Consider the following 55,502-nt stretch of genomic DNA (forward strand, 5'->3'; position numbering starts at 1 on the left):
GCCCGGGCGGCGGCCCCCGGGGGGGGGGGCCGGCCCCACGGCCCAGGCCCTTCAGCCGACCAGCTCCACCGGATGGCGCCGGGCCGGCGCCCAGCAGCGGATGATGTCGCGTACGGAGACGATGCCGACCGGTCCGTCGTCGTCCAGCACGATCAGATGCCGGAAGCCGCCGTGCGTCATGGCCTCGGCAGCCTCCTCCAGGGTCCAGGTGGGTGCGGCGAAGACCACGTCGGTGGTGGTGTGGGTGGAGGCGGTCTCCACGTCGGGGTTCTGCCCCGAGCCGACCGCGTTGAGGATGTCGCGCTCGGTGATGATGCCGAGCCCGCAGGTGTCCGGGTCGTGGACGACAGCTGCTCCGATGCGGCGCGCCGACATCAGCCGGGCGGCCTGGCGGAGGGTGTGGGTCGGGCCGATGGTGAGGACCACCGTGCTCATGGCGTCGCGGACGAGCATGAAGGGAGCCACCTCCTTCGTGAAGCGACTGCGTGAGTCGATTCACAAGTTCACAAGTGGGGGGACTCTCAGAGTGGCACTGTTGGAGGACGGCAACAAGGGGTGGTGAAGATCGCCCGGGGGGCGTGCGGTGGTGCGGCACACCCCGTAGGCCCGGTATGCCTGCTCAGGGCCGTACGGTCCCGGCCCGGTGCGGTCAGTAGCGCTGGTTCAGATAGCCCAGCAGTTCGTGGTGGAGAGTCCCGTTCGAAGCCGCCGCGTTCCCGCCGCCCGGTCCGCCGACCCCGTCCAGGCTGGTGAACCGGCCACCCGCCTCCTGGACGATGACCGCGTTCGCCGCCATGTCCCACAGCGAGAGCTCCGGCTCCGCGCAGATGTCGACGGATCCCTCGGCGACCATCATGTACGGCCAGAAGTCCCCGTACCCCCGGGTGCGCCAGCAGGCCTTGGTCAGGTCCATGAAGCCGTCGAGGCGGCCCTGCTCCTCCCAGCCGGTCAGCGAGGAGTACGCGAACGAGGCGTCCGCGATCCGGTCCACCTTCGAGACGTGCAGCCGGGTCGCGGAGGTCAGGGAACGGCCGGAGAACGCGCCCGCTCCCTTCGCCGCCCACCAGCGCCGGCTCAGCGCGGGCGCGGACACCACACCGACCACCGGCTGGAATCCGTCCTCACCGGCCTCCATCAGCGAGATCAGCGTCGCCCAGACCGGCACACCGCGTACGTAGTTCTTGGTGCCGTCGATCGGGTCGATCACCCAGCGCCGGGGACCGGTCCCCTCGATCCCGTACTCCTCGCCCAGGATCGCGTCGCGTGGGCGGGCCCGATGGAGGTGGCCGCGGATCAGCTCCTCGACGGCCTTGTCGGCCTCGGAGACCGGTGTCATGTCCGGCTTCGTCTCGACCTTCAGGTCCAGGGCCTTGAACCGGTCCATCGTCGTCGCGTCGGCGGCGTCGGCCAGCACGTGGGCGAGGCGCAGATCATCGTGGTAGTCGGGCATGACCGTCACAGTATCGACCGTGGGTGAACGGAGCCACAGGGGCCCCGGAGGCTGCTTGAAGCCTTGACAGCCCGGGGGAGCGCGTCAACTCTGAAACGCAGGCCCCGGCGTGGGAGGCAACGATGCCGACAGCGCGAGAAGCACTGCTGGACGCCGCACACGCGGCCCTGACCACCCGGCCCTGGCCGGCCGTGCGCATGGTCGATGTGGCGGCCGCGGCCGGAGTCTCCCGGCAGACCCTCTACAACGAGTTCGGCAGCAAGGACGGGCTGGCCCGCGCCCTGCTGCGGCGGGCCGCCGACATCTATCTGGCCGGCGCCGAACAAGCACTGGGGTCGGCCGGCGGCACGGGTGACAGGCTGGCCGCCACCGCCGCCTGGACCGTCCGGGCCACCCGGACGAACGCACTGGTCAGAGGCCTGCTCACCGGGTGCTGGGGAGAGCGATTACCCCGCCCTGCCCACCCGGCCGGGCCGCCTGGCTCGCTCGTACCGGCACAGCGCCGGGCCGATGCCGGACCGCCGACGCCCGCCGAACTGCTCGGCCAGGTCAAGGACCGTGCGGTGGCGGCCCTGGACGGCGCGGGAAGCCCGCCGCGCGACCCCGCGGCCCTGGCGGTGACCTGCGAGCTCGTTCTGCGGCTTGCCCTGTCGTACGCGCTGGTGCCCCCGCCCCCCGGGACGGCGGGGGACGGGGTGCCGCTGGTGCGGGACGTGGTGGAGCGGGCCGCGGGTGCGGCTACTTGACCCAGCCGACCTTGGTGTAGTCCGTGCCGGCCAGGCCGAACGCGCCGTAGTTGGCCAGGCCCTTGCGGACCGCGGAGATCTCCGGGCGCTGGTAGAGCTCGATGGAGTGGCCGAGCTTCCAGATCTCGGCATCGGCCTCGTTGTACAGCTTGACGGCCTCGGCGTGGTCGGTGGTCCCGGCGGCCTTCTTCAGCAGCCCGTCGATCTTCGGGGAACCGACCGAACCGAAGTTCTGGAAGAGGTTCTTCCCCTTGGGGCTGATGAAGACGGGGGTCAGCATCGTCTGGTAGACGGCATCGACGTTGCGGAAGCTGACGATGTCGAAGTTGCCGGTGTTGACGAACTTGTTGAAGTAGTCGTTCGCCGGGACGGTCTTGATGCTCACCTTGATGCCGACAGCGCCGAGCATCTGCTGCACCAGTTCGGCCTGGTCCGTCGCGGACGACGTGGACCCCGCGCTGAGTGTGTAGTCGAGCGCGAGCTGCTTGCCGTCCTTGGTGCGCGGCTTGCCCTCGCCCTGGTCCTTCCAGCCCGCCGCGTCCAGCAGCTTCTTCGCCTTCTCGGGGTCGTACTTGTCGAACTCGCTGGTGTTGTCCTGGTACCCCTGCTGGTTCGGCATGAAGAAGTGGTTGTTCAGCGGCTTCAGTTCGAAGGTGAGGTCCTTGCTGAAGCTCTCGTTGACGCCGGCGCGGTTGATCGCCGTCTGCACGGCATGGCGCACCCCGACATCCTTCAGCGGGCCGCGACCGCCGTTGAGGGTGATGTGCACCTCGTCCCAGCGCGCTCCTCGCCTGATGTCGGTGTCCGGGGCCTTGGCCAGGCGCTTGTAGTCCTCGGGAAGCAGCGCGGGTGCCTGGTCGATCTCCTTGTTGAGGTACGCCTCGGTCTTCGCCGCGGAGTCGATGACGCGGTAGACGACCGAATCCAGTTTCGGCTTGTTCCCCCACCACTTGGGGTCCGGGACGAGGGTGACGGTCTGGGCGGTCTTGTCGTACGTGCCGACCTTGAAGGAGTTTCCGGTGGCCAGGGCCTTCTGCGACCAGCCCTTGTTGAACTTCTCCGGGGTGTCGATGTACGAGGCCGGGTACAGCGGGTCGAAGAGACGCTGCCAGTCGGCGTACGGCGAGGAGAAGGTGATCTTGACGCCGTGTGCGTCGGAGCCCTGCTCGACCTTGGAGATCTGTTCGTAGCCCGAGGTGTCGACGGCTTCGAAGGCCTCGTCCGAGCCGTTCAACGCCTTCCACTGGGCCTGGAAGTCCTTCCAGCTCAGCGGCTTCCCGTCGGACCACTTGGCCTTCGGGTTGAGCTCGTACTCCACCACTTGGGGGCTGGTCGAGGTGACCTTCGCCGAGACGAGGAAGTTCGGGTTGGCGTGGATCGCACCCTTGGCGTCGGAGCCGAACAGGTCGGGAAGCACGGCCTTGATGATGTCCTGGGCGTCGCCCTGCTGGCCGTCGACCTGGTTGATGTTGTACTGCGTGATCCACTGATCGATGCCGAACCGCAGTGAGCCGCCCTGCTTCAGATCGCTCACCGGGTGGGCGTTGATGCTCTGCCCGTCGACCTTGGGCGCCGCCTGCTTCTTCGCCGCCTTCGCGTCCCCGTCGGAGGAATCGCAGCCACTCACCGCCAGGGTGGCCGACAGGGCTGCGGCGACGGCGATCAGGGTGGTTCTGCGCATCGGGTTTCATTCCTCCGGTTCGGTGCGGCCCGATCGGGGCCACAGGCTCCGCAGACCGTAGGTCGATCTGCGGGCCTGGCGGGAGGGCCGAGGGGGTGCTTTCATAGTTTCTTTGCATGTTCGCAACAATCAGCCGTCAAGCTGATCCCGCACGCCGACAACCTGCATCGATGGAGCCTGCCGCGATGGCGATCCCATCGCTCAGCTACTGAACGACCCAGCAAAGGACCAACACAAGTGGCCGCGTTCCTGGCCAAGCGACTCGCCTACTACGTAGTCCTGTTGCTGGCCGCCGTCTGTCTCTCGTACCTGCTGGCCTCGCTGGCGCTCGACCCGCGCGCGTACTACGAGGGGCGTCAACCGCCCCTGTCGCCCGTCTCCGTCGACCACCACCTCACCGCACTCGGGCTCAACGACCACGAGCCACTGCTCTCCCGCTTCACGACCTGGGTGGGGCAGTTGGCGCACGGGGACCTCGGGCAGACCATCGACGGCACCCCGGTGGGGGAGGAGTTCGGGCGACGGATCGGGGTCAGTCTCCGGCTGCTGCTCCTCGGCACCGTCCTCGGGACCGTGCTCGGCGTGCTGGCGGGCGCGTGGACGGCCATCCGTCAGTACCGGCTCTCCGACCGGCTGACCACCGTCGTCTCGTTCGTCCTCCTGTCGACTCCCGTGTTCCTGCTGGCCGTATTGCTGAAGATCGGGGCGATCTGGTTCAACCAGCGCACCGGCACCGAGGTCATCAAGTTCACCGGTGAGAAGAGCCCCGGAGTGGACTCCGGATTCTGGACCGTGCTCAAGGACCGGTCGGTGCACCTGCTGCTGCCGACCGTCTCCATCGCGCTCGGCACCATCGCGAGCTACAGCCGCTATCAGCGCTCCACCATGCTCGACGTCCTCGGATCCGACTACCTGCGCACCGCCCAGGCCAAGGGGCTCACCCGCAACGCCGCCCTGTTCAAGCACGGGCTGCGCACCGCGCTCATCCCCATGTCGACGTATTTCAGCTACGGGTTCCTGGCCCTGTTCACCGGCGCCACCTTCACCGAGACGATCTTCGGCTGGCACGGGATGGGCGAGTGGTTCGTCTCCTCCATCGGCAAGAACGACGTCAACTCCGTCGTCGCCGTCAATGTCTTCGCCGCCGTGATGGTCCTGCTGTCCGGCTTCCTCGCGGATGTTCTGCATGCCGCGCTCGACCCGCGCATCCGGAACGCCTGAACACCCGAGCACCGTCCCGAGGAGTACGACTGTCATGACCGCTGTCATAGAGACCGCCGCGGACGCCGCGGCCGGGGGAGCCGAGCCGCTGCGCCCGGCCGGACGGGCCGGCGTGGTGCTGCGCCGTTTCGTACACAACCGCGGGGCGCTCGCCGGAGGGGCCGTCCTGCTGCTGCTCTTCCTGCTCGCCTTCGCCGGACCGCTGATCAGCCACTGGGACTACAGCCACATCGACTACACCGCGCTGCGCGAAGGGCCGGGCGGCCGGCACTGGTGGGGGACCAACCGGATCGGCCAGGACGTCTTCGCCCAGACGGTCCGTGGACTGCAGAAGTCACTGCTGATCGGCCTGCTGGTGGCGTTGTTCTCGACCGTGCTGGCCTCCCTGGTCGGTGCCTGCGCGGGCTACTTCGGCGGCTGGACGGACCGGGTGCTGATGTTCGGCGTCGACCTGCTGCTGGTCTTCCCGGCCTTCCTGATCATCGCGATCATCTCGCCCCGGCTGCGCGGCGGCGGCTGGCTCGCCTTCGTCGGGCTGCTCGCGGTCTTCGGCTGGATGATCACCGCACGGGTGGTGCGCTCGATGACGCTCTCCCTCAAGGAGCGCGAATTCGTGCAGGCCGCCCGGTACATGGGCGTCGGCCCCTTCCGCATCATCTGGCGACACGTCCTGCCGAACGTCGCCTCCTTCCTCATCATCGACGCGACCATCGCGGTGGGCGGCGCAGTGATGAGCGAGACGGCACTCTCCTACTTCGGCTTCGGCGTGCAGTCGCCCGATGTGTCGCTCGGCACGCTGATCGCCTCCACGACCGGCGGCGCGGTGACGTATCCGTGGATGTTCTTCTTCCCCGCCGGGCTGCTCATCGTCTTCGTCCTCGCCGTGAATCTGGCCGGCGACGGACTGCGCGACGCGCTCGACCCGACGAGCGGACACGGCCGCGGTGCCACCCCCCACGCGAAGAAGAGCAAAGAGGAGAAGAGCCGATGAGCACGACCGACGTACTGGAAGTGGCGGACCTCGCCGTCGACTTCGGCGGTGTGGCGGCCGTGCGCGGGGTCGGCTTCACTCTGCGCCGGGGCGAAGTACTCGGTCTGGTGGGCGAGTCGGGGTCGGGGAAGTCGGCCACCGCGCTCGCGGTGATGGGGCTGCTGCCGTCCGGCGCGCGGGTAGGGGGATCCGTGCGCCTCGCGGGCAGTGGCACGGAGGGCGGAACGACCGAGCTCGTCGGCGCCGACGACCGCGTGCTGTCGTCCGTACGTGGCAGCCGCATCGGCATGGTCTTCCAGGACCCGCTCTCCGCCTTCACCCCGGTGTACCGGATCGGCGACCAGATCGCCGAGGCCATCCGCACCCACCGCAAGGTCTCACGCGAGCGCGCCCGTGCCGACGCCGTGGAACTGCTGGACCTCGTCGGCATACCCGAACCCCGGATCCGGGCGCAGGCCTTCCCCCACGAGTTCTCCGGCGGCATGCGGCAGCGCGCCATGATCGCCATGGCCATCGCGAACGACCCGGACGTGATCGTCGCGGACGAGCCGACGACCGCCCTCGACGTCACCGTCCAGGCCCAGGTCCTGGACGTCCTGCGCACCGCCCAGCACGAGACCGGCGCCGCGCTGCTGCTGGTGAGCCATGACCTCGGGGTGATCGCCGGGGTCGCCGACCGGGTCGCGGTGATGTACGCCGGCCGCATCGTGGAGACCGCACCGGCGGCGGAGCTCTTCCGGCGCCCCAGGATGCCGTACACCCTCGGGCTGATCGGCGCGGTGCCGCGGATCGACGGCCCGTCCCAGGTACTCGTCCCGATCCCGGGCTCCCCGCCGGCAGCGGGCCGGCTGCCGCAGGGCTGTGCCTTCACTCCTCGCTGCCCACTGGCCGAGGACCGCTGTGCGGCTTCGGAACCGCCGCTGGCCGGGCCCGACGCGAGTGATGCCGACGGGCACCTCGCCGCCTGCATACGCGCCGACGAGATCGCGGGCCGCGCTCTCTCCCCGGCCGAGGTCTTCCCCGTGCCCGCGATCCCGGCCCGTGCCCAGCCACCCGGCGACCCGGTCCTGCGCGTCACCGGGCTCACCAAGACCTTCCCTCTGCTCAAGGGCACCGCGTTCAAGAGGCGCGTCGGCAGCATCCACGCGGTCGACGGCGTCGACCTCGACATCCGGTCCGGTGAGACGCTCGCCCTGGTCGGCGAATCCGGGTCGGGGAAGTCCACCACCCTGTTCGAACTGCTGAACCTCGCCCGGCCCGAAGGAGGCGAGATCGAGCTGTTCGGGCGCTCGCTCGACGGACTCTCCAAGCGCGACCGCAAAGCAATGCGCGGTCGCGTCCAGATCGTCTTCCAGGACCCGATGGCCAGCCTCGACCCGCGGATGCCGGTCGGCGACATCGTCGCCGAACCGCTGCGCGCCCAGGGCGCCGACCGGGGCACCGTGGCGCGGCGGATCCCCGGACTGCTGACGCAGGTGGGCCTCGAACCGGAGCACGCGGAACGGTTCCCGCACGAGTTCTCGGGCGGACAGCGCCAGCGCATCGGTATCGCCCGCGCGCTCTCCGTCGAACCCGAGCTGCTGGTGCTGGACGAGCCGGTGTCCGCGCTCGACGTGTCCGTGCAGGCCGGTGTGCTCAACCTGCTCCAGCGGCTCAAGGCCGAGCTGGGGCTCGCCTATCTCTTCGTCTCGCACGATCTGTCGGTGGTGCGGCACATCGCGGACCGGGTGAGCGTCGTCTACCTCGGCCGCACGGTCGAATCGGGCACCGCCGAGGAGGTCTTCGAGCACCCGGAACACCCGTACACCCGGGCGCTGCTGTCGGCCGTGCCGTTGCCCGACCCGGAGCGTGAGCGGCGGCGGGCCAGGATCCTGCTGGTGGGCGACCCGCCGAGTCCGACCCTGCGGCACGAGGGCTGCCGCTTCCGCTCGCGCTGCCCCGTCTACGCGGAGCTGGACGGACAGGAGCGCGGCCGATGCGAGAGCGAGGTGCCGGTCACGGACCGTACCGGCCACACGGCCGCGTGCCACTTCCCCCGGAGGGCCGTGCCGGCCTGAGCCCCGGCGTCAGTGCGAGGAACCCGAGAGCTGGAGCCCGATCACTCCGATGATCACCAGCGAGATCGAGACCAGCTTCAGCGTGGAGACCATGTCGTCGAGGAAGACCATGCCGTAGATGGTGGTACCCGCGGCGCCGATGCCCGTCCACACCGCGTAGGCGGGCCCCACGTCCAGCTTCTTCAGCGACATGGTCAGCAGACCGAAGCTGCCGAGCGCGAAGATGCAGAACGCGATGGTCGGCCAGAGCCGGGTGAAGCCGTGCGAGAGCTTGAGGCAGACCGCGAAGCCGGTCTCCAGAAGTCCCGCGACCACCACCAGCAGCCACGCCATCGTCAGTGTCCCTCCCGCATCGGTGACCGCCTCGTACCGCTGGGCGTGATTCGTGATTATGCACTTACCGGTGGCGAGTGATCGCAAACGTGCCCGGATCAGTCGCCTTCGCGTCGCTCCCGGGTGGACAGCAGCCGGCGCAGCGAGTCCAGCCGGGCCGGATCGGCGTGTCCCTCGGCCACCCAGGCGTCCAGCGCGCATTCCGGTTGCAGGCTGTCGTGGGTGCAGCCGCGTGGGCAGTTCTCGGTGCCGGGCTGGAGATCGGGGAAGGCGTTGATGACCCGGGACGGGTCGATGTGGTGCAGCCCGAACGAGCGGACGCCCGGGGTGTCGATCACCCAGCCCCGGTAGTCCGGCAGCGGGAGCGCCAGCGCCGACGTGGTGGTGTGGCGGCCCCGGCCGGTGACCGCGTTGACGACTCCGGTCGTACGCCGCCTGTCCTTCGGTACCAGGGCGTTGACCAGCGTGGTCTTTCCGACGCCGGAGTGCCCGACGAAGGCGGTCACCCGGTCGTTCAGCTGCTCGCGGACCCGCTCCGCCGCGTCGCCGTTCTCCAGTTCCTCGCGGTTGGTGACGATGAACGGCACGCCCAGCGGGGTGTAGGCCTCCAGCAGTTTGTCCGGGGAGGCCAGATCGGACTTGGTCAGCACCAGGAGCGGCGAGAGCCCGCCGTCGTAAGCGGCGACCAGACAGCGGTCGATCATGCGCGGACGGGGTTCCGGATCGGCCAGCGCGGTGACGATCGCCAGCTGGTCGGCGTTGGCCACCACCACCCGCTCGAACGGGTCGTCGTCGTCAGCCGTCCGGCGCAGCACCGAGCGGCGTTCGCCGATGCGGACGATCCGGGCCAGGGTGTCCTTGTCGCCGGAGAGATCGCCGACGATGGAGACGGTGTCGCCCACCACGGCGGCCTTGCGGCCCAGCTCGCGGGCCTTCATCGCGATGACCGTGCGGCCCTCGACGAGACAGGTGAGGCGGCCGCGGTCCACGGTGAGGACCATGCCGTCCTCGGCGTCCTCGTGCTTGGGGCGGGTGTGCGTACGGGGCCGGTTGCCCTTGCGGTTGGGGCGGACCCGGATGTCGTCCTCGTCGGGGTTCTTGCCGTAGCGGCGCATGTCTCAGGCCCCGAGCATTCGGGTCCACATCTGCGGGAAGTCCGGCAGGGTCTTGGCGGTCGTCGCCACGTTCTCGATCTCCACTCCGGGTACTGCGAGGCCGATGATCGACCCCGCGGTCGCCATCCGGTGGTCGTCGTACGTATGGAAGGTACCGCCGTGCAGCGGCCGCGGCCGGATATGGAGGCCGTCCGCGGTCTCGGTGACCTCGCCGCCCAGCTCGTTGATCTCCTTGGTGAGCGCGGCCAGCCGGTCCGTCTCGTGCAGCCGCAGATGGGCCACGCCGCTCAGGGTGGAGGGGGAGTCGGCCAGGGCCGCGACCGCCGCGATGCCGGGGGTCAGCTCACCGACCTCGCCGAGGTCGACGTCGATGCCGTGGATCCGGCCCGAGCCGGTGAAGGTGAGACCGTGCTCGGTCAGCTCGCAGCTGCCGCCCATCGCGGTGAAGATGTCGCGCAGCGCGTCACCGGGCTGGGTGGTGCGCAGCGGCCAGTCCGGCACGGTGACCCGGCCGCCGGTGACCAGCGCCGCGGCCAGGAACGGCTGGGCGTTGGAGAGGTCGGGCTCGATGGTCAGATCGCGGCCGAGCAGCGCCGAGTGCGAGACCCGCCAGACGTTCGGTTCGCCACCGGTCTCCGGCTCGTCGACCTGGGCGCCGACGGCCCGCAGCATGTCGACCGTCATCCGGATGTGCGGCATGGACGGGAGCCGGGAGCCGGTGTGACGCACCTCCACGCCCTGGTTGAAGCGCGGCGCGGACAGCAGCAGTGCCGAGACGAACTGGGAGGAGGAGGACGCGTCGATCGCGACGGGCCCGCCGTCCAGTGCGCCGCCGCCGTGCACGGTCAGCGGCAGCGAGCCGCGGCCGTCGTCGTCGATCCTGGCGCCGAGCACCCGCAGGGCGTCGATCACCCCGTTCAGCGGGCGCTCGTAGGACCGGGGGTCGCCGTCGAAGCGGACGGGGCCGTCCGCGAGGGCCGCCACCGGGGGCAGGAAGCGCATGACCGTGCCGGCGTTGCCGACGTCGATGGTGACCGGGCCGTGCAGACCGGCGGGGATGACCCGCCAGGCCTCGCCGGAGCCGTCCGGGCCGCCCGCGACGGAGGAGCTGGAGGAGACCGTCTCCTCGATGCCGACACCCATCGCCCGCAGCGCGTCGGCCATCAGCAGGGTGTCGCGGGAGCGCAGCGGGCGGCGCAGCCAGCCGGGCTCCGAGGAGAGCGCGGCCAGCACCAGCGCACGGTTGGTGACCGATTTCGATCCGGGCACGGTGACGGTCGCGTCGACGGCTCCGCTCGCGTGAGGGGCGGGCCAGAGGGCGGGGTGCACGGAGCTTTCGGTCATGGGGCTCACTTTAGTGGCTCTCGGCCACCCAGGATTTTGGCCAAATGCCATGAAACCGGGGCGTAACGCAGGAGTGGTAAAGGAAGCCGGATCACAGATCCAGCAGCCAGCGCCCGCCGCCGATCAGCGAACAGAGCGACACGGCGTGGAACAGGAACAGCCACAGGGCCGCCGGTACGTCCGTCAGCCGCGACAGCTGGTCCGCGTCCGAGTCGGGCGCACCGCCGTGCCGCCGCTTGGACTGCAGCTCGAACGCCGGACGCACGCCGCCCAGCAGCAGGAACCAGACCGCGCTGTACGCGAACAGCGACTGCCAGTCGGGTGAGGCCAGCCACGACATCAGCAGGAAGAGCGAACCGGTGAGGATCACCGTCAGCGCCCCGTACACATTGCGGATCATCACCAGCATCACCGCGAGCAGCGCCGTGGCCAGCCACAGCAGCAGCGTGATCCGGCCGTTGACCAGCAGCCACGCACCGCCCAGCCCGAGCAGCGGCGGCGCGGTGTAGCCCGCGGCCGCCGTGAGGACCATGCCGATCCCGGTCGGCTTGCCCCGGCTCACCGTCAGTCCGCTGGTGTCCGAGTGCAGCCGGATGCCCGAGAGCTGCCGCCCGGTCAGCAGAGCGACCAGTCCGTGACCGCCCTCGTGGGCGATGGTGATCGCGTTGCGGGTCAGCCGCCATATGAAGTTGGGCACGACGGCGATGAGCGCGGCCGTGGCGGTCACCACCACCAGCCACTGCTCCGGGGCGGGCTGGGTGCCGAAGACGCGGTCCCACAGATTGCCGAGATCGGTGCTGTCCATGGCTGGGGGCGGCTCCTTGCGGTATTGACGTCCGGCCGGGATGGCGGTCGTGGCAGTCTGGCACTTATGTGCGGACGGTATGCAGCGAGTCGGCGGCCCGAGGATCTGACCGGACTCTTCCAGGTGGAGAAGTGGGAGCCGGCCGAGACACTGGAGCCGGATTACAACGTGGCGCCGACCAAGGAGGTCTACGCCGTACTGGAGCGTCCGGTGAAAGACGCGGATGAACAGCGTCCGGTTCGCCAGCTGCGGGCACTGAAATGGGGGCTCGTCCCCTCCTGGGCCAAGACTCCGGAGGGCGGCGCCCGGTTGATCAACGCCCGCGCCGAGACGGTGCACGAGAAGCCCTCGTTCCGCCGCCCCTTCGTGTCGAGGCGCTGCATCCTGCCGGCCGACGGCTATTACGAGTGGGTGACCGGCGGCGAGGAACGGCAGCTGGAGGAGAAGGGCCGCAGGAAGCGGCCCCGCAAACAGCCGTACTTCGTCACCCCCGCCGACGGATCTGTCTTCGCCATGGCCGGTCTCTACGAGTTCTGGCGCGACCGGACGCTGCCCGACGACCATCCGCAGGCCTGGTGGGTGACCTGCTCGGTGATCACGACCGAGGCGGAGACGAGCCCGCTCGCCGTCGCCCCCGCCGACGGACCGGCCGCGCTCGCCGACATCCACCCCCGGATGCCGCTGATGCTCACCCCGGACCGCTGGGACGACTGGCTGGACCCCTCGCGCACCGGCATCGAGGAGCTGCGCGGGCTGCTCACGCCGCCGCCCGGCGGGCTGATGCGCGCCTACCCGGTGGCGACCGCCGTCAGCAACGTCCGCAACAACGGCCCGGAGCTGAAGGACGAGCTGGCCGCCCCCGAGGTCGGCACGCTCTTCTGAGGGAGCCGCCGGGCCTTCCGGGAGGCGCGGCGAACCCGGAAGGCCCGCCACGGGTTGGTTGGATGGGGGTGTGAAAGCCAACGGGACAGACCCCCGCACCGAAACGGTCGAGACCGAGGCCGGGACCGCCCGGATCAGCTGGCTGCCCGCCGCCGAACCCCGCCTCCTGCTCGCGCTCAGCCATGGCGCGGGCGGCGGCATCGAGGCCCGGGACCTGCGGGCGCTCGCCGCCGCACTCCCCGCGCAGGGGGTGAGCGTCGCCCTGGTGGAGCAACCCTGGCGGGTCGCCGGGAAGAAGCTCGCGCCCGCCCCGAAGACCCTGGACACCGGCTGGCGGGGCCTGTGGCCGGCGCTGGCCGGGACCGGGCTCCCGGTCGTCTCCGGCGGACGCAGCGCCGGCGCCCGGGTCGCCTGCCGCACGGCGTCCGCACTCGGCGCCCGAGCTGTCCTGGCGCTCAGCTTCCCGCTGCACCCTCCGGGCCGGCCGGAGAAGTCCCGCGAGGACGAGCTCCTGGCCGCCGGCGTACCCGTCCTCGTCGTCCAGGGCGGCAACGACCCGTTCGGCAGGCCCGCCGAATTCCCTCCGGGGGAGTACCGGATGGCCGAGGTGCCGCACGCGGACCACGGCTTCGCCGTACCGAAGAAATCGGGGCCGACCGAGGGAGAGGCGATGGAGATCCTCACCACCGCCGTGACCGAATGGCTGGCCGGAATCGTGTGACGCACGCCCGGGAATGTTGGGCGCGGGGCCACTGTTGTTCGGGACGTCGGTACACCAACGTCGTATGTGGAGAGGAAGTCCGTCGCATGGGTTCGACCATCTGCCCGCGTCGCTCGAACGCCGCTGACCTGGAGTGGACTGTGCTGCATGCGGCCAAGACCACCCCCGAGCGGGCACTGAGCGGATCGGATCGACAGCCCGCGTCGGACCAAGGTCGACTATTCTCCGATTCGAGCGGGTCCGGTTTCGGCTCCGCCACAGCGTTGGAGGAGGTGGGTCCGGTCACTGGGACCGACACAGGGACCGACGACGGCCGCCCGCAGGAGACGACCGCCGAGCGCAACGCGCGTTTCGAGCGCGATGCCCTCGGTTTCCTCGACCAGATGTACTCGGCCGCGCTGCGCATGACGCGCAACCCCGCGGATGCCGAGGACCTGGTCCAGGAGACGTACGCCAAGGCGTACGGCTCCTTCCATCAGTTCCGTGAGGGCACCAACCTCAAGGCGTGGATGTACCGCATCCTCACCAACACATTCATCAACTCGTACCGCAAGAAGCAGCGCGAACCCCAGCGCAGTGCCGCCGAGGAGATCGAGGACTGGCAGCTGGCGCGTGCCGAGTCGCACATGTCGACCGGTCTGCGGTCCGCCGAGTCCCAGGCTCTCGACCATCTGCCCGACTCCGATGTGAAGTCTGCGCTGCAGGCGATCCCCGAAGAGTTCCGCATCGCGGTTTATCTTGCCGATGTAGAGGGCTTTGCCTACAAGGAGATCGCGGACATCATGGGGACTCCCATCGGTACGGTGATGTCCCGGCTGCACCGGGGCCGCCGTCAACTGCGCGGCATGCTGGAGGACTACGCCCGTGACCGCGGGCTCGTCCCGGCGGGCGCCGGTGAGTCGGACGATCGGAAAGGCTCGGGCTCATGAGCTGCGGAGAGCCGCACGAGACGGATTGCTCGGAGGTCCTTGACCACCTCTACGAGTTCCTCGACCGGGAGATGCCCGACAGCGACTGCACCAAGTTCGAGACGCACTTCGGCGAGTGCTCCCCGTGCCTGGAGAAGTACGGTCTCGAGCAGGCCGTGAAGAAGCTGGTCAAGCGCTGCTGCGGGCAGGACGACGTACCGGCCGACCTGCGGTCCAAGGTGATGGGGCGGATCGACCTGATCCGCTCCGGCCAGGCGGTGCCGGAGCAGGACGTGACGGTATCCGACACCGGACAGCCGGCCACCGCCAAGGAATGACGCATCACCCGAACGTGCTAATCGTGGCCGTCGGCACTCAGTCGGTACGCCCAACTCGCTAGCCTGGCGCCTCTATTGGCGATGCTGGGGGGGGGCGGGCGGAACGGTTGAGAGCCACACGCGGGGCGGCGAGGCTCCACATCCTCGCCGTCGCGCTCTGCGCCACCCTCTGTGCGCTGCCCGCGCTGCGCCCCGGTGCGGGCACTCCGTGGACTACCCTCGGGCTGCTCACCGGCCTCTACCTGGCCTGCGAACTTCCCGGCCGCTACCCCCTCTTCGGCAGCTCGGTGCCGGTCAGTGCCGGATCGTTCTTTCCGCTGCTGCTCGCTGCCGCCTTTCTGCTGCCGCCCGCCGCTGCGGCGCTGGTCGCGATACCCGGCTCGCTCGTCGGCCGGGTGGAGAACCACCCCGTCGCCGCCCGCCGTCTCTGGCGGGCGGCGCAGCTCGCGCTCACCGTCTGGGCGGCGTCCCGTGTGCATGCGCTGCTCGGCGGTCCGGCCGCGCTCGGCGGCTCAGGAGCCGGGCGGCTGCCCGACCTCCCGTACGCGCTGCTGCCCGCCTGCGCGGCCGCACTGGCCTTCAGCCTCGTGCTGACCGTGCTGGACGGCTCGATCCTGGCCGCGGCCGAACAACTGCCGCTGCGGCGGGCCTGGAGCGGGCTGCTGCCGCGCGCGCTCGGCCCGCACCTCGTGCACGGTCTCGCCGGACTGATGATGGCGGTCCTGTGGACCAGCTCGTACGGGCCGCTGGCCGCGCTCTTCGTCCTGCTGCCGATGTACATCTCGTGCTGGGTCTTCGCCCAGTACCACCGCGAGCACGCCGCGCACCGCGCCACCATCAGGGCCCTGGTGCAGGCCGTCGACATCAAGGACACCTACACCCGGGGCCACAGCGAGCGGGTGGGGCGGGCCTCCGTACTGATCGCCCATGAGCTGGGCATGACGCAGGACCGGGTCGAGGTGCTCCGCTTCGCCGGCATCCTGCACGACGTCGGCAAGCTCGGCGTACCGACCCGGGTGCTGCGCAAGGACGGGCCGCTGACGCCGGAGGAACGCCGGGTGATCGAGCTGCACCCGGAGTACGGGCACGAGATCGTCCGCGGCATCGGCTTCCTCGGTGAGGCGCGGGCGGCGATCCTGCACCACCACGAACGGCTCGACGGCAGTGGGTACCCGTACGGGCTCCACGGCCGGGAGATCCCCGAGTTCGCCCGCGTGGTCGCCGTCGCGGACGCCTTCGACGCGATGACCTCGACCCGGTCCTACCGGCCGGGGCGGCCGGTGCCGGTCGCCGTGGAGGAGCTCAAACGGTGTGCCGGGACCCAGTTCGATCCGCAGATGGTGCGGGCGCTGGCGCGGGGGGTCGAGCGGCACGGGTGGGCGGGGGCGGGGTCCGCCGTGACGGCGGACGAGGTGCCGCACCAGAATCAAGCCCGTCCGGCGATTGAGGACCAAACGGCAGCCGGTCCGCCCCGGCACCCTCGCGGCGGGCTCGATGTGGGTGCGGCCCGGCCGTCCGGACGGTCCGCTCCGCCGTCCCGGCTGCCGGAGTGACAGCGCAGTGGGTGCGGCTGACACCCGCCACCCTGGCCGTTCGCGGCGCAGCCCTCGCGCTCACCGCCGCCGCGCTCGGGCACACCCTCTGGCACGGGGTCGACGGCCCCGGCCACGCTCTCGCCTTCGGGGTACTCATCACCATCGGTGAGCTGGCCCGCTGGGGCGCTCTGCCGGGGGAACGGGAGCCCGCTCCGCTCGGTGCCGCCGGGGCGCTCGCGTACGCCCTGCTCGGGCGCAGTGGCGGGGAGCCCACCGGGCAGGGCGTCCTCCAGGTGGTCGCCGTGCTCGTCGCGGCCCAGCTCGTGGCCTGCGTGCCCCATGTGGCGCGCGGCAGCGGACCAGGCCCGGACCAGGTGGCCCGCCGCATCCTGACCGTCGCCTTCGCGGCCGTGTGCTTCCAGCCGCTCTACCACTCCGGCCGGTCCGAGAGCTGGTTCGGCGACGGGCCGTACTACGCGGCCTTCCTGCTCGTGCTGCTCGGGCTCACCGCCCTGTGCGACGCCGTGCTCGGCGCCCTGCTGGTGCGGGCCCGCACCCCCGTGCCGTACGGCCCGCTGCTCCGCGACGAGCTGCGGGCCCTGATGGGCATCGGATCGGCGGTCTGCGCGACCGGCGCGGTCATGGCGCTCGGTGTCGCCGCCGCCGGGCTGTGGGCGCTGCCCGTCCTGTGCGTACCGCTGCTGCTCACGCAGGTGTCGTTCCGCCGCTACGTCACCGTGCGCACCACCTACCGGCAGACCATCGCCTCGCTCGCCCGGTCCACCGAGATCGCCGGATACACCCCGCACGGCCATGCCCGCAGGGTGGCGGCGCTCTGCACGGCCGTCGGACGTGAGCTGGGGCTCTCCGGGCCCGAGCTCACGGTCCTGGAGTACGCGGCCCTGATGCACGACATCGGCCAGCTCTCGCTCGTCGACCCGGTCCCGGAAGGGGCCACCGCCACCCTTCCCGCCGCCGAGCAGCGCCGGATCGCCTTGCTCGGCGGGGCCGTGGTCCGCCAGACCGGGGTCGACGCGAAGGTCGCGGTCGTGGTGGAGCAGCAGGCGGACCCCTACCGCGAGCAGCCGCTGTCCGCGAGGATCGTCAGAGCGGTCAACGCATACGACGACCTGTGCGGGGAAAGTATCGGCGGGCCGCTCGGTGCGCTGGAACAGCTCAGGCTCGGGACCGGCCACGACTACCAGCCCCAGGTCGTGGAATCCCTTGTCAGGGTTCTGGCCAGGGGCGGTCTGACCCCTGTCCTGCCTGGGTAACCCATGGGTAATGAGCGGGCGTCCGGCCGGGCATGGTTGGATGCGAAGAGAGCGTAGAACGAGGGTGTCCAGTCGGGACAGGCGGGAATCGTGAGGATCTTCGGGAAGGTACGGCATCGGCCCTCCGCCTCTTGGCGGCAGGCCACGGACCGCGCGTTCACGCTGATCGGCGACGGCCGGTACGAGGACGCGGGCGCGCTGCTGACCCGTGCGGCGGACCTTGAGCCCTGGCTCTCCGAGTCGTGGTTCAACCTGGCGCTGCTGCACAAGTTCCGGCACGACTGGGAGCAGGCGCGGGCCGCGGGTCTGCGGGCGGTCGCGCTGCTCGACAAGGAGTCCGGCGCCCCCGACTGGTGGAACGTCGGGATCGCCGCCACCGCGCTGCAGGACTGGCCGCTGGCGCGCCGGGCCTGGCAGGCGTACGGCCTGAAGGTGCCAGGCGGCCCGCAGCAGACCCCGGCCGCCGGCAGTGAGCCGGTCGGCATGGAGCTGGGCAGCGCGGCCGTGCGGCTGTCGCCCGAGGGCGAGGCCGAGGTCGTGTGGGGCCGCAGGCTGGACCCGGCCCGGATCGAAGTGCTGTCGATCCCGCTGCCCTCCTCCGGGCGGCGCTGGGGCGAGGTCGTGCTGCACGACGGGGTGCCGAACGGCGAGCGGATCACCGCGGCCGGGCCCTCGTACCCCGTGTTCGACGAGATCGAGCTGTGGGCGCCGTCCCCCGTGCCGACCTGGGTGGTGCTCCTCGAAGCCGCAACGGAGGCGGACCGGGACGCCCTGGAGCAGCTGGCATCCGACGCGGGCTTCGCCGCCGAGGACTGGTCCTCGTCCGTCCGGCTGCTCTGCCGGGCCTGCTCGGAGAGCCGGATGGAGAGTGACGAGGGCGACGGCGAGCACCTCGACCCGCACGACCACAGCGAGCCGGGCCACCCGGGCCCACTGGGGCACCGCACCGCCGGTGAGCTGTGGGTGCCGGAGCGTGAGTGCGGTCTGGCGGCGCCGGCCGGTCTGGTGCGCGGGCTGCTCGACGGCTGGGTGGCGGACAGCCCCGACAGCCGTGAGTGGCGGGATCTCGAAGAAGTCTGCTGACCGGTGCCCGTAGGCTGTACGCGCATCGATTCGGGTTTTGAGGAAGGCGTACGGCGGACATGGCGCAGCAGGAGACGGACGAGCAGATCAGCGTCGACGACGAGGGTTTCCTCGTCGACACCGAGGACTGTGAGGCGCGTGAGGCGGCATACCGCGAGCGCGGCACCTCGCACCCGATCACGGTGGTGGGCAACCCGGTCCTGCACAAGGAGTGCAAGGACGTCACCGCGTTCGACGACAAGCTGGCCACGCTGATCGACGACATGTTCGCCAGCCAGCGGGCGGCGGAGGGTGTGGGCCTGGCGGCCAACCAGATCGGGGTGGACCTCAAGGTCTTCGTCTACGACTGCCCGGACGACGACGGGGTGCGGCACACGGGTGCCATCTGCAACCCGGTGCTCGACGAGCTGGCGCCCGAGGAGCGTGCCCTGGACGACTCCAACGAGGGCTGCCTCTCGGTCCCGACGGCGTACGCCTCGCTGGCCCGCCCGGACTACGCGGTGGTGCGCGGCCAGGATGCGAAGGGCAACCCGGTCAAGGTGCGGGGCAACGGCTACTTCGCCCGCTGCCTCCAGCACGAGACGGACCACCTCTACGGCTACCTGTACATCGACCGCCTCTCCAAGCGTGACCGCAAGGACGCGCTCCGGCAGATGGAGGAGAACACCCCGCGCTACGAGATCGTGCCGAACGACTGAAGCGGCCTGGCACGAAGCCGCGGGGGCCCTGTCCCGGTACGCCGGGGGGGGCCCCCGCGGCGTTTCCTGTCCGTCAACTGGCCTTCTCCTGTGCATAGTTGACGCGCGTCAACTCGTCCGACAGTCTCTCTGTCCACACCTTCGTCGCGGTAGGGAGCCCTCATGCTCGGACGTTCCGCAAGACTCCTGCTCGGCCTTGTCATGACCATGGCTTTCGCGCTGGGCGGGGCCGTGGTCACGGCCGGCACCGCGCAGGCCGACGGCTGCTACACCTGGACCCGCACCCTGTCCTCCGGCGCCACCGGCGCCGATGTCGTCCAGCTCCAGATCAGGGTGGCCGGATACCCCGGATACAACTCCGTACTGGCCGTCGACGGCTCCTACGGGCCGGCCACCACGGCTGCTGTCAAGCGCTTCCAGGCCGCCTACGGACTGGCGGCCGACGGCATCGCCGGTCCCGCCACCCAGGCCAAGCTCTACGCCCTCCAGGACAACGACTGCACACCGGCCCACTTCGCGTACGCCGAGCTCAACCGCTGCAACAGCACCTGGGCGGGTGGTGCCGTCGCGGCGGGCACGGCCAAGGCCAACGCGCTGAGCACCATGTGGAAGCTGGAGGCGCTGCGCCACGCGCTCGGTGACCGCCCCATCACCATCAACAGCGGATTCCGCTCCACGTCCTGCAACAGTGCGGTCGGCGGCGCCTCCAACAGCCGTCATCTGTACGGCGACGCGGCCGACCTGGGCGGCATCGCCTTCTGCACCCTGGCCCAGCAGGCCCGCAACCACGGGTTCAACGGGATCCTCGGCCCGGGTTACCCGGACCACAACGACCACGTCCACGTGAACCAGGGCCCGAGCCACTTCTGGTCGGCGCCCAACTGCGGCATCTGACACGGCTGTGGGGCCCGCCTGTGCCGGCGGGCCCCACAGCCGCGATCAGGCGGACTTCGCCGTCAGGCGCGTCCCGCCCGTCGTCTGGACCGCCGCACCGTCGGCGGAACGCTCCGTCAGCCGGAGCTGCGAGACGGCGTTGCGCAGGACCAGAGCACCGGCCCCGGCGTCCAGCTGCCAGCGCTGGGTCCGGGTGTCCGCCGCGCAGGTCCCGAGCGACAGCTCGGCCCCCACCTCCAGCGGAGCGCCCAGGTACTTCTTCCCGCGCACCGCGTCCAGGCACAGGCCGCTCGCGGCGGACTTCACGGTGTAGTAGCCGTCGGCGGTCGCCGTCAGAGTCCAGGCGGCTGTCGCCCCCCGGGTCAGGGAGACCCCGGAGTCCGCGCCGGGCGCGAGCGCCTTCGCGCCCGCCGTCAGCCGGTAGGTGCCGTCGGCGAGCGGGGTGCGGTCGGTGTTCTGCCAGCCGGGCGCGTGACCGGTCCGACGGGCCAGGGCCTCGAAACCGGCGTACGTGTCACTGGGCTTCGGGCCGCCCCAGGTGGCCTGCGCCAGGAAGCGCAGTGGCATGAAGGTCTTCGCCTCGACCTCGTTCTCGGTCTCGGCCGCCGCACTGTCCGGCCACAGGCTGATCTTCGCGCCGGTCAGGTTCGCCGCCGTGGCGGGCAGCGTCTCGCCCTCGAAGCTCAGCGGCGTCCAGTCGCTCTCGTACAGCTTCTTCGTGTCCATCGTGAAGCCGCCGCGCACCAGGTAGAGCGAGTACGCGGAGTTCATCACCGGGCGGCCCTCGGCCAGCAGTTCGGACGGCTGCTGGATGCTGCTGCCGCCCAGCCAGTGCTCGACGGCGATGTCGCGGTCCAGCGGCACGATGCCGTTGCGGCCGGTCAGCCCGTCGTTCCAGATCCGCAGCGACCGGCCGTCGGCCTTCACGTGCGCGTTGACCTGGTTGATGAAGTCGACAAAGAGATCGTCGGGGGTGGCCGAGGCGCCGAACTTCGCGGTCGCGGCGGTCTGCAGCTGCGGATAGTCCGGATACGAGGAGCCGATCATGTACTCGTCGGCGCCCATGTGCCAGGTGCGGGTGTCCCACACCTTCAGTGCCTCGTCGACCATGGACGTGTAGTACGTCAGAGCCTCGGGCCGCGAGATGTCCAGCCGGGGCGGGGAGGCGACCCCGTCCTTGTCCTTGAGCTGGAGCTCCGGGTGGTTCTCCAGGTAGGTGTCCATGTGGCCGGGGGAGTTGATCTCCGGCACCAGGTCGATGTGGTACTTCTTCGCCATCGCGGCCAGCGTGCGGACCTGCGGCTTGGTGTAGTAGCCCCAGAACGCCGACTTCGGGTCGGTGTCGCTCCTGACCTTCGCCTCGATCCAGAGCTGGTTGAGCTTCTGGGAGGCCATGTCCTTCATCAGCCGCTCGAACCACGGCAGCGAGACGTTGATGTAGCAGGCGCAGACTCCGACACCGCGCTCGCGGTACTTCGGCACGTCGGTGGCCGAACCGCGTGCGGCGCGGCCGTCGTCGTTCAGCAGCTGGAGCACGGTGCGCGAACCGTAGAACACACCGGTGGAGGTCGCGGCGGTGACCGTGAGCCGGTCGCCGACGTCGAGCCGGTAGCCCTCCGCGCCCAACGACCCCTTCAGGGACGGATCCTGGCGCAGCACCACATCGCCCGAGCGGGCCCTGCCCCGGGACACCGCCGCGCCGCCCTTCAGCTCACCGGCGAATCGCTTCGCGTCGGCGGCGGTGCGCTGCTCCCGCACCCCGTCCAGCACGATCCTGGCCCGGTCGGTGAGGGTGAACTCCCCCTCCCCGGCCTGCCACTGCCGCAGCGAGGGCAGCACCTCGGGCGGGGGAGCGGCGGCCGGTCCGTCCACGGCCGCGGCGCTCTGCCAGGGCAGCAGCGTGGCGGCGAGCGCGGCCACCACGGCCCCGATGGTCCTTCGTCTTGCCATCCGGATGTCCATCGTCCGACCCTGGCCCGTCGCCGGGGCCCGGTCCATGGACAGGTGAGCGAAACGGTTGGACGAATGATCGGATGACGGTGCGGTGGGGTATCAGGCGACTTCGGTCAGATCGGACGGCCCCCGGAAGGTCCTGCGGTACGCGTTCGGCGTGGTGCCCAACGAGCGCACGAACTGGTGCCGCAGCGCTGCGGCGTTCCCGAAGCCGGACAGTCCTGCGATCGTGTCCATCGTTTCATCCGATGTCTCCAGGAGGTGCTGCGCCAGCAGCACCCGCTGGCGCAGCAGCCAGCGGTACGGCGTGGTGCCCGTCTCCTGCTGGAAGCGCCGGGCGAAGGTGCGCGGCGACATGTGCGCCTGGGCGGCGAGCTGTTCGACGGTCATCTCCTGGTCCAGATGCCGCTCCATCCAGACGAGGGTGTCGCCGACCGTGTCGCAGCGGTCGCGGGGCAGCGGCCGCTGGATGTACTGCGCCTGGCCGCCGTCGCGGTGCGGGGGCACCACCATGCGGCGGGCGATGGTGTTGGCGGCGGCGGGTCCGTAGGCCTGGCGGACCAGGTGCAGACAGGCGTCGATGCCCGCGGCCGTGCCCGCCGACGTGATGACGGAACCCTCGTCCACGTACAGCACGTCGGGCTCGACGACGGCCTTCGGGAAGCGGCGGGCCAGTGCGTCGGAGTGGCGCCAGTGGGTGGTGCAGCGGCGGCCGTCCAGCAACCCTGCCGCGCCCAGTACGTACGCCCCCGAGCAGACGCTCAGCACCCGGGCACCGCGGTCCACGGCCCGGCGCAGGGCGTCCAGGACCTCCTCGGGATAGTCCCGGTCCATGAAGTGGCTGCCGGCCGGTACGGCGATGAGATCGGCCTCCTCCAGGCGGTCGAGGCCGTGCGGGGTGCTGATGCTGAAACCGGCGTGGGTCTGCAGCACAGGGCCCTCGGCGGAGACCACGGCGAAGTCGTGCACCGGCAGCCCCTCGTCGCTGCGGTCGAGACCGAACACCTCGCAGAGCACTCCGAGTTCGAAGGGGTGGACCTCGTCGAGCAGCAGGACGGCGACATTTTTCAGCATGCCCCCAGTGTGGCAGTAATTCGACGCTCTATGACAGTCCTGCCACTGCCGGATTCTGCTCGCACGGACGACAGTAGAGGCATGAACACATTCCAGAACGTCCTGGGCATATCCGCTGTTATCGTCCTCGTCCTGCTCCCGGCGCTGATCGGGATCGCCCGCGAGTTCCGCATCGACCGCGAGCTCCGGGAGGCGGAACGCAGCCGGAGCACCGAACCACCGGAAACGGCGGACGCCGCACAGCCGGTGGGGGCCGCACGGCGTCCGTACGTCAGGAGCTGGGCGAGGGTCTAGAAGTCGTCGTCGAAGCCGACCGTGCCCTCGACCGCCACCTGGTAGGCCGAGGGGCGGCGCTCGAAGAAGTTCGTCAGCTCCTGGACGCCCTGGAGCTCCATGAACGAGAACGGGTTCTGGGAGCCGTACAGCTCCGGGAAGCCCAGCCGGGTGAGCCGCTGGTCGGCGACGCACTCCAGGTACTGGCGCATGGACTCGGTGTTCATGCCCGGCAGTCCCTCACCGCACAGATCCCGGCCGAACTGGAGCTCCGCCTCGACGGCCTCCTTGAGCATGTCGGTGACCTGCTCCTGGAGGGCGTCGTCGAAGAGCTCCGGCTCCTCCTTGCGGACGGTGTCCACGACCTCGAACGCGAAGTTCATGTGCATGGTCTCGTCACGGAACACCCAGTTCGTGCCCGTGGCGAGGCCGTGCAGCAGACCGCGCGAGCGGAACCAGTAGACGTAGGCGAACGCGCCGTAGAAGAACAGCCCCTCGATGCACGCCGCGAAGCAGATCAGGTTCAGCAGGAAGCGGCGGCGGTCGGCCTTCGTCTCCAGCCGGTCGATCTTCTCGACCGAGTCCATCCAGCGGAAGCAGAACTGCGCCTTCTCGCGGATCGACGGGATCTCCTCGACCGCGTCGAAGGCGGCCGCCCGGTCGTCCGGGTCGGGCAGATAGGTGTCGAGCAGCGTCAGATAGAACTGGACGTGCACGGCCTCCTCGAAGAGCTGCCGCGACAGGTACAGCCGCGCCTCGGGGGAGTTGATGTGCTTGTACAGCGTCAGCACGAGGTTGTTGGAGACGATCGAGTCACCCGTCGCGAAGAACGCGACGAGCCGGCCGATCATGTGCTGCTCGCCCGGGGACAGCTTGGCGAGATCGGCGACGTCGGAGTGGAGGTCGACCTCCTCCACCGTCCAGGTGTTCTTGATCGCGTCCCGGTAGCGCTCGTAGAAGTCCGGGTAGCGCATGGGCCGCAAGGTCAGTTCGAAGCCCGGGTCGAGCAGGTTCTTGTTGTCGTTGGTGCTCATTACTGACAGGCCTCGCAGGACTCGGGGTTTTCGAGGGAGCAGGCGATCGCGTCCGCGTCGGGCGCCGCGGCCTGCTGCACGGGAATGGGGGTGGCGGCCGCCGCCTGGCCGGACGCGGCACGGGCGATCCGGGTCGCCGGGCGCGAGCGCAGGTAGTACGTCGTCTTCAGCCCCTGCTTCCAGGCGTACGCGTACATCGAGGAGAGCTTGCCGATCGTCGGCGTCTCCAGGAACAGGTTCAGCGACTGGCTCTGGTCGAGGAACGGCGTACGGGCCGCCGCCATGTCGATCAGTCCGCGCTGCGGGATCTCCCACGCCGTGCGGTACAGCGCCCGCACCTCCTCGGGGATCCACGCGAAGCCCTGCACCGAGCCGCTCGCCTCGCGCAGCGCCTCACGGGTCCGCGCGTCCCACACGCCGAGCTTCTTCAGCTCGTCCACGAGGTAGGCGTTCACCTGGAGGAACTCACCGCTGAGCGTCTCGCGCTTGAAGAGGTTGGAGACCTGCGGCTCGATGCACTCGTACACACCCGCGATGGAGGCGATCGTCGCCGTCGGCGCGATGGCCAGGAGCAGCGAGTTGCGCATCCCGCTCTTCGCGACGCGGGCCCGCAGCGCGTCCCAGCGCTCCGGCCAGCTCAGCTCGGTGTCGTAGTGGTCCGGGTGCAGCACACCGCGGGCGGCACGCGTCTCGGACCAGGCGGGGAGCGGACCCGACCGTTCGGCGAGGTCGCAGGACGCCTCGTAGGCGGCGAGCATGATGCGCTCGGAGATCTTCGTCGACAGCGCGCGCGCCTCGGGGGAGTCGAACGGCAGCCGCAGCTGGAAGAAGACGTCCTGGAGGCCCATCGCGCCCAGACCCACCGGCCGCCAGCGGGCGTTGGAGCGCCCGGCCTGCTCGGTCGGGTAGAAGTTGATGTCGACGACCCGGTCGAGGAAGGTCACGGCGGTACGGACGGTGGCGTCCAAACGCTCCCAGTCGATGGTGCCGTCGGCGACGAACGCGCCGAGGTTGACCGAGCCCAGGTTGCAGACGGCCGTCTCGCCGTCGTCGGTGACTTCCAGGATCTCGGTGCACAGGTTCGAGGAGTGCACGACCCGGCCGGGCTCGGCGGTCTGGTTCGCGGTCCGGTTGGAGGCGTCCTTGAACGTCATCCAGCCCTGGCCGGTCTGGGCCAGCGTCCGCATCATCCGGCCGTAGAGCTCACGCGCCGGCATGGTCTTGCGCGCAAGGCCCTTGGCCTCGGCCGCGCGGTAGACGGCGTCGAACTCGTCGCCCCACAGGTCGACCAGCTCGGGCACATCGGCCGGGGAGAACAGCGACCAGGTGCCATCCGCGTCCACGCGGCGCATGAACTCGTCCGGGATCCAGTGCGCCAGGTTCAGGTTGTGCGTGCGCCGCTGGTCCTCGCCCGTGTTGTCGCGCAGCTCAAGGAACTCCTCGATGTCCGCGTGCCACGTCTCCAGGTAGACGGCGGCGGCGCCCTTGCGCCGGCCGCCCTGGTTGACCGCGGCGACGGAGGCGTCGAGCGTCTTCAGGAACGGCACGATGCCGTTGGAGTGCCCGTTGGTGCCGCGGATCAGCGAACCGCGGGCGCGGATACGGGAGTACGAGAGGCCGATGCCGCCCGCGTGCTTGGACAGGCGCGCCACCTGGTGGTAGCGGTCGTAGATCGAGTCGAGCTCGTCCCGTGGTGAGTCCAGCAGGTAGCAGGAGGACATCTGCGGGTGCCGGGTACCGGAGTTGAAGAGCGTGGGGGACGAGGGCAGATAGTCCAGCCGGCTCATCAGCCGGTACAGCGCGGCGACCTCGTCCAGGGCGCGCTCGGATGTGTCCTCGGCGAGTCCGGCGGCGACGCGCAGCATGAAGTGCTGCGGGGTCTCGATGACCTGGCGGGTGATCGGGTGCCGCAGGAGGTAGCGGCTGTACAGGGTGCGCAGGCCGAAGTAGCCGAAGCGGTCGTCGGCGCCGTCGGCGAGCGCCTGCCCCACCAGGGCGTCGAGCGCGGCGGCGTGGAGCGTCACGAACTCGGCGGTGCGGTCCGCGATCAGGCCCTCGCGGTGTCCGACGGCGACCGAGGCTTCGATCGACGTCGCGCCCTGGCCGGCCGCCTCGTCCGCGATGGAGCGGGTGAGGAGGCGGGCGGCGAGCCGGGAGTAGGCGGGGTCCTCGGAGATCAGGCCCGCGGCGGCCTCGGTGGCCAGCGAGCGCAGCTCGGCCTCGTCCGACCGGGCGTTGCGGCCGCGGAGCGCGGCGGCGGCGACGCGTCCGGGGTCGGTGTCGGGCAGATCCGCTGTGAGGTCGGTGAGGGTCCGCAGCAGTGCGGTTCCCGGTCCGTCGCTCGTGGATCCCGTTGATTCGGCCGCTGAAACCGGATCGGCTGGCGCGATGGTCACGTGGTGCTCTCCCTCGCTCGGCTCGGGGCCGGCGGGGGAACGGGGGCAGCCGGGCGGAGCCGGGCCCCGGTCCTGGCGGCACTCCGTACGGCGTCCACCGGCCCATCCACGAGGCCCGGACGTCTGGGCATCCGGATCGGTCGAGCCGGATGTGCTGTCGGCAGGTCCTCGGACTCAGGGGTGCCCAAAAGCACACCGAACACACCGTTGCGGGACAGTTCCGGATTCGCACCGGATTTCCCTGCGGCGACAGCGAGCACGAGCATACATGTGGGGGCAGCCGGATACGGCAGCCCCCACATGTTGTGTCGCGCGGGATATTTGGTGTGACGCTATGACGTCGCCGGAAGCGCCAGGCGATACGTCAGCAGCTTGAGGTCGTCGAGCGGATTCCAGTCCCTCTCGGGCGTCCGTACGAAGCCGAGGCGCCCGTAGATCCTATGGGCGCCGCGCATCGCCGGCTGCGTCGACAGGACGATCCCGGTGACCCCCGCGGTGCCCCGTGCGCGGTCGATGCAGGCCCGTACGAGCGCCTCACCGGCCCCGGCTCCCCGGGCCTCGCGGGAGACCGCGAGCATCCGGAACTCGGCCTCGTCCGGCGCCGCGATATCGGCCCACCGGTTCCCCGGCGGGGCGTAGGTGACTCCGCCCAGGATGCGGCCCCGCGCGTCGGCGGCGACGAGCACCTCGGCCTCGGCGGCCCGCCGGGCGACGTCGCGCAGGTGCACCAGGTACGGATCGTCGGCACCGAAGTCCAGCAGCCCGTCCCCGAGATAGGCCTCGGCGGTGATCTCGCCGAGGAGGGCGTGTTCGGCGGGCTCGACCGGCCGGATCGTCATGTCCATGGGCGGAAGTCTGCCGCACCCCCGGGCCGTGCCCGCAAGTGTTTTCCGCCGGGCACACGGACGGGCCGCCGTACCCCCTGCGTGTGGGGGTGCGACGGCCCGTACCGGCGTTGTCAGTGACCGCCCGGCGCCCCGGCCGTGGCCGGCGGGAGCTCCGTCTGCACGCCCGGGTCGCCCTCGTCCGCGGTGTAGTCGCCCGGAGAGGTCTCGTCGACCCCGGCGGGGGCCTTCAGAGCGTTCAGGACGAAGGTGAGGACGACGGTGACCACGATGTTCAGCACGAACGCCGTGAGGCCGATGTAGCCGATCTCCCCGAGGCCCGGGATCTCCTTGGAGGACCCGCCGAAGTGCGCCTGGGTCGGGCTGGCGACGCCGTAGGCGGCGGCCGTCCCGTAGACCATGCCGACCGCCCAGCCGGCGAGCAGCGCCCAGCGGTGGAACCACCGGGTGAACAGGCCGCCGACCAGGGCCGGCATCGTCTGGAGGATCCAGATCCCGCCCAGCAGCTGGAAGTTGATCGCGACTGTCTTGTCCATGGTGAGGACGAAGGCGAGTGCGCCGACCTTCACCAGCAGCGACACGAGCTTGGAGACCTTGGTCTCCTGCGCGGGTGTCGCGTCGGGCTTCAGGAAGTCCTTGTAGATGTTCCGGGTGAACAGGTTCGCCGCGGCGATCGACATGATCGCCGCGGGCACCAGGGCGCCGATGCCGATGGCGGCGAACGCCACGCCCGCGAACCAGTCGGGGAACATGTTCTCGAAGAGCTGCGGGATCGCCAGCTGGCCGTTGTCCACCTTGACCCCGGCGGCGATCGCCATGAAGCCGAGCAGTGCGAGCAGCCCCAGCATCAGCGAGTACAGCGGCAGGATCGTGGTGTTGCGGCGGATCACGTTGCGGCTGCGGCTGGACAGCGTCGCCGTGATCGAGTGCGGATACATGAAGAGCGCGAGCGCCGAACCCAGTGCCAGGGTGGCGTAACCCCACTGACCCTCCGCGCCGGGCGCGAGCGCACCGGTCGGCTTGCCGCCCGGCGGGCCGTTGAACTTGTCCTGCGCGGCGGCGAAGATGTCGTCGAAGCCGCCGAGCTTGATCGGGATGTAGATGATCGCCACGGCGATGACCAGGTAGATCAGCCCGTCCTTGACGAACGCGATCAGCGCGGGCGCGCGCAGGCCCGAGGAGTAGGTGTACGCGGCGAGCACCGCGAACGCGATCAGCAGCGGCAGGTCCTTGACGAACCAGCTGGTGTTCTCGCCGCCGCCGACGCCCATCACGTCCAGCACCGCCTGGATGCCTACGAGTTGGAGCGCGATGTACGGCATGGTGGCGAGGATGCCGGTGACGGCGACCGCCAGCGAGAGCCCCTTCGAGCCGAACCGGCCGCGGACGAAGTCCGAGGTGGTGACGTAGCCGTGCTTGTGCGAGACCGACCACAGCCGCGGCAGGAAGGTGAAGATCATCGGGTACACCAGGATGGTGTAGGGCACCGCGAAGAAACCTGCCGCGCCCGCCGCGTAGATCGCCGCGGGTACGGCGACGAAGGTGTACGCGGTGTAGAGGTCGCCGCCGAGCAGGAACCAGGTGACCCAGGTGCCGAACGACCGTCCGCCCAGGCCCCATTCGTCCAGGCTTGCCTCGTTCTCGGCCTTGCGCCAGCGGGCGGCCATGAAGCCGACGACCGTGACGGCCAGGAAGAAGAAGATGAAGACGCCGAGTGCGACGCCGTTCACGCCGTCCTTCATGCCGACGCACCCCCCTTGCGGGAGCGCTGGTCACGCTGCCACAGCTTGTACGCGATCATCGTCAGCGCGGTGGAGATGAGCACCCAGAGCATCTGGTACCAGTAGAAGAACGGGATGCCGATGAAGGTCGGATCGACCTTGGCATACGAACTCACCCAGAGCATCGCCACGAACGGCGCGATGAGGCAGAGGGCGATGACCACCCGCACGGGTGTGACCGTCGGTGGTTTTCCTGGGTCTGCTGGCATTGCGGCGACTCCGTCCCCTCGCTGATCACCATGTGTAATGCGCAGGAAATCTAAGCGAGGGTCCCGCCCACCGTCACCCCCTGTCCGCATTGCGGTCCGGCAACGGTCCTCCGGGCGGGCCCGGATGGTCGAAATGCCGTCAAACGTACGAGGCTTGGTCCAGACCAATGATGGTGCGAGGGGGTGCCGTTGCCCGAACAGCCCCCGGGGAAGCGGTTCCTCGGGGGCTGTTCGGAATGCGCGGCGGAGCCGGCTCGTTCAGTCCAGCGGACGCTTCAGACGGGCCACGAACTTGTAGCGGTCGCCGCGGTAGACCGAGCGGACCCACTCGACCGGTTCGCCCTGTTCGTCCAGTGAGTGCCGGGACAGCATCAGCATCGGCAGGCCGACGTCCGTACCGAGCAGTCCGGCCTCGCTCGGAGTGGCGAGGGAGGTCTCGATGGTCTCCTCGGCCTCGGCCAGCCGTACGTCGTACACCTCGGACAGGGCCGTGTAGAGCGAGGTGTACTTCACCAGTGAACGCCGCAGCGCGGGAAAGCGTTTGGCCGAGAGGTGGGTGGTCTCGATCGCCATCGGCTCGCCACTCGCCAGCCGCAGCCGCTCGATGCGCAGGACGCGGCCGCCCGTGGTGATGTCGAGGAGCCCGGCGAGCGTGTCGTCCGCCGTCACATAGCCGATGTCCAGTAGCTGGGACGTCGGTTCCAGCCCCTGGGCGCGCATGTCCTCGGTGTACGAGGTGAGCTGAAGGGCCTGCGAGACCTTCGGCTTGGCGACGAAGGTGCCCTTGCCCTGGATGCGCTCCAGCCGGCCCTCGACGACCAGTTCCTGGAGTGCCTGGCGCACGGTGGTGCGCGAGGTGTCGAACTCGGCGGCCAGGGTCCGTTCCGGGGGGACGGGGGTGCCCGGCGGCATCGTGTCCGTCATGTCGAGGAGATGTCGCTTCAGGCGGTAGTACTTCGGGACGCGCGCGGTGCGCGTACCCGCGCCCGAGCCCGTCTCGTTCTCCGAACTGCCCCCGTCGGCACCCATGGCCCGCCTTCCCGACTGCTGCGTTGCTGCCGTCACCGGCTCCTCCGTCTGTCGCGGCTCACATGGTGGCACGGTCCCGTCACGGGTCGTCGCCCTCCCTCAGGTGTCGGTCCTATAACGGACGCGAGTGCACTTCTTATACACCCTTGACACCCCTAAAGGTCTAGGCCAAGCTCCCGGTACTGGTCTAAACCATTAAAGACCAGGTTCCAGCCCCAGCAGTACTCGTCGACGTTTCTTCGCGCGGTGGGCAGGGGTTGCAGCATCCCTGAGGAGGGTGGCGTGAAGCGCAAGCTCATCGCGGCGATCGGCGTCGCGGGCATGGTGTTCGGCATGGCGGCCTGTGGTTCTGACGACGACGGCGACGGCAAGAAGACCGGAGCCGAGGGTTATGCGGGCCAGACCCTGACGGTCTGGACGATGTCCGGCTCGAACCCTCCCGGTTGGACCAAGACGGTCACCGAGGAGTTCGAGAAGAAGACCAAGGCCAAACTGAAGATCGAAGTCCAGGACTGGAACGGTATTCAGCAGAAGGTCACCACAGCCCTCTCCGAGTCCAACCCGCCGGATGTTCTGGAGATCGGTAACACTCAGACCCCGGCGTACGCCAAGACCGGTGGCCTCGCCGAGCTGGGTGACGTGAAGAAGGAGATCGGCGGCGACTGGGCCGACGCGGTCAACGCCCCCTCCGTCTACGAGGGCAAGCAGTACGCCCTTCCGTGGTACTTCGGCAACCGTGTCGTGATGTACAACAAGAAGGTCTTCAAGGACGCCGGAATCACCGAGACGCCGAAGACCCGCGCGGACCTCTTCAAGGCCTTCGACGCCATCAAGAAGAAGGGTGACGCCGAGCCGATATACCTGCCCGGCCAGAACTGGTACTTCTTCGACGGTCTGCTCGTCGGCAAGGGCGTCGAGCCGGTCAAGAAGGAAGGCGACAAGTACGTCTCCAACCTGGCCGACCCGAAGGTCGCCGAGGCCATGGACGTGTACAAGCAGTACCAGTCCTACTCCAAGGCCCCCAAGGACAAGGACGAGGCCACCCCGCAGCAGGCCGAGGTCTTCGCCAAGGGCAAGACCGGCGCCATCATCGCGATGGGCTACGAGGCCGGCACGGCCATCAAGGCCAACCCGAAGCTGGAGAAGGACATCGGCTTCTTCACCATTCCCGGTGAGACCGCCGAGAAGCCCGAGGGTGTCTTCCTCGGAGGTTCCAACTTCGCTGTTGCCGCCGGCAGCAAGAAGCAGGACCTGGCGAAGGAGTTCCTGCGGATCTCCCTCAGCGAGGCGAACGACGGTGCTCTCGTCAAGGAGGCCGGCTGGACCCCGAAGTCCGACGCCATGCAGAAGTTCGCCGTGGGCCAGCCCGCTGCCGAGGCAGCCGGCCCCGCCGCTGCCAAGGCCGGTGGCACGACGCCGCTGATCCCGGAGTGGGCGCCGGTCGAGAACCCGCCGAACCCCATCAAGACCTACATGACGCTGGTCCTGCAGGGTAAGTCGCCCGCCGACGCCGCCAAGCAGGTCGAGGGCGAGCTCAACAAGCGCCTGAGCCAGCAGCAGTAGTTGTCGCAGTAGCGCGATGCATGCCGGGGCAGCGGACCTTCACCCGCCGCCCCGGCTGTACGCACCGTTCCGGTAGGGCTCTGTTGGAAGTGATGGCGAGCATGGCAGTGCAAACCAATCCGTCGGACGTGGCGAAGTCGGCCGCAGCCCGGGGGCAGGACGGGCAACCACCCGCCAATCAGGGCGGGGGACGCAAGCGGAAGCCGGGCGTGGGGATCGCCCCCTATCTGCTGCTGGTACCCGCACTCGCTGTAACAGCAATTCTCCTCGGCTATCCCCTGGTGAAGAACGGCATGCTGTCGTTCCAGAACCTCAATATGGGACAGCTGATCCAGCATGTCACCGAATGGAACGGGTTCAAGAACTACGAGGAGATCCTCGGCGGTGAGGACTTCTGGCGCGTCACCGTCCGCACCATCGTCTTCACCGGCGTCAACGTCGTACTGATCATGGTGCTCGGCACGCTGACCGGGCTGCTGCTCGCCCGCCTCGGCAAGAAGATGCGGCTGACGCTGATGATGGGCCTGGTGCTCGCATGGGCGATGCCCTTCGTCGCGGCATCCACGGTCTACCAGTGGCTCTTCGCCTCGCGCTACGGAGTGGTGAACTACGTCCTCGACAAGGCCGGCTTCCACTCCATGGCCGACTACAACTGGACGGGCTCGCAGCTCTCCACCTTCTTCGTGATCACGCTGCTGATCGTCTGGGGCTCGGTCCCGTTCGTGGCGATCAACCTCTACGCGGCAACCACGACGATCCCCAAGGAACTGTACGAAGCCGCTTCGCTCGACGGAGCCGGCAGCTGGAAGAGTTTCACCTCGGTGACGTTCCCGTTCATGCGGCCCTTCCTTTTCGCCACGACCTTCCTTGAGGTCATCTGGGTGTTCAAGGCGTTCCCGCAGATCTTCACCATCAACGAGGGCGGCCCCAACCGCCTCACGGAGACGCTGCCGATCTACGCCTTCGTCGAGGGGGTCGGCAACCAGCACTACGGCATGGGCGCCGCCATCTCGCTGCTCACCATCCTGATCCTGCTGGGGCTGACCTCGTTCTACCTCCGCATCGTTCTCAAGCAAGAGGAGGACGAGCTGTGAAGCGCTCACTGTTCGGCCGCATCTGGCCCAACGCAACGGCGATCATCCTCTTCGCCGTACTGGTCTTCCCCGTCTACTGGATGTTCACCACGGCGTTCAAGCCGACGGGCGACATCATCACCGAGAAACCGGTCTGGTTCCCGACCGAGGCCACGTTCGAACACTTCAAGACGGTGTACAACGCACCGCACTTCCTCACCATGGTCGGCAACTCGCTGACCGTCACGCTGCTCGCAGTCGTGTTCTCGCTGATCATCGCGCTCTTCGCCTCGTTCGCGCTCGCGCGGATGCGGTTCAAGGGCCGCAAGAGCATGATCCTGATCTTCATGATCGCGCAGATGGCCCCGTGGGAGGTCATGGTCATCGCGATCTACATGCTGGTCCGCGATGCGGACATGCTCAACAGCCTTGTCCCGCTCACGTTCTTCTACATGGTCATGGTGCTGCCCTTCACCATCCTGACGCTGCGCGGCTACGTTGCCGCCGTGCCCAAGGAGCTGGAGGAGTCCGCCATGGTCGACGGGTGCAGCCGCCCGCAGGCGTTCATCAAGGTGATCCTCCCGCTGCTCGCCCCCGGCCTGATGGCCACCTCGCTCTTCGGTTTCATCACGGCGTGGAACGAATTCCCGCTCGTCCTCATCCTGAACAAGGACCCTGAGGCCAAGACGCTGCCGCTGTGGCTCTCCCAGTTCCAGAGTCAGTTCGGCGACGACTGGGGTGCCACCATGGCGGCGGCCTCGATCTTCGCGATCCCGATCCTGATCCTCTTCGTCTTCCTGCAACGTAAGGCCGTCAGCGGTCTCACCGACGGTGCCGTGAAGGGATAACGCCACCATGACCACCCTCGTATCCACCACGGACACCCTCACCCGCGACGCACTCGCCGTCCTGCAGCCGGGATTCACCGGCACCACCGCCCCGGACTGGCTGCTGCGCCGGGTCGGCGAAGGCCTCTCATCCGTCGGCCTGTTCGGCCGCAACATCGAGACGCCCGAGCAGGTCGCCGCCCTTACCGCCCAGCTCCGCGCCGAACGCGACGACGTGCTCGTCGCGATCGACGAGGAGGGCGGTGACGTCACCCGGCTCGAGGTGCGCCACGGCTCCTCCTTCCCCGGCAACCTGGCGCTCGGCTCCGTCGACGACACCGGCCTGACCCGCGCCGTCGCCCAGGAGCTGGGCCGCCGGCTCGCCGCCTGCGGCGTCAACCTCAATTGGGCGCCGTCCGCGGACGTCAACTCCAATCCGGGCAACCCGGTCATCGGGGTACGGTCCTTCGGCGCCGAACCCGGGCTGGTCGCCCGGCACACCGCCGCCTACGTCGAGGGCCTCCAGGCCGCCGGCGTCGCCGCCTGCACCAAGCACTTCCCGGGGCACGGCGACACCGCGGTCGACTCGCACCACGCGCTGCCCCGCATCGACGTGGACCTGGAAACCCTGCACGCCCGTGAACTGGTGCCTTTCCGGGCGGCGATCGCAGCGGGTTCCAAATCGGTGATGAGCGCGCATATCCTGCTTCCCGCGCTCGACCCGGACCGCCCGGCGACGCTGAGCCCGCAGATCCTCACCGGTCTGCTGCGCGAGGAGCTGGGCTACGACGGCCTGATCGTCACCGACGCCGTGGAGATGCAGGCCATCGCCTCGACGTACGGGATCGAGCGCGGCTCGGTCCTCGCGATCGCGGCGGGCGCCGACGCGCTCTGTGTCGGCGGCGGCCTCGACGACGACAGCACGGTGCTCCGGCTGCGCGACGCGCTGGTCGCGGCGGTCCGTGCCGGTGAACTGCCCGAGGAGCGGCTGGCCGACGCCGCAGCCCGGGTACGGGCCCTTGCGTCCTGGACGCAGCGGGCCAGGGGGGCTGTCCCGGAGCCGGGCGCGGCAGTGCAGGAGGGGACCGCGCCCGGCACCGGGGGCAGCACGGGCATCAGCTCCGACATCGGCCTGGTCGCGGCCCGCCGCGCGGTCGTGGTGACCGGCACGGCCCGGCCGCTCACCGGGCCGGCGTACGTCGCCGCCCTCACCCCGGTCGCGAACATCGCGGTCGGCGCCGAGACCCCCTGGGGCGTCGCGGCCGAACTGGCCCGGCTGGTGCCGGGCACCGGGACCGACACGTACGGCAAGGGGAACGAGGCACTCGCGGCCGATGTGCTGCGGGCCGCGGGGGAGCGGCGCATCGTCGCCGTCGTCCGAGACGCGCACCGCCACCCGTGGATGACCGAGGCCCTGGACGCGCTGCTCGCGGAGCGTCCGGACACGATCGTGGTCGAGATGGGCGTCCCCCAGGCCGAACCTCTGGGCGACTTCCACATCGCCACCCACGGAGCGGCCCGCGTCTGCGGCCTGGCGGCGGCAGAGGCCATGGCACCAGCGATGTAGGCCCGCCCAACCCAACCAGGCCCGTCAGCCACATCAGGCTCGCGCGGCCACATCAGGCTCGCGCGGCCAAAACAAGCCCGTCCGGCGCTTGAGGACAAGACCCGAGCACGGGGGCGCCCGGACACATCAAGCCCTTCCGGCGCTTGAGGACGAAGCGTCCGCGGGACGCACCCGCACGCGAGAGGGCCGGGACACCCCACGGTGCCCCGGCCCTCTCGCGTACCGCCAAGGACTAAATACCCTGCCACTGCGGCTTCGCCGCATACGTGGCGCGGAAGTACTCCGCCAGCTTCAGCTTCGACGCCGCCGCCTCGTCGACCACGATCGTCGCGTGCGGATGCAGCTGCAGCGCCGACGCGGGCACGACCGAGGCCACCGGGCCCTCGACCGTCTGCGCCACCGCATCCGCCTTGCCCTCGCCCGTCGCGAGCAGGATCGGGTGGCGGGACTCCAGGATCGTCCCGATGCCCTGGGTGATCACGTGGTGCGGCACCTGCGCGATGTCGTTGTCGAAGAAGCGCGCGTTGTCGACCCGGGTCTGCTCGGTGAGCGTCTTGATCCGGGTACGGGAGGCGAGCGAGGAGCACGGTTCGTTGAAGCCGATGTGCCCGTCGGTGCCGATGCCCAGCAGCTGGAGGTCGACCCCGCCGGCCTCGGCGAGCGCCCTGTCGTACGCCTCGCAGGCAGCCTGGACGTCCTCGGCGGAGCCGTCCGGGCCCATGAACGAGGCCTCGGAAAGGCCGAGCGGTTCGACGACCTCGCGCAGCACCACGGAGCGGTACGACTCCGGGTGGCCCGCCGGCAGCCCGACGTACTCGTCGAGCTGGCAGATGCGGGCGCGCGAGGCGTCCACGGCGCCGGAGCGGACCCGGTCCGCCAGCGCCTGGTAGATGGGCAGCGGGGTCGAGCCCGTGGCAACGCCGAGGAGGGCGTCGGGCTTGCGGCTCAGCAGGGCGCCGATGGCCCCCGCGATCAGTTCGCCGCCTGCCTTGGCGTCCGGGACGATGACAACTTCCACGCGGGGCCTGCCGATCTGGAGTGACTACATGTGGTATAGACCAATCAAAGTCCTAATCTAGCAGAACTCCCCGCACATGGACCGACCCAGGGGTACATGCGGGCGAACGGTGGGTGACTCCGGCCGCAATCCCGCCGGGCGCGGTCCGCTGGCGGCCCCGAGGTGCCCCGTGTTCGACTTGGCTGATGCATCGGTCCACCCCGGGAGGCACCAGACATGTCCGTCACGTACCCGGCAGGCGAGGGCGAGCTGCCCGGCCGGATCATGTCCGGCGAGATGGCCGAGCAGCCCGCGATGCTCCGCCGCATCCTCGACGAGGGGGCCCCCGCCATCCGTGCGGTGGCGGCCGAGATCGGGGCGAGGAAGCCGCGCTTCGTGCTGCTCACCGCCCGCGGCACATCGGACAACGCCGCGCTCTACGCGAAGTACCTGATCGAGATCACGCTCGGGCTGCCCTGCGGCCTGGCCTCGATGTCGACCACCACCGCGTACGGCGCGAAGCCGGACCTCAAGGACGTCCTGGTCGTCACCGTCAGCCAGTCCGGCGGCTCGCCCGACCTGGTGGCGTCGACCAAGGCCGCACGGGAGGCCGGAGGGGTGACGCTGGCGGTGACCAACAACCCGGACTCGCCGCTCGCCGCGGTCTCCGAGTACCACATCGACATCCTGGCGGGGCCGGAGAAGGCTCTGCCGGCCACCAAGACCTACACCGCATCCCTGCTGTCCCTGTACCTGTTCGTGGAGGGCCTGCGCGGCGGTGACGGCGACCGGGCCGCGATCCTGCCGGAACTCGCCGAGGCGATCCTGGCCCGCAAGGACGAGGTCAAGGCCCTGGCGTCGCGCTACCGCTTTGCCGAGCGCATGGTCATCACCTCGCGCGGCTACGGCTACCCCACGGCCAAGGAAGCCGCCCTGAAGCTGATGGAGACGAGCTACATCCCCGCTCTGTCCTACTCGGGCGCCGACCTGCTGCACGGGCCGCTCGCCATGGTCGACAACATCTCCCCGGTGATCGCCGTGGTCACCGACGGCCGGGGCGGCGAGGCTCTTCAGCCGGTGCTCGACCGGCTGCGCGGACGCGGCGCGGACCTCTTCGTGGTCGGGCCGAAGGCCCAGGTGGAAGCGGCGTCGGCGGGCTTCGTGCTGCCGACGGCCGGAGTCGCGGAGGAGGTCCAGCCGATCCTGGAGATCCTGCCGCTGCAGATGCTCGCCTACGAGGTGACGATCGCCCGGGGCCAGGACCCGGACGCCCCGCGCGCACTCGCGAAGGTCACCGAAACCCGCTGACCGGGCGGCAAGGACGGCCCGGAAACACCCGCGGGCCGCGGCGCCGGGCCGGGACCCTCAGCCCGACCAGCACCGCAGCCCGGAGCAAGACCGCCCGCCGTAGGGGGCGGTCTGCCTGGCCGGCGGTGTGCGGTGCCCCCGGCCGGGGAGAGATACCGGCGCAGTCAGGGCAGAGAGCGCTGGTATCTCGTTCCGCTCTCCTGTGCGGGGAGAGCGGAGGCTCTGTCTTCTGCATTGTGGACTAGACCATTCATCCCTGTCCATCCATGGGGAACGGCAATTTCCGGCCCTTCCCCCTGCACGTACGCCCGGACCTTCCGGTTCGGTACCTGTGCGTATCCACAGGTACGCTCGCACGCGTGCCCTCCATGAACGACCTCGTCCGCCAGCACACAGCCCTGAGTGACACCGACCTCGAGTGGCTCCATCTGCTGGTCTCGGAGTGGCAACTGCTCTCCGACCTCTCCTTCGCCGACCTGGTGCTCTGGGTTCCCACCCGCGACGGCACCCGCTATGTGTCCGTCGCCCAGATGCGGCCCAACACCGGCCCCACCTCCTACCAGGACGACATGGTCGGCCATCTGGTGCCGCGCGGCCGCCGTCCGCTGCTGGACGCGGCACTGGACGAGGGCCGGATCGTGCGCGAGGGCGATCCGGAGTGGCGCGAGGAGGTGCCCGTGCGGGTCGAGTCGATCCCCGTGCGCAGGGAGGGCCGGGTGCTTGGCGTCATCGCCCGCAACACCAATCTCCTCACGGTCCGCACCCCCTCCCGGCTGGAGCTCACCTACCTCCAGTCCGCCTCGGACCTGGCCCAGATGATCGCCGCCGGATCGTTTCCGTTCCCCGGTCAGCAGGTCGACATGGACGCCTCGCCGCGGGTCGGTGACGGACTGGTCCGGCTCGACGCCGACGGTGTCGTCCAGTACGCCAGCCCCAACGGCCTCTCCGCGTACCACCGTCTCGGTCTCGCCTCCGACCTGGTCGGACAGCACCTCGGCGGGATCACCGCCGAACTCGCACCCTCCCGGGGCCCGGTGGACGAGGCGCTGGTCAAACTGGCCAGCGGTTACGCGCCCCGTGAGTTCGAGGTCGAGTGCACGGGCGGAGTGATCCAGCTCCGCGCGATCCCGCTCAAGCCCAAGGGTGTCCGGATCGGCTCCCTGGTCCTGCTCCGCGATGTCACGGAACTGCGCCGCCGCGAGCGTGAGTTGATCACCAAGGACGCGACCATCCGGGAGATCCACCACCGGGTGAAGAACAACCTCCAGACGGTGGCTGCCCTGTTGCGGCTGCAGGCCCGGCGGATGGACTCCGAGCAGGGCCGCGAGGCGCTCAACGAGGCGGTACGGCGCGTCGGTTCGATCGCCATCGTGCATGAGACGCTGTCCCAGAATCTGGACGAGCGGGTGGAGTTCGACGAGATCGCCGACCGGGTCATCGCCATGGTCGCCGAGATCTCGCCGGGCAAGGTCACCTGCCGCCGTACGGGACGCTTCGGCATTCTCGACGCCGAAGTGGCCACCCCGCTGGCGATGGTCCTGACCGAAGTGCTGCAGAACGCACTGGAGCACGCTTTCGGAGTCGCCGAGTCCGGCACGGTCGAGGTCTCCGCGGTGCGGGGCGGTTCGCCCGCCGAGGGACGGCTGCTGATCACCGTTCAGGACGACGGCTGCGGTCTGCCCGAGGGATTCGACCCGCAGCGCGCCGGCAATCTGGGGCTCCAGATCGTACGGACGCTGGTGGAGGGTGAGTTGAGCGGGACGTTCGGCATGGTTCCGGCGCCCGAGCGTGGCACCCAGGTCATCCTCGACATCCCGGTCAGCGCCGATAAGTAGCCCCTCCGCAGGCACCGCGCCGCCGGACGTCCGCACAGCAGGAAGCCCGCACAGCAGAAGGCCCGGACCGTTGGTCACGGTCCGGGCCTTCTGGTCAAGCATGCGCTTCGGGGGTACTGCGCGCTGCGACTCGGGGGAGGGCGGGGTGATGCGTACGCTCTGTACGCGCCGCCTGGCTCAGGTTCGTAGCGGTGGCGTCGGTCAGGCGCTGGCGTTGCGCGCCCGGTTGCGAGCGGCGCGGCGCTTCATTGCGCGGCGCTCGTCCTCGCTGAGGCCACCCCAGACGCCGGAGTCCTGGCCGGACTCGAGCGCCCACTGCAGGCACTGCTCCATGACGGGGCAGCGACGGCAGACGGCCTTGGCTTCCTCGATCTGCAGCAGCGCAGGACCGGTGTTGCCGATGGGGAAGAACAGCTCCGGGTCTTCCTCACGACAAACGGCGTTGTGACGCCAGTCCATGGCTGCTACCTCTCCTTGGTATTACGTACTGTGGCTTGTGAATGTGAACGCTTTCACGAATCCCCCCGCAGGTGTCGGGCCGACGTCCAGATGGACTGGATGTGGTCCTGTGAAGTGAGGAGGGGTTCTGGCTCTCAGTGGAGGCCGTTGTTGCGGGCCGTCCCGATCGCCATGTAGAGATTCGCAAACCTCGGCGACGGATACAACCCCTTCAGGAAAGTTTTTTTTGATTCCTCGGTGTCGGCTAGGTCACAGCCGTACTTCTAGAGGGTGGAAGCCAGTCCAAACGTTCGAGTTAAAGGACTTTGGTCCCTTCCGCTCACACAATCACACGCAGTGCACGGCGTACGCCTGTGAACGTCACACTTGTACGCAGCCCCAGGTGGTCACCGTCCATCTGGAAGGGCAGTGGGGCCTTTGAATGCAAGGTGAAGTCGGTGAGGTCATGCCGTGAAACCGCGTGCTTGCCGCGTGGACCCTTTTCGGGGCTCGAGGTGAGCAGCTGACCGGCGTAGCGGGTGACCGCGGCCGTCGAAAGCCGCTGCAGGCCGAGGACGTCCAGGGCGGTGTCGAACGTGGCCTTCGGGGAGGCGTATATGGGGCGATTCCCCAGGTAGGTCCAGGGTGCCGTATTGCAGATTATGGAGAGCGCGAGGTCGGTGACCGGCTCCTCGCCGGGCACGTCGAGCGTGATCACCCCGTTCCGCCGGTGCGGTTCGTCGAGGAACTGGCGGAGCACCTGGCGGACGTACAGCGCATGGGTCGACCGCTTGCCCTGTTCCCGTCGCTGTTCGACCCGGCCGATGACTCCGGCGTCGAATCCGAGGCCGGCGCAGAAGGTGAACCAGCGTTCCGGGACGGATTCGTCCTCGGTGCCCGGCGTTCCGGCAGCCAGGCCGAGGCCGACGGTGCGCTCCGTCCGGTTGGCCAGCGCGTCCAGGATGGCCCCGGTCGCCTCCACGGCGTCATTGGGCAGGCCGAGGGCGCGGGCGAAGACATTGGTGGAGCCGCCGGGGACCACGGCGAGTTTCGGCAGGTTGTCGATGTCGGGGCCGTTGTGCAGCAGGCCGTTCACGACCTCGTTGACCGTGCCGTCGCCGCCGAGCGCCACCACGAGATCGATGTCGTCGCTGGCCGCGGCCTGACGCGCCAGGTCGCGGCCGTGTCCGCGGTACTCGGTGGTCACGGCCTCCAGCTTCATCTCGCTGGCCAGTGCGTGAATGAGCACGTCACGGGTCCGCGCACTGGTGGTGGTGGCAGCTGGGTTGACCACAAGAAGTGCGCGCATGTCCGCCAGGGTACCTACCGCGGGGTACGGGACTGAAGTCCTGCCCGGTGGCCTTCACGCACAGTGACGACCTGGGTGCGGCGGGGCGGCCGGAACCGGCGCGTTCCCCGGGCACGGCGACCCCGGCTTCACTTTCGCGGGCCGGGGATGCCAATCTGCAAGGGTGAGTACTCAGGAGAACGCGCCCTCGCCGATGCCTCTGGCCGAACCGCCGAAGCCGGCCAGGATCACGCTCGTGGCCGGACTCAACGCCCTCGAAGGTGCGGCCCTCGTCATCGGCGGGATCTACATGCTGGTCATGGGTCTGCTCGGCCGCCCCGACAGCCCGCAACAGGCCGAAATGGGCGGTCTGACACTGGTCGCGCTCGGGCTGATCCCGCTGTTCGCCGCCCGTGGACTGCTGCGGCGACGCAGCTGGAGCCGCGGTCCGGCCCTCATCACCCAGATCATCGCCCTGCCGGTGGCGTGGACGCTGCTGCGGTCCCAGGGCGTGCTGATCCCGGCCGGGATCGTCCTCGCGGCGGTGTCGCTCACCGCGCTGTACCAGCTGGCCAGGCCTACGACGATCGACGCTCTCGGTATCCGTCGGCCGGGCTCGGCGCCCGAAACGGACACCGAAGCCTGACGCGGACGGCCGACGCGTACGCGCGAACCGGGGCGCAGGCGGCCACCGGTCTCCCGGGGCCGCGCGCCGTCCGGCTACTCCTCGACGAGCAGCCGTTCCCGGAGCTGCGCAAGGGTGCGGGCCAGCAGCCGCGAGACATGCATCTGTGAGATGCCGACCTCCTGCGCGATCTGCGACTGGGTCATGTTGCCAAAGAACCGGAGCAGCAGAATCCGCTTCTCCCGGGGTGGCAGATCCTCCAGCAGCGGCTTGAGCGACTCCCGGTACTCGACCCCCTCCAGCGCCTCGTCCTCGGAGCCGAGCGTGTCCGCGACCGCGGGGGACTCGTCGTCCGTGTCCGGCACGTCCAGCGAGAGCGTGCTGTAGGCATTGGCCGATTCCAGGCCCTCCAGGACCTCTTCCTCGGAAATGCCGAGCCGCTCCGCCAGCTCGTGAACCGTGGGCGAGCGGCCGTGCTGCTGGGAGAGCTCAGCGGTCGCCGTGGTCAGCGAGAGCCGCAGCTCCTGGAGACGGCGGGGCACCCGTACCGCCCAGCCCTTGTCCCGGAAGTGGCGCTTGATCTCGCCGACGACGGTGGGCGTCGCGTACGTCGAGAACTCGACACCCCGGTCCGGATCGAACCGGTCGACCGACTTGATCAGGCCGATCGTGGCGACCTGGGTCAGATCGTCCAGCGGCTCGCCCCGGTTGCGGAAGCGGCGGGCCAGGTGCTCCACGAGCGGCAGATGCATCCGCACGAGCCGGTTGCGCAGCTCGGCCTTCTCGGCCGATCCGTCAGGGAGCTTGCCCAGCTCGATGAACAACGCCCGCGCCCCGCTGCGGTCGTGTGGATCGTGGTGCCCGTGCTCGCTCATCTGGCCTGCCCGCTCCGCCTGCGACTGCTCCACCACGACCGTACGGCCAGCGGGCCCGTCCGCCCCGTCCACCGCACGGGGCAGGTCCGCCCCGTCCACCGGATGAGGCAGGGCCTGCTGCTCCGGGATGCCTGCTGCGCGCACCACCCCTGGTCGGATCGTTTCGTCCCGCACAGGACCGTCCCCGTTCCCGTTGCTCACGCCGGCCCGGGTCCCGCGCCGCGCTGTTTGTACAGGCTGATGCTGACCGTCCGGTCGTCGGCGACCGTGGAGTCGACCTTTCCTGCCAGTGCGGAGAGCACCGTCCAGGCGAAGGTGTCGCGCTCCGGGGCCCGACCGTCCGTCGTGGGGGCCGAAACCGTCACCTCGAGAGAGTCGTCGACGAGACGGAAGACGCAGCTGAGGACGGAGCCGGGCACGGCCTGCTGAAGCAGGATCGCGCAGGCCTCGTCGACCGCGATGCGAAGATCCTCGATCTCGTCGAGAGTGAAGTCCAAGCGCGCTGCGAGGCCGGCCGTGGCCGTACGCAGCACCGACAGGTAGGCACCCGCAGCGGGCAGCCGGACCTCTACGAAGTCCTGATTCCCGGGCTCGCCTGCGATCTGGGACACCCTCACCTCCAAGGTGGCACAAACTCATTCGAGGATCCGGGAAGGGTGCCCCGGAGCCATGCGGTACGTCTTCGGTTCTTGGTCCGGCGACGCTATCGCGATCCATGATGCCGTGTCGCCAAGACCTCGTCCCATGACTGTCACTCATGGTAAGCCCATGAGTACACACAGTGGCTAGAGGTCTGCGGCAGTCAATTACGAACAACAGGCGCCGGTTTGACGTACCCAGGCGTCAGACGATCGAACCGTCCTCGAAGCACCAGCGCCAGCTTTCGCCGGGCTCGAAGCTCCGCATCACCGGATGGCCGGTCTCCTTGAAGTGCGTCGTGGCGTGCTGCATGGGTGACGAATCGCAGCAGCCGACATGGCCGCAGACCAGGCAGAGTCGCAGCTGTACGGGATGGGTGCCCGCTGCCCGGCATTCGAGACAGGTCTCGCTGAGGGGTGCGGGTTCGGGGCGCGGCAGATCTGATACGTGCGGGCACTCACTCATGATTGCCAGGTTACGACGGATGCGAGGACCGTGAGATGGACGCATTGCCACTGGTGGCACTGGTCGCGGCCAGTGCGGCGGTAGCGGGGCTGGCCCGCCGCACGCCGGTGCCCGCCCCGCTGCTACTGGTGGCCATGGGGCTGATCGGCTCGTACGTGCCGGGGGTTCCGACGTACACCCTGGACGCGCACATCGTGCTGCCGCTCCTGCTGCCACCGCTGCTCTACACGGCCGCCGTCGACAGCTCGTACCTCGACCTGCGGGCCAACCTCCGCCCCGTCGCCCTGCTCTCGGTGGGCTATGTGCTGTTCGCGACGGTCGCGGTCGGCTGGCTGGCCTACCGGCTGGTGCCCGATCTGCCGCTCACCGCCGCGCTGGTGCTGGGCGCCGTGATCGCCCCGCCGGACGCGGTCACGGCCGCCGCCATCGCCCGGCGGGTCGGCCTGCCCGCCCGGGTCACGACGATCCTCCAGGGCGAGTCCCTGGTGAACGACGCCACCGCGATCACCGCGTACAAGGTGGCGCTCGCCGCGGCCGTGGGCGAGGGGATGAGCTGGGGCGCCGGGATCGGCGAGTTCTTCCTCGCGGCGGTCGGCGGTGTCGGGGTCGGGCTGGTGCTCATGGTGCCGCTGCACTGGCTCCGTACCCACCTCAAGGAGGCGCTGCTCCAGAACACCCTGTCGCTCCTGATCCCCTTCGTGGCGTACGCGGCGGCCGAACGCGTGCACGCCTCGGGAGTGCTCGCGGTGGTCGTCGTCGCGCTCTACCTGGGCCACCGGTCCTGGCAGGTCGACTTCGCGACCAGACTCCAGGAGGCGGCCGTCTGGAAGATGGTCGCCTTCGTCCTGGAGTCCGCCGTCTTCGCGCTGATCGGCCTGCAGCTGCCCTTCGTGCTGAAGGGCCTCGGTGCGTACGCCGTCGGGGAGGCACTCTGGTACGGAGTGGCGGTGTTCCTGGCGGTCGTCGTCGTCCGGTTCATCTGGGTCTATCCGGCGACCTATCTGCCCCGGTGGCTGTCGAGACGGATCAGGGAGCGGGAACCCGAGACCGACTGGACCGCGCCGCTGATCGTCGGCTGGGCCGGCATGCGCGGGGTCGTCTCGCTCGCCATCGCCTTCTCCATCCCGATGGTCACGTCCGACGGGGCGGAGTTCCCGGCCCGCAACCTGGTGCTCTTCCTGACGTTCACCACAGTCATCGGCACCCTCGTCATCCAGGGGCTCACCCTGCCCCTCCTGGTGCGCGTCCTGAAGCTTCCGGGACGCGACCGGCAGGCCGAGACGCTCGCCGAGGCCCAGGCGCAGAGCGAGGCGTCCACGGCCGCCGAGGCGCGGCTGGAGGAACTGCTTGCCGACGAGCACAACCGGCTGCCCCAGCCGCTCACCGACCGGCTGCGCACCGTCCTGGAGCGCCGCCGCAACGCGGTGTGGGAGCGGCTCGGGGCGGCGAACGCGGTGACGGGGGAGTCGGCGGACGAGACCTACCGGCGGCTGGCCGGCGAGATGATCGAGGCCGAGCGTGCGGTCTTCGTGCGGCTGAGGGACGAGCGGGGCATCGACGACGAGATGATGCGGACCCTGCTCAGGCGTCTCGACCTGGAGGAGGCGGCGGCCTACCGGGAGGAGGCGGACTGAGGGGCACCGGACGGGCCCCGGGCCGGCTCCGGGCGGCCGGTGACCACGGCGGCGACGGCGGTACCGGCGGGGAACGCGCCCTCCCCGGCCAGCACGGTGAGTGCGTACAGGAGTTTGGCCACGTAGAGCCGTTCGACGGGCAGCCCGTGCCGGTCCTCGAAGTCGTCCGCGAAGGCGTGCAGGGCGGGAGTGGTGCGGGCGTAGCCGCCGAAGTGGAAGCGCTCGTCCAGGGACCAGACGCCGGCCGGTCCGCCGAACGCCTCGTGCTGGAGGCCGCGCACCGCGTCCCCCAGGAAGCCGCCGCGCAGGACCGGGACGCCGAGGGCGCGCTGTCCCGGAGCGAGGCCGGCGGCGAGACCGGCCAGGGTGCCGCCGGTGCCGCAGGCCACCGCGGCCACGCCGGCCGCGCCGCGCAGCTCGTGCCCGAGCTCTGTGCAGCCCTGTGCGGCCAGGGCGTTGCTGCCGCCCTCCGGGATGACCTCGCACTCCTCGTAGGCGCTCAGGAGCCCGGCCAGGACCTGTGGATCGGTCTTGGCGCGGTAGGTCGTGCGGTCGACGAAGTGCAGGCGCATCCCGTCGGCCGCGCACTGCGCGAGCGAGGGGTTGAGCGGCCGGTGGGCCAGCTCGTCGCCGCGTACGACACCGACCGTACGAAAGCCCAGCAGCCGGCCGGCGGCGGCCGTGGCCCGCAGGTGGTTGGAGTACGCGCCGCCGAACGTCAGCACGGGACGTCCGGCGGCGGCGAGCAGGTTGGGGGCGAGCTTGCGCCATTTGTTGCCCGGCAGATCCGGGTGGATCAGGTCGTCACGCTTGAGCAGCAGCTGTACGCCGTGCCGGGCGAACCGGTCGTCCTCGACCGGCTGCAGGGGTGACGGAAGCACCGGCTGCAGCCGGGCGAGGCCGGACGGGCCGGGTGGTGTGGCGGGCATGTCCCCATTGTGGACGTGCCCCGGCCGGGCCGCCGGGCGGCTACTTCAGGCGGTCGTGGATCCGGGCCCGCATGGCGGCCATCGTGAAGCCGCGCGGGTCCACCTTGCCCGGCTGCCACTCCAGGTGCCCGATGACCGACTTGGCGGTCCAGCCGTGGTGGCGGCAGATCGCTGCCGCGGCCTTCTCGATGGCTTCGAGCTGGGCGTCGGGCCAGGGATCCTTGCCGTCGCCGAGGTTCTCGCACTCGAAGCCGTAGAAGTGCCGGTTTCCGTCGGTGTTGGCCTCGTTGTCCGACGGCAGGCCCTTCTCGGCGATGACGGCGCGCAGGACGTCGTCGTCGCCGAGACCGGCGTGATTGGCCCGGCCGTAGCCGACCAGGTGGACGCGGCCGTCCTTGGCGATGACGCCGTGGCACAGCGGCCCCGGCAGATCGCTGTGGCCGTCGCGGCAGACACGGACGGTGGCGTCGGTGCCCTTGGTGACGGTGTGATGGATCATCACGCCGTTGACCGGGCCCCAGGCGCCCTTGCTATTGCGGTTGTGGGTACGCCAGTCGCCGACCTGGACGACGGTGAGCCCCTCGTTCTTCAGGGCGGCGAGGAAGGCGCTCGCGGACATGGGTGAGGACATGGCCGACTCCTTTTGTGCGTGGGGGAGTATGTCCGTACAGCGCTTCTACCCGACAAACCCGGACCCGGACCAGTTATGGACCGTGCAAGCGGCCCTGTTCGGGCGGTGTGCGAGCCGATCCGGTCAATTCCGTGAGCGCCGGGCCGGATTCAGCCCCTGGCGAGCCACAGGTCGGGGCCGAACACCTCGTAGTGGATATCTGCGGCGGGGACACCCCTGGCGAGCAGCTGGGTGCGCACGGACCGCATGAAGGGCAGCGGGCCGCAGAGGTAGGCGTGGGTGCCGGACGCGATGACCAGGCCCGTCAGGTCGACCTGGCCGGTGCGGTTCGCGGGGTGGCCGGGCTCGGGGTTCTCGTACCAGAAGTGTGCGGCGGCGTCGGGGAGTTTGCCGGTGAGCTGGGCATGGTCGGCGCGCAGGGCGTGGGTGCCGGGGGAGCGGTCGCCGTGGACGACGGTGACGGGGGCGGCGTGCCCGTCGTTCGCGAGCTGCTCCAGCATCGAGAGCATCGGGGTGCAGCCGATGCCGGCGGAGGCGAGCAGGAGCGGGGCGTCGGAGGACCTCAGCACGAGGTCGCCGTACGGGGCCGAGACCCGGATCCGGTCGCCGGCCCGGACCCGCTCGTGCAGCTGCCGCGAGACCTCGCCGTCGGGCGCACCACCGCCGCGCACCCGCTTGACGGCGATCGAGCGGAGCGTGGAGCCGGGGGCCGAGGAGAGGCTGTACTGGCGTATCTGGCGTGCACCGTCCGGGAGTTCGACCTGCACCGAGACGTACTGGCCGGGGTGGAAGTCCGGAGCGGGCGCACCGTCGGCGGGGTGGATCCGGAAGGTGGCGACGTCCTCGGTCTCCTCGGTCCGGGAGACCACCTCCCAGTCGCGCCACACGTCACCGGCGACGACGCCCTGTTGCGCGTACAGTCGCTCCTCGACGGCGATCAGGGCGTTGGCCATCAGCCAGTAGACCTCGTCCCAGGCGGCCGCGACCTCCGGGGTCACGGCGTCGCCGAGCACCTCGGCGATGGCGGCGAACAGGTGGGTGTGCACGACGTCGTACTGGGCGGCGGTGACGCCGAGCGAGGCGTGCTTGTGGGCGATGCGGCCGAGCATGACGTCGGGGCGGGTGTCCGGGTGCTCCACCAGGTGGGCCGCGAAGGCCGCTATGGAACCGGCGAGCGCCAGGCGCTGGGCGCCGGAGGCCTGGTTGCCGCGGTTGAACAGATCGCGCAGCAGCTCGGGGTGGGCGTCGAACAGCTTGCGGTAGAAGAGATCCGCGATGTCCCCGATGGCCGCGCCGACGGCGGGGAGGGTGGCACGGACGGTGGCGGTCGACGGCTCGGAGAGCATCGTGACTCCTCGGATTTGAATTGGTATCTGATATGCAAGTTTATTGGCGGGGTGAAGAAGGCCTGGCCGTGGGCCCGGTGTGCGGGAGGGGCGGTGTGCCGGAGGGTCAGCCGCCCGGCGGGCGCCCGCTGCTGATGCCGATCAGGAGCGGCCCGGTGGGGGATGCGACGAGACCGGCGACGGTGATCGGGTCGAGCGTGGCGTAGAAGGCCTCCGTGGCCTCGTGCAGGGCGCCGCGCAGCCGGCAGGCCGCCCGCAGTGGGCACGGGGCTGTGCCCTCGCAGTCGACGACGTCGCCGGGGCCCTCCAGCTTGCGGACGAGCCCGCCGACCGAGGCGGACCCGGCGCCCGGGGCGAGGGTGAGCCCGCCGCCGCGGCCCCGCCGTGCCTCGACCAGGCCGAGGTGCTGGAGCCGGGCCACGACCTTCGCGGCGTGGGAGTACGGCACGTCCATGGTCGCCGCCACCTCGCGGGTGGTCGGCGGATCCCCGTCCTCCACGACGGCGAGGCGCATCAGCACCCGCAGCGCCACGTCGGTGAATCTCGTCAGCCGCATGAGCGTCACCGTAGATAATTGGTATTCCAGATGCAAGTTAAACCGGTTCAAAGGTATCGCGCAGCGTTGTGCCCAGCCCAAAGCACGATTAGTCGCACTCTTTTGTGTAATGGCGCGCCGAGTCCCCTGCTGAAAGGCTTCTTCTCGCAGGTCAGCCGATGATCGAGAGGACGTCAGATGTCCGTTGGTGAAGAGGTTCAGAACGTGCAGGTGCCGCCGCAGCAGAGTCTTGGCACGGCAGCCGCGCGGAACCTCGCGACGACCACCAAGTCCGCTCCGCAGATGCAGGAGATCACCTCACGGTGGCTTCTGAAGATGCTCCCCTGGGTCCAGGTGCAGGGCGGCACATACCGGGTGAACCGCAGGCTGAGTTACTCGGTCGGCGACGGCCGGGTGACCTTCGTACAGACCGGGGACCGGGTGGCGGTCATCCCCGCAGAGCTCGGCGAGCTCCCCGCCCTGCGGGACTTCGGGGACGAGGAGGCGCTCGCCGAACTGGCCCGGAGGTGCGAGCAGCGAGACATTCCCGCAGGCCAGCTCCTTGCTACGGCCGGTGAGGCGGCGGACCGGGTCTTCCTGCTGGCGCACGGAAGGGTCGAGAAGATCGGCACCGGTCCCTACGGGGACGAGACGGTGCTCGGGGTCCACGCCGACGGCGCCTACTTCGGCGACCACTCCCTCATCGAGGGAGACGCCCTCTGGGAGTACACGGCCCGCGCCGTCACCGCGTGCACGGTGCTGACACTGCGGCGGGCGGATGTGCTCAACCTCGCCGAGCGGTCCGACGCGCTGCGCACCCACCTCGCCGGGCTGCTGGCCATTCCGCACCAGCGCACCAACAAGTACGGCGAGGCGGAGATCGACCTGTCCGCCGGCCATGTCGGCGAAGCCGTCGTGCCGCACACCTATGTCGACTACGACTCCGCGCCGCGCGAGTACGAACTGAGCGTCGCGCAGACGGTGCTGAAGGTGCACAGCCGGGTCGCCGACCTCTACAACCAGCCGATGAACCAGACCGAGCAGCAGTTGCGGCTCACGGTCGAGGCGCTGCGTGAGCGCCAGGAGCACGAGCTGATCAACAACCGCGAGTTCGGCCTGCTCAACAACTGCGACTACGGCCAGCGGATCCAGCCGCACGACGGGGTGCCCGGCCCCGACGACATGGACGAGCTGCTCTCGCGCCGGCGTGGGTCGAAGCTCTTCCTGGCCCACCCCCGGGCCATCGCCGCCTTCGGCCGGGAGTGCAGCAAGCGCGGGCTGGTCCCGGAGAGTGTGGACGTCGGCGGGCACCATGTGCCGGCCTGGCGAGGGGTGCCGATCTTCCCGTCCAACAAGATCCCGGTCACCGACGCTCGCACTACCTCGATCATCTGCATGAGGACCGGTGAGGCCGAACAGGGCGTCGTCGGACTCCAGCAGACGGGCATCCCCGACGAGATCGAGCCCAGCCTGTCGGTCCGCTTCATGGGCATCGACGAGCAGGCGATCATCTCCTACCTCGTGACGGCCTACTACTCGGCAGCCATCCTGGTGCCGGACGCGCTCGGTGTCCTGGAGAACGTCGAGGTCAGCCGCTGGCGCTAGGCCTGCGGCGCCCGGACCGGCGGGGCCGCCCCCGCCGGTCCGGGCCGCCTCGGCCACGGCCCGCAGCACCCACAGCAACCACCCACGTCCCCGGCCCGGGGGCGACAGCGACCGGGCCGGGACGGCAACGACCGGGGTGACCGATTGACCATGACCCGTACAGATGCCGCGACCGAGGGCAACGAGGCCGCGGCGCTTCTGGAGTACACCCGATCCCTCGTCGACCCGCACCTGAGGGCAGCGGTCGCCTCGCTGCCCGGATCGATCCGGCGCGTCGCCATGTACCACTTCGGCTGGCAGCACGCCGACGGCAGCCCGGCCGCCGGCGGTGCGGGCAAGGCGATCAGGCCGGCGCTCGTGCTGGCCGCGACCCGGGCGCTCGGCGGCGACCCACGGGACGCCGTGCGGGCAGCCGTCGCCGTGGAGCTGGCCCACAACTTCACCCTGCTGCACGACGACGTCATCGACGAGGACCGCACCCGCAGACACCGGGCCACGGCCTGGACGGTCTTCGGCATCCCGGACGCCGTCATCGCCGGTGACGCCATGCTCGCCCTCGCGCAGCGGCTTCTCGCCGAGGACGCGCGGGCGATGTCGCCGCGCGCCTCGGCCCGGCTCTCGACCTGTGTCATCGAGCTGTGCGCGGGCCAGCAGGCCGACTGCGCCTTCGAGGAACGCGGCCCGGACGAGGTCTCGTTGGACGAGTGCCTGGCCATGGCCACGGCCAAGACGGGAGCGCTGCTGGGCTGCGCCTGTGCGCTGGGCGCGCTCTACGCGGGTGCGGACGAGCGGGCTGTCGGGGCCATGGACGGCTTCGGCCGGGAGGCGGGGCTGGCCTTCCAGCTCATCGACGACCTGATCGGCATCTGGGGGGACCCGGCCCAGACCGGCAAGCCCGTCGGGGCCGATCTCGTCGCCCACAAGAAGTCGCTGCCCGTCGTCGCCGCGCTCACCTCCGGCACCCCGGCCGCGGCGGAGCTCGCCGCGCTCTACCGCGGCCCGATGAACACGTCCGGGGAGGTGAGTCGCGCGTCCGATTCCGTCGACCGGGCGGGAGGCCGCGACTGGGCACAGATCTGCGCCGCGGACCGGATGGCCCGTGCCGTGCACCATCTCTCCCGCGCCGTACCCGATCTCTCCGCGGCGGGCGATCTCCTGGCCCTGGCGGAGTTCGTCACCCGCCGGACGCACTGAGCCGGCAGCCCGCAGGAAGGGCCCGGGCGGGGAAGCGGACGGGAGGAGGTGCGGCGTCGGGCCGGGAAAACGGTGAACGGTGAAGGGAGGTGCGAGGAGGCGAAGCCGGGAAAGGTCGCAGACCGGCCGGCCGCACGCGGAAGCGGTCACGGAGAACGGAGAAAGGAGCCGGGATCGGAACCCGCACATCGGACCGAGCCGTGTCCCCGCACCGGGGAACGGAGGAGGGAGCAGCGGGCAGCAGCCCCCGTCGAGCCTGTACGGCCTCAACACCGGCAGTAGGTACGCCGGTTGACGGCGCTCGGGCGAGGCGGGGGCTGTTCGCGCCCCGCGCCCCGCGCCCCGCGAAGGGCGCCGGGCGCGAGGGGCGGCCGCCTGAGGCGGGCCGGAAGTCGGGGCCGGGCGCCCGGTGGCGAGCCGGCCGGGAGAGTGCGTTGTCGGCGCGGCAGGTAGAGCGGGCGGATGACCGGGCGGCTGCGGGGACAGGTGAACGGGTGCGTCAGGGACGGCAGATGACACGCGGTGGCGTGCGCCGGTGATCGGCCGAGGTCACGGGGCTGCCGCAAGGAAGTGGAGGGCGGCACGGGGAGTGTCAGAGGTACGGGCTACAGTCCGTGCCCATGACAGAAGAGTCGTGGGCAGGGTGGTACCGGGACCGGCAGGGCTCCGATGCCGTCATCCTCACCATCGACGGACAGCAACTCCGCATTCGTATCCGGGGCGTCGACTTCGAGGGCGAAAGCTTCGACGGTCTCCGGCCTGCGGCGGGCGGGCCGGCGGAGAGCGCCGTGTTCGCCCTGGCGGACGGGGTGCTCAACGACTGTGTCCTGGAATGGGACCTGCCGTTCCCGGTCACCGCGGACGGGACGGCCCAGCAGGCGACGCTCAGCTGCCTGCTGTCGCTGCGCAGGCCCGACCCGTATCTCTACCTGGAGCTCCAGTTCGGCGGCGCGGCCTTCCGGTCCCACCGGGCCGAGAGCGACTTCGGGGCGGCGCTCGCCACCGTCCAGCGCGGCCTTCCGCCCGGGGTGCGCCTCCAGACCTGTATCGCCTGTGCCTTCTCGGACTACTTCCCGGCGCCAGGACGCGGCCTCTCCGGTGGCCTCGCCTGCTTCAGGGGGGCCAAGGAGGCCTACCGCGGGGCGGACGGCGAGAGCGACGTCCTCGATCTCTGGGACCGGCGCAGCGGCTTCGTTCAGGAGGTCTGGAGCTGCCCGGAGTTCGAACCCCGGCCGGTGGCGGGTGCGGGCACCGGCCACAGAGGTGCGTTCCCACTCGAACTGGCCTGATCGCCCGGACGGTTCCGGCCCCCTGGCCCGGACCGGCCCGCCCGGTTACCCCGACCCAACCCGCCTGACAGCGCGCCACCGTCAGGCGGGTTCGGCATTGCCGCACCTCCATTGTTCTACTAACATGCAAACAATGGAGGTTTTAATGAACCGGAAGAACCTCGGCCGCGCGGTCCTCGCCGCTCTGCCGTTCCTGATCGCGGCCGCCGTCGACCTCATCCTTTTCGCCGACCGTCGTGACCGGCTGCCCGCGCAACTGGCCAGCCACTTCGTGGGCAACGGCCGGGTGGACGACCACGCCGGCCAGGGCTCGTACATTGCGCTCGTCACGATCGTGCTCCTGGGGACCGGTGTTCTATGGGCCCTGATGGCCGCCGCGGGGAAGTACTCCGGCGGCGGGTACCGGAAGCTCGTCGCCAGTGGCTACGCCATCGCCGGGCCGCTCGGCTACCTGCTGGCGGTCGTCATGCTCATCAACGTGGATGCCGCCGAGGACGCACAGGGCCGCGTTCAGGACGTCTCGTTCCCGATGTGGCACATGGCGGTGGCCGCGGGGGTCGCCGTACTCGCCTTCGGGCTCGGGCTGCTGATCGCCAGGGCCTCTCCCGTCCCGGAGGAATCCGTGGCCGGACCGGCCGTCGGCGCCGAACGGATCGCGCTGGCCAAGGGGGAGATCGCTGGGTGGGCGCGCGGTGCCGGCTCGTGGTGGTTGCCGCTGGCCCCGCTCGTCGCACTCGGGGGCGGGGTGTACCTGCTGCTCACATCGGGCTCGGGCGGGGCGGTCCCCACGCTCGTCATAGGCGTGGTCCTGGCGAACTTCGCCCGTCCGTACGTCACGGCGGACCGGCGTGGCCTCAGGGTTTCCGGACTCCTGCCCTGGCCGCGCATAGGGGTCCCGCTCGACCGGATCGAGACAGCGAGCAGCAGTGACATCAACGTCCTGACCGAGTACGGGGGCTGGGGATACCGGTTCCGTCCCGGGCGCAGCGGCGTCATGATCCGTTCCGGTGAGGCGATCGTGGTACGGCTGTCCAACGGACGCGACTTCGCGGTCACCGTCGACGACGCGGCGACCGCCGCCGGGCTCCTCAACACGTTGATCGACCAGCGCCGAACGGATCATTGACCATGCTCTTCCGGGTCGACCCCACCTCCACCGTGCCGCTCGGTGACCAGATCGCGGCCTGTGTGCGCCGAGCCGTCGCCGACGGGACGGTCGCCTCCGGGGAGAGGCTGCCCGCCGCCCGGGTCCTCGCCGAGTCGCTGGGCATCAATGTGCACACCGTGCTGCGTGGCTACCAGCGGCTGCGCGAGGAAGGGCTGATCGAACTGCGCCGCGGGCGTGGCGCGGTGGTCACCGCCGGGGCATCGCCGCACCGGGCCAGACTTCTGGAGCGGGTGCGCGAGATGGTCGGCGACGCACGGGAACTCGGAATGACGGAGGACGAGCTGCTGACCCTCGTCCGTACCGAGCTGAACAGCTGACAGCCACCGGCGGCGTGGTGCCCGGAACCCGCGAAGGGCCACCCCGTCCTGCGAGGTGGCCCCTGTCGGCAGGGCGGTCAGGAACCGCTGCGGGCGAGCGCGGCCGCGAAGCCGTTCTGCCAGAGGGAGTCCACCTGGCTGCGCTCATTGGCATCCGGGTTCGGGTTGGTGCAGGACGGGCCGGGGCCGCCACCCGACATCAGCTCGCTGCACGGGCCCTCGTAGTGGTCCGGCAGACCGAGCACGTGCCCGGTCTCGTGCGTGGTGACACGGGTCGAGTCGTACTGCTGGTTCTGTGCGTAGTCCAGGAAGATGTAGCCGTTGCCGTGTCCGTCGGTGCTGGCGTAGGAGCCGCTCGGGTCGTCGCCCTCGTAGTAGGTGAAGTCCGCGTTGGACCCCTCCTGCAACTGGACGTTGGAGACCGAGCTGTTCCAGATCTGCGCGCTGTTGGCTATCTGGGTGCGGAAGGTCGGGGCGTTGGCGGTGCTGTAGACGATGGTGACCGACTTGATGCCCGGGTGCGCGGCACGCTTCTCGGCCACCGACTTCGCGACTGCGTCGAAGAACGCCTTGTTGGCGGCGGCGCTCTCGTGCGATCCGGATGCGCTGGTGTAGGCGGCGTGGGGGGCCGAGGAGGAGGCAGGTGCGGGAGCGGCAGAGGCGAGCGCGGGAGCGGTTCCCAGC

Annotated in this window: 53 protein-coding genes and 1 riboswitch (1 of these 54 running past the window's edge); of the genes, 27 read left to right on the forward strand and 26 right to left on the reverse strand. The window is 70.0% G+C overall.

Annotation, left to right across the window (positions count from 1 at the left end; all coding sequences use genetic code 11):
* Positions 1–51 precede the first annotated feature (51 nt).
* Together ACFVW8_RS13650 and hisN are read right to left on the reverse strand one after the other, a co-directional pair.
* Positions 52–453: a cyclic nucleotide-binding/CBS domain-containing protein gene (locus ACFVW8_RS13650; RefSeq protein WP_389689375.1), complete on the reverse strand. Its 402-nt coding sequence runs from the start codon at positions 451–453 to the stop codon at positions 52–54.
* 196 nt (positions 454–649) lie between these two features.
* Complete coding sequence (hisN, locus tag ACFVW8_RS13655) at positions 650–1,450, reverse strand: histidinol-phosphatase (protein WP_389689377.1); 801 nt, start codon at positions 1,448–1,450, stop codon at positions 650–652.
* A gap of 122 nt (positions 1,451–1,572) precedes the next feature.
* Here hisN and ACFVW8_RS13660 point away from each other — a divergent pair, with 122 nt between their 5' ends.
* A complete protein-coding gene (locus ACFVW8_RS13660; RefSeq protein ID WP_389689379.1) occupies positions 1,573–2,196 on the forward strand; it encodes a TetR/AcrR family transcriptional regulator in 624 nt (207 codons plus the stop codon).
* Here ACFVW8_RS13660 and ACFVW8_RS13665 read toward each other — a convergent pair.
* Positions 2,189–3,877, reverse strand: a complete 1,689-nt coding sequence (locus ACFVW8_RS13665) for an ABC transporter family substrate-binding protein (protein WP_389689381.1) — start codon at positions 3,875–3,877, stop codon at positions 2,189–2,191. The genes ACFVW8_RS13660 and ACFVW8_RS13665 overlap by 8 nt on opposite strands.
* Positions 3,878–4,114: 237 nt before the next feature.
* Here ACFVW8_RS13665 and ACFVW8_RS13670 point away from each other — a divergent pair, with 237 nt between their 5' ends.
* The 3 genes from ACFVW8_RS13670 to ACFVW8_RS13680 are packed head-to-tail and all read left to right on the forward strand — an operon-like array spanning position 4,115 to position 8,146.
* Positions 4,115–5,098 (forward strand): ABC transporter permease, encoded by a 984-nt coding sequence (locus ACFVW8_RS13670; RefSeq protein ID WP_389689383.1) that lies wholly within the window; start codon positions 4,115–4,117, stop codon positions 5,096–5,098.
* 34 nt (positions 5,099–5,132) lie between these two features.
* Positions 5,133–6,089, forward strand: coding sequence for an ABC transporter permease (locus tag ACFVW8_RS13675; protein WP_389689385.1), 957 nt, complete (start codon positions 5,133–5,135; stop codon positions 6,087–6,089).
* Positions 6,086–8,146, forward strand: coding sequence for a dipeptide ABC transporter ATP-binding protein (locus tag ACFVW8_RS13680; protein ID WP_389689387.1), 2,061 nt, complete (start codon positions 6,086–6,088; stop codon positions 8,144–8,146). The genes ACFVW8_RS13675 and ACFVW8_RS13680 overlap by 4 nt, the downstream gene beginning before the upstream one ends.
* Before the next feature lie 9 nt (positions 8,147–8,155).
* On the opposite strand, the gene ACFVW8_RS13685 is transcribed toward ACFVW8_RS13680, so the two are convergent.
* The 4 genes from ACFVW8_RS13685 to ACFVW8_RS13700 form a co-directional block, all read right to left on the reverse strand.
* Positions 8,156–8,479, reverse strand: coding sequence for a DMT family transporter (locus ACFVW8_RS13685; RefSeq protein WP_389689389.1), 324 nt, complete (start codon positions 8,477–8,479; stop codon positions 8,156–8,158).
* A 98-nt stretch (positions 8,480–8,577) separates the two neighbouring features.
* Positions 8,578–9,594, reverse strand: coding sequence for a ribosome small subunit-dependent GTPase A (gene rsgA, locus ACFVW8_RS13690; RefSeq protein WP_384130562.1), 1,017 nt, complete (start codon positions 9,592–9,594; stop codon positions 8,578–8,580).
* A 3-nt stretch (positions 9,595–9,597) separates the two neighbouring features.
* Positions 9,598–10,938 (reverse strand): 3-phosphoshikimate 1-carboxyvinyltransferase, encoded by a 1,341-nt coding sequence (gene aroA, locus ACFVW8_RS13695; protein ID WP_389689392.1) that lies wholly within the window; start codon positions 10,936–10,938, stop codon positions 9,598–9,600.
* A 91-nt stretch (positions 10,939–11,029) separates the two neighbouring features.
* A complete protein-coding gene (locus ACFVW8_RS13700) occupies positions 11,030–11,743 on the reverse strand; it encodes a M50 family metallopeptidase (RefSeq protein WP_389689394.1) in 714 nt (237 codons plus the stop codon).
* A 66-nt stretch (positions 11,744–11,809) separates the two neighbouring features.
* Between ACFVW8_RS13700 and ACFVW8_RS13705 the strand changes: the two genes are divergently transcribed.
* The 9 genes from ACFVW8_RS13705 (at position 11,810) to ACFVW8_RS13745 (ending at position 20,076) form a co-directional block, all read left to right on the forward strand.
* Complete coding sequence (locus ACFVW8_RS13705; RefSeq protein ID WP_389689396.1) at positions 11,810–12,625, forward strand: SOS response-associated peptidase; 816 nt, start codon at positions 11,810–11,812, stop codon at positions 12,623–12,625.
* Between the two features lie 70 nt (positions 12,626–12,695).
* Positions 12,696–13,346, forward strand: a complete 651-nt coding sequence (locus ACFVW8_RS13710; RefSeq protein WP_389689398.1) for an alpha/beta family hydrolase — start codon at positions 12,696–12,698, stop codon at positions 13,344–13,346.
* Between the two features lie 272 nt (positions 13,347–13,618).
* A complete protein-coding gene (locus ACFVW8_RS13715) occupies positions 13,619–14,275 on the forward strand; it encodes a sigma-70 family RNA polymerase sigma factor (protein ID WP_018105559.1) in 657 nt (218 codons plus the stop codon).
* The gene (rsrA, locus tag ACFVW8_RS13720) at positions 14,272–14,592 is read left to right on the forward strand and encodes a mycothiol system anti-sigma-R factor (protein WP_389689400.1); all 321 of its coding nucleotides are present in this window, start codon (positions 14,272–14,274) and stop codon (positions 14,590–14,592) included. The genes ACFVW8_RS13715 and rsrA overlap by 4 nt, the downstream gene beginning before the upstream one ends.
* 107 nt (positions 14,593–14,699) lie before the next feature.
* A complete protein-coding gene (locus ACFVW8_RS13725; protein WP_389689402.1) occupies positions 14,700–16,145 on the forward strand; it encodes an HD-GYP domain-containing protein in 1,446 nt (481 codons plus the stop codon).
* A complete protein-coding gene (locus ACFVW8_RS13730) occupies positions 16,142–17,401 on the forward strand; it encodes an HD-GYP domain-containing protein (RefSeq protein WP_389689404.1) in 1,260 nt (419 codons plus the stop codon). The genes ACFVW8_RS13725 and ACFVW8_RS13730 overlap by 4 nt, the downstream gene beginning before the upstream one ends.
* Before the next feature lie 90 nt (positions 17,402–17,491).
* Positions 17,492–18,484, forward strand: coding sequence for a tetratricopeptide repeat protein (locus tag ACFVW8_RS13735; protein ID WP_389689406.1), 993 nt, complete (start codon positions 17,492–17,494; stop codon positions 18,482–18,484).
* Positions 18,485–18,543: 59 nt separating this feature from the next.
* A complete protein-coding gene (gene def, locus ACFVW8_RS13740; protein ID WP_389689408.1) occupies positions 18,544–19,182 on the forward strand; it encodes a peptide deformylase in 639 nt (212 codons plus the stop codon).
* Between the two features lie 162 nt (positions 19,183–19,344).
* On the forward strand, positions 19,345–20,076 hold the full coding sequence (locus ACFVW8_RS13745) for a D-Ala-D-Ala carboxypeptidase family metallohydrolase (protein WP_389689410.1): 732 nt from the start codon (positions 19,345–19,347) through the stop codon (positions 20,074–20,076).
* A 45-nt stretch (positions 20,077–20,121) separates the two neighbouring features.
* Here the strand turns inward: ACFVW8_RS13745 and ACFVW8_RS13750 are convergent, their stop codons facing one another.
* Positions 20,122–22,026, reverse strand: coding sequence for a family 20 glycosylhydrolase (locus ACFVW8_RS13750; RefSeq protein ID WP_389689412.1), 1,905 nt, complete (start codon positions 22,024–22,026; stop codon positions 20,122–20,124).
* Positions 22,027–22,128: 102 nt separating this feature from the next.
* Complete coding sequence (locus ACFVW8_RS13755) at positions 22,129–23,103, reverse strand: helix-turn-helix domain-containing protein (RefSeq protein WP_389689414.1); 975 nt, start codon at positions 23,101–23,103, stop codon at positions 22,129–22,131.
* Between the two features lie 81 nt (positions 23,104–23,184).
* Between ACFVW8_RS13755 and ACFVW8_RS13760 the strand changes: the two genes are divergently transcribed.
* Positions 23,185–23,397, forward strand: a complete 213-nt coding sequence (locus ACFVW8_RS13760) for a hypothetical protein (RefSeq protein WP_389689416.1) — start codon at positions 23,185–23,187, stop codon at positions 23,395–23,397.
* Here the strand turns inward: ACFVW8_RS13760 and ACFVW8_RS13765 are convergent.
* From ACFVW8_RS13765 to ACFVW8_RS13790, 6 genes are all read right to left on the reverse strand, one after another.
* Complete coding sequence (locus ACFVW8_RS13765) at positions 23,394–24,410, reverse strand: ribonucleotide-diphosphate reductase subunit beta (RefSeq protein ID WP_389689418.1); 1,017 nt, start codon at positions 24,408–24,410, stop codon at positions 23,394–23,396. The genes ACFVW8_RS13760 and ACFVW8_RS13765 overlap by 4 nt on opposite strands.
* A complete protein-coding gene (locus tag ACFVW8_RS13770; RefSeq protein WP_389689420.1) occupies positions 24,410–26,806 on the reverse strand; it encodes a ribonucleoside-diphosphate reductase subunit alpha in 2,397 nt (798 codons plus the stop codon). Before ACFVW8_RS13770 ends, ACFVW8_RS13765 begins: the two co-directional genes overlap by 1 nt.
* Before the next feature lie 141 nt (positions 26,807–26,947).
* Positions 26,948–27,085: riboswitch (cobalamin riboswitch) on the reverse strand.
* A 53-nt stretch (positions 27,086–27,138) separates the two neighbouring features.
* Positions 27,139–27,651 carry a GNAT family N-acetyltransferase gene (locus tag ACFVW8_RS13775; RefSeq protein WP_389689422.1) on the reverse strand — a complete coding sequence of 171 codons (513 nt, stop codon included), beginning with the start codon at positions 27,649–27,651 and terminating at the stop codon, positions 27,139–27,141.
* A gap of 113 nt (positions 27,652–27,764) precedes the next feature.
* Positions 27,765–29,393: a monocarboxylate uptake permease MctP gene (gene mctP, locus ACFVW8_RS13780; protein ID WP_389689424.1), complete on the reverse strand. Its 1,629-nt coding sequence runs from the start codon at positions 29,391–29,393 to the stop codon at positions 27,765–27,767.
* Positions 29,390–29,641: a DUF3311 domain-containing protein gene (locus ACFVW8_RS13785; protein WP_389689426.1), complete on the reverse strand. Its 252-nt coding sequence runs from the start codon at positions 29,639–29,641 to the stop codon at positions 29,390–29,392. Before ACFVW8_RS13785 ends, mctP begins: the two co-directional genes overlap by 4 nt.
* 258 nt (positions 29,642–29,899) lie before the next feature.
* Positions 29,900–30,670: a GntR family transcriptional regulator gene (locus tag ACFVW8_RS13790; protein WP_389689484.1), complete on the reverse strand. Its 771-nt coding sequence runs from the start codon at positions 30,668–30,670 to the stop codon at positions 29,900–29,902.
* A 282-nt stretch (positions 30,671–30,952) separates the two neighbouring features.
* Here ACFVW8_RS13790 and ACFVW8_RS13795 point away from each other — a divergent pair, with 282 nt between their 5' ends.
* From ACFVW8_RS13795 to ACFVW8_RS13810, 4 genes are all read left to right on the forward strand, one after another.
* Positions 30,953–32,233, forward strand: coding sequence for an extracellular solute-binding protein (locus ACFVW8_RS13795; RefSeq protein ID WP_389689428.1), 1,281 nt, complete (start codon positions 30,953–30,955; stop codon positions 32,231–32,233).
* 101 nt (positions 32,234–32,334) lie between these two features.
* The gene (locus ACFVW8_RS13800; RefSeq protein ID WP_389689430.1) at positions 32,335–33,327 is read left to right on the forward strand and encodes a carbohydrate ABC transporter permease; all 993 of its coding nucleotides are present in this window, start codon (positions 32,335–32,337) and stop codon (positions 33,325–33,327) included.
* On the forward strand, positions 33,324–34,154 hold the full coding sequence (locus tag ACFVW8_RS13805; RefSeq protein ID WP_389689432.1) for a carbohydrate ABC transporter permease: 831 nt from the start codon (positions 33,324–33,326) through the stop codon (positions 34,152–34,154). The genes ACFVW8_RS13800 and ACFVW8_RS13805 overlap by 4 nt, the downstream gene beginning before the upstream one ends.
* Positions 34,155–34,161: 7 nt before the next feature.
* Positions 34,162–35,700, forward strand: coding sequence for a glycoside hydrolase family 3 protein (locus tag ACFVW8_RS13810; RefSeq protein ID WP_389689434.1), 1,539 nt, complete (start codon positions 34,162–34,164; stop codon positions 35,698–35,700).
* A 232-nt stretch (positions 35,701–35,932) separates the two neighbouring features.
* Here the strand turns inward: ACFVW8_RS13810 and nagB are convergent, their stop codons facing one another.
* Complete coding sequence (gene nagB, locus ACFVW8_RS13815; RefSeq protein ID WP_389689436.1) at positions 35,933–36,718, reverse strand: glucosamine-6-phosphate deaminase; 786 nt, start codon at positions 36,716–36,718, stop codon at positions 35,933–35,935.
* Between the two features lie 216 nt (positions 36,719–36,934).
* Here nagB and ACFVW8_RS13820 point away from each other — a divergent pair, with 216 nt between their 5' ends.
* Both ACFVW8_RS13820 and ACFVW8_RS13825 read left to right on the forward strand, forming a co-directional pair.
* Positions 36,935–38,005, forward strand: a complete 1,071-nt coding sequence (locus ACFVW8_RS13820) for an SIS domain-containing protein (RefSeq protein WP_389689438.1) — start codon at positions 36,935–36,937, stop codon at positions 38,003–38,005.
* Positions 38,006–38,373: 368 nt separating this feature from the next.
* Complete coding sequence (locus tag ACFVW8_RS13825; protein WP_389689486.1) at positions 38,374–39,840, forward strand: sensor histidine kinase; 1,467 nt, start codon at positions 38,374–38,376, stop codon at positions 39,838–39,840.
* 201 nt (positions 39,841–40,041) lie between these two features.
* Here the strand turns inward: ACFVW8_RS13825 and ACFVW8_RS13830 are convergent, their stop codons facing one another.
* Together ACFVW8_RS13830 and ACFVW8_RS13835 are read right to left on the reverse strand one after the other, a co-directional pair.
* Positions 40,042–40,299: a WhiB family transcriptional regulator gene (locus ACFVW8_RS13830; RefSeq protein WP_003953983.1), complete on the reverse strand. Its 258-nt coding sequence runs from the start codon at positions 40,297–40,299 to the stop codon at positions 40,042–40,044.
* A 319-nt stretch (positions 40,300–40,618) separates the two neighbouring features.
* Positions 40,619–41,587 carry a diacylglycerol/lipid kinase family protein gene (locus tag ACFVW8_RS13835; RefSeq protein WP_389689440.1) on the reverse strand — a complete coding sequence of 323 codons (969 nt, stop codon included), beginning with the start codon at positions 41,585–41,587 and terminating at the stop codon, positions 40,619–40,621.
* Between the two features lie 235 nt (positions 41,588–41,822).
* On the opposite strand from ACFVW8_RS13835, the gene ACFVW8_RS13840 reads away from it, so the two are divergent.
* Entirely contained in the window at positions 41,823–42,212 is a 390-nt protein-coding gene (locus ACFVW8_RS13840; RefSeq protein WP_389689488.1) for a hypothetical protein, read from the forward strand.
* Between the two features lie 74 nt (positions 42,213–42,286).
* Here the strand turns inward: ACFVW8_RS13840 and ACFVW8_RS13845 are convergent, their stop codons facing one another.
* The 3 genes from ACFVW8_RS13845 to ACFVW8_RS13855 form a co-directional block, all read right to left on the reverse strand.
* Positions 42,287–43,267: an RNA polymerase sigma factor SigF gene (locus ACFVW8_RS13845; protein ID WP_389689442.1), complete on the reverse strand. Its 981-nt coding sequence runs from the start codon at positions 43,265–43,267 to the stop codon at positions 42,287–42,289.
* On the reverse strand, positions 43,264–43,677 hold the full coding sequence (locus ACFVW8_RS13850) for an anti-sigma regulatory factor (RefSeq protein ID WP_003966375.1): 414 nt from the start codon (positions 43,675–43,677) through the stop codon (positions 43,264–43,266). The genes ACFVW8_RS13845 and ACFVW8_RS13850 overlap by 4 nt, the downstream gene beginning before the upstream one ends.
* A gap of 232 nt (positions 43,678–43,909) precedes the next feature.
* A complete protein-coding gene (locus ACFVW8_RS13855) occupies positions 43,910–44,170 on the reverse strand; it encodes a UBP-type zinc finger domain-containing protein (RefSeq protein ID WP_389689444.1) in 261 nt (86 codons plus the stop codon).
* A gap of 35 nt (positions 44,171–44,205) precedes the next feature.
* Between ACFVW8_RS13855 and ACFVW8_RS13860 the strand changes: the two genes are divergently transcribed.
* Positions 44,206–45,804 (forward strand): Na+/H+ antiporter, encoded by a 1,599-nt coding sequence (locus tag ACFVW8_RS13860; protein ID WP_389689446.1) that lies wholly within the window; start codon positions 44,206–44,208, stop codon positions 45,802–45,804.
* On the opposite strand, the gene ACFVW8_RS13865 is transcribed toward ACFVW8_RS13860, so the two are convergent.
* From ACFVW8_RS13865 to ACFVW8_RS13880, 4 genes are all read right to left on the reverse strand, one after another.
* Positions 45,783–46,733, reverse strand: a complete 951-nt coding sequence (locus ACFVW8_RS13865; RefSeq protein ID WP_389689448.1) for a 1-aminocyclopropane-1-carboxylate deaminase/D-cysteine desulfhydrase — start codon at positions 46,731–46,733, stop codon at positions 45,783–45,785. The genes ACFVW8_RS13860 and ACFVW8_RS13865 overlap by 22 nt on opposite strands.
* A 40-nt stretch (positions 46,734–46,773) precedes the next feature.
* Positions 46,774–47,364 carry an N-acetylmuramoyl-L-alanine amidase gene (locus tag ACFVW8_RS13870; RefSeq protein ID WP_389689450.1) on the reverse strand — a complete coding sequence of 197 codons (591 nt, stop codon included), beginning with the start codon at positions 47,362–47,364 and terminating at the stop codon, positions 46,774–46,776.
* 149 nt (positions 47,365–47,513) lie between these two features.
* Positions 47,514–48,710, reverse strand: a complete 1,197-nt coding sequence (locus tag ACFVW8_RS13875) for a globin domain-containing protein (protein ID WP_389689452.1) — start codon at positions 48,708–48,710, stop codon at positions 47,514–47,516.
* Positions 48,711–48,816: 106 nt separating this feature from the next.
* Positions 48,817–49,266 (reverse strand): RrF2 family transcriptional regulator, encoded by a 450-nt coding sequence (locus ACFVW8_RS13880; RefSeq protein WP_389689454.1) that lies wholly within the window; start codon positions 49,264–49,266, stop codon positions 48,817–48,819.
* Positions 49,267–49,443: 177 nt separating this feature from the next.
* Here ACFVW8_RS13880 and ACFVW8_RS13885 point away from each other — a divergent pair, with 177 nt between their 5' ends.
* From ACFVW8_RS13885 to ACFVW8_RS13905, 5 genes are all read left to right on the forward strand, one after another.
* Positions 49,444–50,850, forward strand: coding sequence for a family 2B encapsulin nanocompartment shell protein (locus tag ACFVW8_RS13885; protein ID WP_389689456.1), 1,407 nt, complete (start codon positions 49,444–49,446; stop codon positions 50,848–50,850).
* A gap of 150 nt (positions 50,851–51,000) precedes the next feature.
* A complete protein-coding gene (locus ACFVW8_RS13890) occupies positions 51,001–52,044 on the forward strand; it encodes a family 2 encapsulin nanocompartment cargo protein polyprenyl transferase (RefSeq protein WP_389689458.1) in 1,044 nt (347 codons plus the stop codon).
* Between the two features lie 620 nt (positions 52,045–52,664).
* A complete protein-coding gene (locus ACFVW8_RS13895; RefSeq protein WP_389689460.1) occupies positions 52,665–53,333 on the forward strand; it encodes a DUF6304 family protein in 669 nt (222 codons plus the stop codon).
* A gap of 145 nt (positions 53,334–53,478) precedes the next feature.
* Positions 53,479–54,459 carry a DUF1648 domain-containing protein gene (locus ACFVW8_RS13900; RefSeq protein ID WP_389689462.1) on the forward strand — a complete coding sequence of 327 codons (981 nt, stop codon included), beginning with the start codon at positions 53,479–53,481 and terminating at the stop codon, positions 54,457–54,459.
* 2 nt (positions 54,460–54,461) lie between these two features.
* The gene (locus ACFVW8_RS13905) at positions 54,462–54,818 is read left to right on the forward strand and encodes a GntR family transcriptional regulator (RefSeq protein WP_389689464.1); all 357 of its coding nucleotides are present in this window, start codon (positions 54,462–54,464) and stop codon (positions 54,816–54,818) included.
* Between the two features lie 77 nt (positions 54,819–54,895).
* Here the strand turns inward: ACFVW8_RS13905 and snpA are convergent, their stop codons facing one another.
* Positions 54,896–55,502: the 3' portion of a snapalysin gene (gene snpA / locus ACFVW8_RS13910; protein ID WP_389689466.1), read on the reverse strand. Its footprint extends 62 nt past the window's final position; the window shows 607 of its 669 coding nt (coding positions 63–669); its start codon lies beyond the right edge, outside the window — the gene reads right to left on this strand; the stop codon is at positions 54,896–54,898.

The sequence above is a fragment of the Streptomyces sp. NPDC058221 genome, assembly GCF_042882365.1.
Classification (GTDB): Bacteria; Actinomycetota; Actinomycetes; order Streptomycetales; family Streptomycetaceae; genus Streptomyces.

What these genes read in the sequence shown, in the direction of transcription:
- ACFVW8_RS13650 (WP_389689375.1), bottom strand. Translation starts at nt 453, where the DNA reads ATGCTCGTCCGCGACGCCATGAGCACGGTGGTCCTCACCATCGGCCCG.
- hisN (WP_389689377.1), bottom strand. Translation starts at nt 1,450, where the DNA reads ATGCCCGACTACCACGATGATCTGCGCCTCGCCCACGTGCTGGCCGAC.
- ACFVW8_RS13660 (WP_389689379.1), top strand. Translation starts at nt 1,573, where the DNA reads ATGCCGACAGCGCGAGAAGCACTGCTGGACGCCGCACACGCGGCCCTG.
- ACFVW8_RS13665 (WP_389689381.1), bottom strand. Translation starts at nt 3,877, where the DNA reads ATGCGCAGAACCACCCTGATCGCCGTCGCCGCAGCCCTGTCGGCCACC.
- ACFVW8_RS13675 (WP_389689385.1), top strand. Translation starts at nt 5,133, where the DNA reads ATGACCGCTGTCATAGAGACCGCCGCGGACGCCGCGGCCGGGGGAGCC.
- ACFVW8_RS13680 (WP_389689387.1), top strand. Translation starts at nt 6,086, where the DNA reads ATGAGCACGACCGACGTACTGGAAGTGGCGGACCTCGCCGTCGACTTC.
- ACFVW8_RS13685 (WP_389689389.1), bottom strand. Translation starts at nt 8,479, where the DNA reads ATGGCGTGGCTGCTGGTGGTGGTCGCGGGACTTCTGGAGACCGGCTTC.
- rsgA (WP_384130562.1), bottom strand. Translation starts at nt 9,594, where the DNA reads ATGCGCCGCTACGGCAAGAACCCCGACGAGGACGACATCCGGGTCCGC.
- aroA (WP_389689392.1), bottom strand. Translation starts at nt 10,938, where the DNA reads ATGACCGAAAGCTCCGTGCACCCCGCCCTCTGGCCCGCCCCTCACGCG.
- ACFVW8_RS13700 (WP_389689394.1), bottom strand. Translation starts at nt 11,743, where the DNA reads ATGGACAGCACCGATCTCGGCAATCTGTGGGACCGCGTCTTCGGCACC.
- ACFVW8_RS13705 (WP_389689396.1), top strand. Translation starts at nt 11,810, where the DNA reads ATGTGCGGACGGTATGCAGCGAGTCGGCGGCCCGAGGATCTGACCGGA.
- rsrA (WP_389689400.1), top strand. Translation starts at nt 14,272, where the DNA reads ATGAGCTGCGGAGAGCCGCACGAGACGGATTGCTCGGAGGTCCTTGAC.
- def (WP_389689408.1), top strand. Translation starts at nt 18,544, where the DNA reads ATGGCGCAGCAGGAGACGGACGAGCAGATCAGCGTCGACGACGAGGGT.
- ACFVW8_RS13745 (WP_389689410.1), top strand. Translation starts at nt 19,345, where the DNA reads ATGCTCGGACGTTCCGCAAGACTCCTGCTCGGCCTTGTCATGACCATG.
- ACFVW8_RS13750 (WP_389689412.1), bottom strand. Translation starts at nt 22,026, where the DNA reads ATGGCAAGACGAAGGACCATCGGGGCCGTGGTGGCCGCGCTCGCCGCC.
- ACFVW8_RS13755 (WP_389689414.1), bottom strand. Translation starts at nt 23,103, where the DNA reads ATGCTGAAAAATGTCGCCGTCCTGCTGCTCGACGAGGTCCACCCCTTC.
- ACFVW8_RS13760 (WP_389689416.1), top strand. Translation starts at nt 23,185, where the DNA reads ATGAACACATTCCAGAACGTCCTGGGCATATCCGCTGTTATCGTCCTC.
- ACFVW8_RS13765 (WP_389689418.1), bottom strand. Translation starts at nt 24,410, where the DNA reads ATGAGCACCAACGACAACAAGAACCTGCTCGACCCGGGCTTCGAACTG.
- ACFVW8_RS13775 (WP_389689422.1), bottom strand. Translation starts at nt 27,651, where the DNA reads ATGGACATGACGATCCGGCCGGTCGAGCCCGCCGAACACGCCCTCCTC.
- mctP (WP_389689424.1), bottom strand. Translation starts at nt 29,393, where the DNA reads ATGAAGGACGGCGTGAACGGCGTCGCACTCGGCGTCTTCATCTTCTTC.
- ACFVW8_RS13785 (WP_389689426.1), bottom strand. Translation starts at nt 29,641, where the DNA reads ATGCCAGCAGACCCAGGAAAACCACCGACGGTCACACCCGTGCGGGTG.
- ACFVW8_RS13790 (WP_389689484.1), bottom strand. Translation starts at nt 30,670, where the DNA reads ATGGGTGCCGACGGGGGCAGTTCGGAGAACGAGACGGGCTCGGGCGCG.
- ACFVW8_RS13800 (WP_389689430.1), top strand. Translation starts at nt 32,335, where the DNA reads ATGGCAGTGCAAACCAATCCGTCGGACGTGGCGAAGTCGGCCGCAGCC.
- ACFVW8_RS13810 (WP_389689434.1), top strand. Translation starts at nt 34,162, where the DNA reads ATGACCACCCTCGTATCCACCACGGACACCCTCACCCGCGACGCACTC.
- ACFVW8_RS13820 (WP_389689438.1), top strand. Translation starts at nt 36,935, where the DNA reads ATGTCCGTCACGTACCCGGCAGGCGAGGGCGAGCTGCCCGGCCGGATC.
- ACFVW8_RS13825 (WP_389689486.1), top strand. Translation starts at nt 38,374, where the DNA reads ATGAACGACCTCGTCCGCCAGCACACAGCCCTGAGTGACACCGACCTC.
- ACFVW8_RS13830 (WP_003953983.1), bottom strand. Translation starts at nt 40,299, where the DNA reads ATGGACTGGCGTCACAACGCCGTTTGTCGTGAGGAAGACCCGGAGCTG.
- ACFVW8_RS13835 (WP_389689440.1), bottom strand. Translation starts at nt 41,587, where the DNA reads ATGCGCGCACTTCTTGTGGTCAACCCAGCTGCCACCACCACCAGTGCG.
- ACFVW8_RS13855 (WP_389689444.1), bottom strand. Translation starts at nt 44,170, where the DNA reads ATGAGTGAGTGCCCGCACGTATCAGATCTGCCGCGCCCCGAACCCGCA.
- ACFVW8_RS13860 (WP_389689446.1), top strand. Translation starts at nt 44,206, where the DNA reads ATGGACGCATTGCCACTGGTGGCACTGGTCGCGGCCAGTGCGGCGGTA.
- ACFVW8_RS13865 (WP_389689448.1), bottom strand. Translation starts at nt 46,733, where the DNA reads ATGCCCGCCACACCACCCGGCCCGTCCGGCCTCGCCCGGCTGCAGCCG.
- ACFVW8_RS13870 (WP_389689450.1), bottom strand. Translation starts at nt 47,364, where the DNA reads ATGTCCTCACCCATGTCCGCGAGCGCCTTCCTCGCCGCCCTGAAGAAC.
- ACFVW8_RS13875 (WP_389689452.1), bottom strand. Translation starts at nt 48,710, where the DNA reads ATGCTCTCCGAGCCGTCGACCGCCACCGTCCGTGCCACCCTCCCCGCC.
- ACFVW8_RS13880 (WP_389689454.1), bottom strand. Translation starts at nt 49,266, where the DNA reads ATGCGGCTGACGAGATTCACCGACGTGGCGCTGCGGGTGCTGATGCGC.
- ACFVW8_RS13885 (WP_389689456.1), top strand. Translation starts at nt 49,444, where the DNA reads ATGTCCGTTGGTGAAGAGGTTCAGAACGTGCAGGTGCCGCCGCAGCAG.
- ACFVW8_RS13890 (WP_389689458.1), top strand. Translation starts at nt 51,001, where the DNA reads ATGACCCGTACAGATGCCGCGACCGAGGGCAACGAGGCCGCGGCGCTT.
- ACFVW8_RS13895 (WP_389689460.1), top strand. Translation starts at nt 52,665, where the DNA reads ATGACAGAAGAGTCGTGGGCAGGGTGGTACCGGGACCGGCAGGGCTCC.
- ACFVW8_RS13900 (WP_389689462.1), top strand. Translation starts at nt 53,479, where the DNA reads ATGAACCGGAAGAACCTCGGCCGCGCGGTCCTCGCCGCTCTGCCGTTC.
- ACFVW8_RS13905 (WP_389689464.1), top strand. Translation starts at nt 54,462, where the DNA reads ATGCTCTTCCGGGTCGACCCCACCTCCACCGTGCCGCTCGGTGACCAG.